Source organism: Nocardia barduliensis (assembly GCF_013315795.1).
GTDB classification, from domain to species: Bacteria; Actinomycetota; Actinomycetes; order Mycobacteriales; family Mycobacteriaceae; genus Nocardia; species Nocardia barduliensis.
This window is the reverse complement of sequence record NZ_JABLTE010000071.1, coordinates 1-41,514: the sequence shown is the minus strand read 5'-3', so window position 1 is coordinate 41,514 and position 41,514 is coordinate 1. Positions and strand designations below refer to the sequence as shown.

Genomic DNA, 41,514 nt, shown 5'->3' with positions numbered 1-41,514 from the left:
GTGGTGGCGCGGCCGGTGGGGGTGTCGTCGAGGGCGGTGGTACCCATGTCCAGGCCGTAGCGGATCCCGAAGACCGGCAGCGCGGCCACGATGAGCACCGCGATCGCGGCCGTGCCGAACAGGACGGGCCGGCGCATGACGAGATAGGCCCAGCGCGCCCATCGTCCCGGCCGGGTGTCGGCGGCGACGGGGTTGGTGTCGGCGGGCCGCCAGCGTTTCGGGAGCGCGCCGCGGTTGATGGCGGGGCCGAGGGCGGCGAGCAGAGCGGGTAGCAGGGTGATGCCGACGAGGAGCATGCTGGTGACGGCGGTGGCCACACCGATGGCGATGCCGCGGAAGATGGGTGCTTGCATGACGATCAGCGCGCACAGCGAGATCATCACCACCAGCCCCGAGACGGGATCGTCTTACCCGCGGTAGCCAGGGACCGGCCGACGGCGGCGGCGATGGCGTCGTGGTCGCCACGGCTGGCGACGCCGTGATGGGTGAGTTCTTCGCGGAAGCGGCTGACGATGAACATCGCGTAGTCGATGCCGACCCCCAGGCCGATCATGGTCGCCGTGGCCACGGTCAGCGAATCGAACGCGGTGATCGCGGTGAGCGCGAACAACGCCCCGACCGCGGCCAGCAGGCCCGCGATGGCGACACCGATCGGCACCGCCGCGGCAGCCAGGGCGCCGAGCGCGGCCACGAGCAGGACCAGGGCGACGGGGATACCGATCATCTCGGCGCGGGACAAGTCGGCGTTCTGTAATTCGGTGGCCGCGTTCTGCACCGCCGAGTACCCGGTCACCCCGACCCGCACGGCGTCGTCGCTGCCAGCGCGGATGGCGTCCTGCAGATCACGAGCGACGGTCGCGCACTGCGCTCGTCTCAGCCGGCCGACCGCCCCGCCCTCTTCGGCGCACAGTTCTCGCTCTCGCATCTGGCCTGGTTGCTCACCCACCCGATCACCGGATGGCTCACCACCGTCGCCGCTTTCACCTGCCACTTGACAGAACACGCCTACATATCAGCTGTGGTTGCCGCAGCGGGAATCACTGTGGCGCTGCGCTTGTGGCCGCGCCACGATCCCGAGGTGCTGACTCACCTGCACGAGGTCGGCACCATCGACCCAGCCCGGATGACCGACGCCGTACGCGTGGACGACCGCTTCTACCGACACACCCACGCTTACGTCATCGACGCCGACCACCGCCGGTGGCCGACACGGTCGAAGCGGCAGTTGCACACCGCGGTCACAGCCTAGGGATCCACGCTTCCCGACCCGAACGACAGGCGGGACGACAAGCCGACTGGTCGGCGATGTCGGACATCATCACCAAGTGGATCCGCGCTTGTTCGCCAGCGCCCACGTTGCATCGAGGATTCCTCGCCTACCCCGTGGCGGTGGGCAGTCACAGTCTCACGCCACAGCTTCGGCACATCAGCAGTTAACAACGACAATACGAGCTGCCTTGCACAGGACACTATGTATAGAAAAGAGAATCGGTGCAGACGCATTATTGTCCGGCTCGGAGGGAGGTACGAACAAAATACCCACGTCATCGACCACGGCAAGCGGCCGTGGTGATATACCACGATAGGTGATCATCAGTGCGATCGCCGTTGCGGTCCTGGCGATCGCCAGCGTCGTGATGATGCTCGCCGGTGGTGGCCGGCACGGCCCGGAAAGGCATATGCCCGGCGGGAGGAATCCAGACAGCAGTCATGTTCCACCCTCAGGTGGACATCAACCGGGCCATAGGGCGCCGCAGGCGCCCGCAGTGGGGCTTGCATCCGCGATAAGTGTTGCGTCCACGCCACTTGGTCATTCGACGCCCGATGCGCACCGGCGAACACCGTCAGCTCGGCTCCCACTCCCGTGCGAGGTGATGAAGTGCGCAGCACAGCCCGTGGCGCCCATCAGGAGGATCGTCCTCACCCGACGACACCGCGTTCCGGTTATCGCGAGCTAACCAGCGCCCCTGGATGGCAGACCCGTCAGCGTGACCATGACCAGACGGCGCACTGCGGCCTTCGACCGAAGTGAGCCGGCAGCCGACAACGCCGAGAGGCAGTACTGTGCGAGCTCTTCGGCAGGCACGTCGCGCCGGACGACACCCGCGGTCGCAGCCTCCACCAGCAAATCTCGCACCAACTCGTGCAGATGGCGCTGCGCTCGGACCGCGTGCCCACCCTGATGCAACGCGGGCGCCAAATCCCCGTGATGATGGGTGTAATCGATCATGGCGTAGGCGCTCAGTACTTTCTCGAGCCGCTGGCCGGCGTCGCCGCCCCGCGCGGCGATCTCCGCCAGCTGCTGCAGATGTCCAGCGATACGGCGTTCATGCCAGGCCGTCAGCATCGACTCGACATCCGGGAAGTACTTGTACAACGTCGCCCGGCCGATGCCGGTAGCCTCCGCGACCTGGGTCATAGTCACCGCCGCGAGCCCGTGCTCGCGGACAAGCTCCGCTGTGGTATCCAGCAACGCGTCTCGCACAGCCTGGCGATGCGCGATTATCGTGTCGTTCCACAGCTTGGGCACGATCGGAGTATATCCAGGCCATACCCGCGTTTCTCCATGCGACAGAACGTCGCTTGCGCGGCGGACTGTCGCCTATCGACAAGCGGTGGGATAGTCTGCTCCGTGCTACCCGCCGGGGGTAGCGACCTTCGGAGGCGCCGGAAGGGCATCTTGTCTCTACCGGCCGCGCTCAGCGATGCGGACCGTAAGGAGTACGGATCGCTCGCCACCGCCGACACGACAGCGGCATGGGGATGTCGCGACGACAGCGGTGAGTTCGCATCGATCGAGGACTGCACGATGATGTTCTGGTATGGCGGCGACGGGATGAGCGGGTGGGATACGGGCTCATGACGGTCGCGATGGTGTTGTTCTGGCGCTGGTGATCGTCGGGGTGATTCTCACGGTCCGTTACCTGGCCCAGCCGCCCGCTCCGGTCGGCGGCGCGCCGATCGTGCGGCCCAGTGGGGAGCAGGTGCTGGCCGAGCGATTCGCCCGCGGCGAGATCGATGCCGACGAATACCACCAGCGACTGGCTACACTGCGCGGCGATATCGGCTCCGGCCCAGGTACGAAGAGCGGCGGCGACGCGTAGTAAGGGCCGAATAGTACTGGGAGGGCGCCATGACAATCCACCCGGCGCAGACCGCTCCGCTCCAACCCTCTGGCAGCGCGCAGAGTTTCGCGCCGGCGATGGCGGCTACGCCACCGCTGACTGCTCGTAGACGGAGGCGCTCACGCATTCGACGAGGTCCCGGCCCTGCGCGGAGTGGCTTCCGGCGACCGAGCGCTGCGCGCGATTCGATCCCCCTGACCTCGGCATCGGAAACGGCACCTGCAGCCCACCCATTTGATCGTGGTCGACTGCTCGGTGTTCCACATCGGGAAGGACGCATCGATGCGCGAAGATCATCGCACCGCCACGGCAGGCTTGCCGATCTCGGCCGGTCGGGCCGTCGCGCGACCGTCGCGGATGCTGATCGTGGTGGTGACGTGGGGATCGTGCTTCACGTTGATCATGTAGGGTGTCGGCGATACGCCCGTGTTGTGGTTCGCGGCGCTGCGGGCCCTGGTCGCCTCCGTGGTGGCCGGGCGTGTGGTGCTGTTGGTTCCGCGAGACGCTACCGTGTGGTCGCTGATCGGGGTGCTGGCGTTGCTGAATGTGACGGTGGCGTTCGGTGCGATGTTCACCAGCATCACCGGCGTCACGACCGGGGTGGCGGCGGTGCTGAGCAACTCGGCACCGCTGTTGGTGGTGCTGCCCGCGTGGTGGTTATTCGGTGAGCGGCCGCGGTTGGTCGAGATCACCGGTGTCGCTGTCGGTTTCGGTGGCCTGGTGATCGTCGCGGCGCCGTCGGGTGGTGGTCGTGGTGCTGGTCTGGCGCTGTTGGCAGCGTTTGGCATCGCGGTGGGTGCCCTGCTGGCGCGGCGGTTGTCCAGCATCGATTTGCTGGCGTTGGGTGCCTGGCAGTTCTTGCTCGGTGGCACCGTGCTGGCGGGAATCGCGTGCGTGGCCCAGGGACCGCCCACTACGATCGCGTGGAGCAGTCGATTCACGCTCACCCTGGCAGTACTCGCGCTGGCGGCAACCGCCCTGCCGTACCTGCTGTGGTTCGGTGAGCTGCGCCGGGCCTCGCTCACCACGGTCACGACGTGGACGCTGCTGGTTCCCGTCGTCGGGGTGATCCTCGCGGTGGTGGTGCTCGATGAGCCGATCACCCGCGCCGGCGTGATCGGCGACGTCATCGTGGTGGCCGGTCTGGCGGTCGTGGCCCGCGCCGCCCGCCCATCCCGCGCCGAAACTCTGTTCGCAACCGATACTGTCGACTACCGGACTCTGGAGGAGTGACCCCCGTGACAACCCATTCTGATAGCCATCTACACCCGCCGAAGGAACGCGCCACCGCCGTGCTCGATGTGCGTGGCCTGCTGTTCGCCTCCGAGCAGAACGTCGTGGCCGCCCGGTTGGCTCGTCGCTCTGGCGTGCATCACGTAGAAGTCAACCCCGTGGCCCAGACCGCGACCGTGGTCTATGACCAGACGCTCACTTCGGTTGCCGCGCTGCGGGATTGGGTCATCGAATGCGGTTACCACTGCGCCGGACGGTCGGTGCCCGTCCACATCTGCGACCCCCTGACCGAACCGGACCCACCCACCGACGACGCGCACCACATCCACGCCGGACATGCCGGTCGGCTGGCGACCACGGAGCCCATCGACGATGTCGGCCACACCATCACGACCCCTGCTCACACCGAGCACCCGGCCGGTGCCGGCGCCCTGCGTTCCCCGCATGAGGCGATGGGCCACGGTGGGCATGCCGGTATGTCGATGGCAGCCATGGTGGCCGACATGCGCAACCGGTTCCTGGTCGCGTTGGTGTTCTCGATCCCGATCGTGATCTGGTCGCCCATCGGCCGCGACGTGCTGGGCCTGGACGTGCCGGTTCCGTTCGGTCTGCGCGAGGACATCTGGGCGTTGTTGCTGAGCTTGCCGGTCATCTTCTACTCGTCGTGGATCTTCTTCGACGGCGCCGTGCGGGCCCTGCGAGCCCGCACGCTGGACATGATGGTGCTGGTCGCGGTCGCGATCGGCTCGGGTTGGCTGTACTCACTGGTGATCACGTTGACCGGCGGCGGTGAAGTGTTCTATGAGGCTGCCACCGTGCTGGCCGCGTTCGTGCTGCTGGGGCACTGGTTCGAGATGCGCGCCCGCGGCGGCGCCAACGACGCCATCCGCACCTTGCTCGACCTCGCCCCGCCGAAGGCGCTGGTGCTGCGCGACGGCGGACCTGTCGAGATCCCCACCGCCGAGGTCGCGGTCGGTGATCTGCTGCTGGTGCGCCCGGGCGCGAAGATCGCCGTCGATGGGGTCGTGGCCGACGGTGACAGCGAGGTCGACGAGTCGATGGTCACCGGCGAGAGCCTGCCGGTGACCAAGGCCCCCGGCTCGGCGGTCATCGGCGCCACCATCAACTCCAACGGCACCTTGCGGGTGCGCGCGACCAAGGTCGGCGCGGACACCGCGCTGGCGCAGATCGTGCAACTGGTGCAGGAAGCCCAGAATTCGAAGGCCCCGGGCCAGCGTCTGGCCGACAAGGCGGCGTTCTGGCTGGTGTTCGTCGCGCTGATCGGTGGTGGCGGCACGCTGGCGGCCTGGCTGCTGTTGTCCGATCGCCCGTTCTCGGCGGCGATCCTGTTCGCGATCACAGTGGTGGTCATCACCTGCCCGGACGCCCTCGGGCTGGCCACCCCCACCGCGATCATGGTCGGCACCGGGCTCGGCGCGAAACGCGGTGTGTTGTTCAAAAACGCGATGGCACTGGAAACTTCGGCCCGAATCCAGACGGTGGTGATGGACAAGACCGGAACCCTCACCAAGGGCGAACCCGAGGTCACCGACGTCATCACCGACGGCATCGGCGAAGCCGAAGTGCTGCGCCTGGTCGCCGCGGTGGAACGCGAATCCGAACACCCCCTCGCCCAGGCCGTCGTCCGCTACGCGGAAAACGCAGGGATCGATCAGGTTCGGGCCGAAAAGTTCGAGAATGTCCCCGGCCACGGTGCGATCGCCGAGGCCGAGGGCCACCGTGTCGTCGTCGGCAACCGGCGGCTGGCCGAACGAGAGGGCATCGACCTCGGCGCGCTGGCCGCACGCCGCGACGAACTGGCCGCCACCGGACGCACCGCGGTGATCGCCGCCGTGGACGGCAAGGCCGCAGCGATCATCGGCATCGCCGACGCGCCCCGCGAAACCTCACCGGCGGCCGTCGCCGCGCTGCACGATCTCGGCGTCGAGGTGGTCATGCTCACCGGCGACAACGAAGCCACCGCGAAACGCATCGCCGAGCGGCTCGGCATCGACACCGTCATCGCCGAAGTACTGCCCGGCGACAAAGCCGCCAAGATCGCCGAACTACAAAGCAGCGGCCGCCAGGTCGCCATGGTCGGCGACGGCGTCAACGACGCCCCCGCCCTCGCCCAAGCCGACCTCGGCATCGCCATCGGCGCCGGCACCGACGTCGCCATCGAAACCGCCGACGTCGTGCTCATGCGCTCCGACCCGCTCGACGTGCCCACCGCCCTGCACATCGGCCGCGGCACGCTGAGCAAAATGCGCCAGAACCTGGCCTGGGCCATCGGCTACAACACCATCGCCCTGCCCATCGCCGCCGGCGTCTTCGAACCCGCCTTCGGCCTGATGCTGCGCCCGGAGATCGCCGCCCTGTCCATGTCCGGATCAAGCCTCATCGTCGCCGTCAACGCCCTCGCCCTCAAACGACTCCGGCTCCCCACACCGAAACCCGCGCACACCGGAACCTCCGAGGCGACACCGCTGATCGCGTAGGACACGCCAGCCGGGCTCGGGACTCAACCAAGAACAGGCTGTGGCCCGGCCATCACCTAGGAGAGACGTCGGGTGTCGGAGTTGGTCCAACCCCAGGTCTCGGGTATCACACGAGCGGACGGTCACACCACAGCGGCATCGGTGCCGGGATGCCCTGCTGGTGCAACTAGATCATGATCGTGTGCAGAACCCCATTCGAAATCCATCGCTGCTCTCTCCTTCAACCCGTCCCCGCGCCCCGGGAATTGCCACGAGGCGGCGCTCGACGTCGCGCCGACCGGTGCCGGGGCGGTGTGCTTCAAGCAAGTCGAGGGCGCAGGCGCGCGTCAACGCCACCCTGTCCGACAAAGGATTCGGGCCGAGCCTACTGTGCACCATCATCGGATCACCAAGCGCCCGACAGGTTTGCTTGCGCTACCCGCACGGGCTCGAACAGGGGCAGGCGCCCTTCGCCGATCGACCCAGGATTCGCAGCCGTCAGCGCGCGATCTCCGGTGTCGCTGCGCCACCGTGCGGCTGCGGCACCCAGACGAGGTTGCGCGGGGCACCACGGGCGAATGCCTCGATGTTCTGCAGTGTGGTTTCGATGATCCGGTGCAGCGCCTCCTCGGTGTTATAGGCGTTGTGCGGCGTGACGAGCACGTTGGGGAAGCGCAGCAGAACATGGTCGGCTATCAGCGCGGTCAGGTCATGTTCTCCGGTTTTCGGGCCGCGGAAGATCACGGCTTCTTCGCGCATGACCGGCTCCTCGGGAAGCACGTCCAAGCCGGCGGCTTTCAGCTTGCCATCGGCGAGTGCCCTGATCAGCGCGGGTACGTCGATGATTCTTCCCCGCGCGGTATTGATGAGCACCGCACCGGGCTTCCTCAACCCGAACTCGCGGTCGGAGATCAGATGCGTTGTCTCGGCAGTGGCGGGAACGTGCACGGTGACGACGTCGGCCGCGGCGAGCGTCTCGTCCAAGTCGGCGTAGCGGAATCCGAGTTGCCGCCGCTTGGGCACGGTAGCGGTCGCAGGCGATGACACTCATCCCGAAGCCGTGAGCGATGCCGATAACGCGCCGACCGATCCGCCCGGTGCCGATCACGCCGAGGGTCTTTCCGTTCAGCTCGAATCCGCGCAGACCGGACTGGGAAGAGACACCGCGTTCGCTCGGTTGCCTCGACGATATGTCGGGCCAGGCCGAGCAGCAGCGCGAAAACTGAGCGGGCACCGCAGCCGCCGCGTGCTCCTGATCGTGGGCCACCCGCATGACAAGGCCAGCTCGACCGGGCACACCTCGACATGGCGTTCCACTATTGGCCGGCCACGACGGCGGGAACAGCAGGGCGCAAGTTGATCTGTGAACCCTGGGCGGGAAGCCGATTCCATCTGGTGCCAGTGCTTCCTCGGCGGAATCAGCCTGGAGCGGTCCGAGGGTCCGCGCGCCCCGCTGCGACGGCGCGGTCGTGGCGGCTGAGGCCACAGTAGGGCACGGCAGCCTGCATTCCCCGCTAGCGAGGCCCTGTGTAGGTCCGCGGGAGCTGATGGGTGTCACCGGCCCTGACATCGGCGCCTTGCCCGTGTCCGACGCTTCTTTCGTGACCGTGGCTGCGACCGCCGCCGCTCGGCCCGTGTCCATCACCATTGTTGTGGCTTCCGCTGTGCGATGTGGCCAGCAGCGGGCTCGCAAGTGATGGCGCCGCGGTGGCGGGTGCTGCCATCAGTGCCGCGGCGCCGAGCGTGGCGGAAGCGGCAATGCCTGCCGCGGCGAATCGGCGGAGTCCACGCGTGTGCTTCATGAGACTGGAGTCCCTTCCATTGATGTTTGCTGAATGTGAGCTGTCGGGGTGGGTGCGGGAAAGCGGGCGCAATCGCTCCCACAACAGGTAACGGCCGGGTTACGAGTGTGCTCCCGTTCCCGGAATCTGGCCGTCTCCGCCGGGTAGGGAGATTCGGTCACGTAGTTGACAACTAAATACGTACAGAGATAGTAGATTGTTTGTATGGGATGTCAACGGCCTGTCGTCGCGATCATCGTTCGATGGTGAAAGTTGTTGGCTTTCAGCACTGTCTGCGAAGGGAGGCCGCGTCTGTGTACAGGGTTGATGATCGCGGCGGCAGGCTGGCCACGGGTACTGTCCACAGCGGGCGGACTGCGGCGGTGGACGGGGAGTCGGAGGTGCCGCTGGTGCAACGATCCTGCCGATACATTCGGGCGACCTGCGCATACTGTATTCGTTACGAAATTGTTGCTATAGTCGGTCCACTGTGAGGCTCTTCGGTCAGTTGCGGCGTGGTGGCTCCGTGCTGGTCCTGCTGATTGCAGTGCTGCTCGGAGCGCCGATGATCGACTGCGCGTTGCTCGGAGACGATGCACACCGACATCCGCCCGTCGCCACAACCGTGGAGCAGTTCCTCCATTCGGTGTCCGATGTTCACGCTCACGGGGCCGTCGATGTCATCGATGATGACTGCGGCCCGCATATTGCCCACTGCATCGTGAAGTCGGTGCCCCCGGGGGGTGCGCAGAACATGCTTCCGCTGCAGCTGCTGGCCGTGGCCTTGCTTGTGGCAGCGATCGTGGTCGCGTTCATCCTTCCGCCCGCGGGCCGTGGGGTGCGGGGCCCGCCTGCTTCGGCCCCGCCCTGTATCGATGGGCGGGGCATTCTGATGCGGTTCTGTATCGCCCGACGCTGATCGGTCAGCACCAGGCCGACGTTGTTCGTGTCGTCGGCCGGTGTCCGCTACCCACTCATCGTCGTAACCGTCCATCGCGGCGGTTCGGATACAGGAAGCGACAATGATGAACAAGGTCGTGCTCAACAAGCCCGCAGAGACGCCTGCGAGTCTGGCTGCCGTGCCTGAAGCCGCCCGCCAGCCGCGGGTTTTGGTCGGCAATACCCCCGTGCTGTGGGTCGGTGCCCCACTGGCGCCCGTCGGACGCGGGTTCTGGGCGAAGCTCGAGGGATTCAATCCCGGGGGTATGAAGGATCGCCCTGCGCTGCACATGGTGCGCCGTGCCGAGGAGCGCGGTGATCTGGGACCGGGGGCGCGGATCATCGAATCCAGCAGCGGCACCCTCGGGTTGGGTTTGGCGCTGGCCGGGATGGTCTACCGGCATCCGGTCACGGTGGTGACTGATCCGGGTCTGGAGCCGATCGTCTCGCAGATGCTCGCGGCATACGGGGCGCGGGTTGATCTCGTTGACGAACCGCATCCCAGTGGTGGCTGGCAGCAGGCGCGCCGTGATCGAGTCGCCGAGCTGCTCGATGGTGAGCCCGATGCGTGGTGCCCGGATCAATACAGCAATCCGGACAATGCCGACGGTTACGAGTCGTTGGCGCTCGAGCTGATCGAACAGCTCGGCGCAGTGAACGTGCTGGTGTGCGCGGTGGGCACCGGTGGGCACTCGGCGGGTGTGGCGCGGGTGCTGCGCCGGTTCAACCCGGATTTGAAGTTGATCGGCGTGGACACGGTGGCCTCGACGATTTTCGGCCAACCGGCGGGGCCCCGGCTGATGCGCGGCCTGGGATCGAGCATCTACCCGTCGAATGTCGACTACGGCGCGTTCGACGAGGTGCATTGGGTCGCGCCGGCGGAGGCGGTGTGGGCGTGCCGCACGCTGGCCGCGACGCATCACGCTTCCGGCGGCTGGAGTGTCGGTGCGGTCGCGCTGGTCGCGGGCTGGGCGGCCCGTGCCTACGACGCCGACACCCGGATCGCGGCGGTGTTCCCCGATGGGCCGCATCGCTACTTCGACACCATCTACAGCGACAAGTACTGCGCCGAGCACGGCCTGCTGGATCTGGAACCGCCGGTCGAGCCGGATACTGTCGCGCATCCGGCTGAGCGGGTGGTGCGTTCCTGGACTCGCTGCACCACAGTCGTCGATCCGCGCGGTTGGACGGGGGTCGGGGAGCCGGCCTCGTGACGGTGTTCAGGAAGTTCCGTAGCTTCGATCTCGCTGCCAGGTTGTTGATGGTCAACCAATTCGGCATCAACCTCGGTTTCTACATGCTGATGCCCTATTTGGCCGGGTACCTGGCGGGCCCGCTCGGGTTGGCAGCGTGGGCGGTGGGTCTGGTGCTGGGCGTGCGGAACTTCTCTCAGCAGGGCATGTTCCTCATCGGTGGCACACTCGCCGACCGGCTCGGCTACAAGCCGCTGATCGTCGCGGGCTGCCTGCTGCGCACCGGCGGCTTCGCGCTGCTGGTGTTCGCCACCTCCCTGCCCGGTTTGCTGATCGCCTCGGCGGCAACAGGTTTCGCCGGTGCACTGTTCAACCCGGCCGTGCGCGCCTACCTCGCGGCCGATACCGGGGAACGCCGGGTAGAAGCGTTCGCGGTGTTCAACATCTTCTATCAAGCCGGCATCCTGACCGGACCTCTGGTCGGCCTGGCGCTGATGGCCCTCGACTTCCGGGTGACCGCGGGCGCCGCGGCAGTGGTATTTGCGGCACTGACGGTGGCGCAACTGTTCGCGCTCCCCGCGCGGCGGGGCGAGGAGCCGACCGGAAAGACCTCGGTGCTCGAAGACTGGCGAGCAGTGGCAGGCAACCGGCGGTTCCTGGCGTTCTCGGTCGCGATGATCGGCTCGTATGTGCTGTCGTTCCAGGTGTATCTCGCGCTGCCATTGCAGGCCGAATTCGTCGTCGCGGCAGCACGCTCGCAGGCATTGGTGTCGGCGCTGTTCGTGGTGTCCGGTGTCGTGGCGGTCGCCGGGCAGTTGCGCATCACGGGATGGTTCAAGGCGCGATGGGGCACTGGTCGCAGCTTGGTCATCGGCATGGGAATCCTTGCCGCGTCGTTCCTGCCGCTGGTGGTGATCCCGGACCCGAACCGATTCGGTACCGGTGCCGCGATCGCGGCGCTGCTGGTAACGGCTGCGTTGCTGGCCGTGGGCACGGCGGCGGTGTTCCCGTTCGAGATGGACACTGTCGTCTCGTTGGCCGACGGCAAGCTGGTGGCCACCCACTACGGGTTCTACAACACCGTAGTCGGTGTCGGCATTCTCGGGGGCAACCTCGCCACCGGTGCTGTCGTCGGCGCAGCTCGCGCCGCCGGCGCGGATTGGGCGGTGTGGGTCGGGCTCACAGTGATCGGCGCCGTCGCGGCCTTCGCCCTGCACCGCCTCGACCGGTCCGAGCCTGCTCGCCAGGTGGCGACCAGTTCTGTTCGTCCGACACGCCGCAACGGCACCGGACGTCACCGATTGCCTGAGCACATGGCGAAGGCGGGACGGATGCCGATCAGCCGAAATCCTGACCAGCCAGGGCGCCACCGAATGCCCGACAACGCGGCACCTTCAGTGCGGGTCTCGGAGTACACCGGACGTCATCGAAAGCCGACGCCGCCCGCTCCGGCGGCCCGGCGGTGACAGATCATGAACGGCTTGATCCGACGGACCGCTGTCACGGCTGCCGCCACCGCCAACGCCGTGGTCGTGGCGACCGGTATCGCCTTCGCACACCTCACTGTCCAAGCAGCGGGTGCGAAATAGGGCGCCTCCACTGTGCTCACCCTCGAGGGTGTCCACCGAATCCGACAACGCCAGCTCCACCAAGCTCACCGTCCAACTGCCCGGCTCGAAGTCGGCCCGCGCCGAACCGCTACCCGGGTGGACCTCGGTCGTGGAAAGGACGCATCGAAGATGGCGACGTCGGTGACGTGGACCGCCAATCCAGCGGTTCGTGCCCTCGGCCGGCCTGCTGCCGAAACAAGGCACGGTTTCCTTCGGAAGCCGAGCAAACCCACAGCGACGGAAAGGTTGTCCACTGGCATCAGCCCATGCCTGCCGACGGCCAAGAGCCGGAGTATTCGTTGCCGGTTCTCACTCTTGCGGGCCGGTGAACCTCGCACGGTGCTGAGCCATCTGCCGCCGCGGTGGTGGATGACAAGCCGGACGCTGTCGCTCGTTGGCTCGGCGGAATCGGTCTTCTACTGCGCGTCCTCGGCGCCGCCGCGGGGCTGGCAGCGCTTGTCGGGAAACGGCGGCCGTGATCGCTGCGGGTGATGGGCGGATCGCCCGTCACCCGGGTTGCGCCGAAGCTTTGCGCGGCTCAGCTTCCGGTGAACAGGCCGCGCAGGACCAGATCCAGTACTGATTCGCGGGCCCGGTCCGGATCCCAGTGATGGCTGGCGCGCAGGTGGATGTATCCCCACCCCACGGTATTGAACAGTACGGTGGCGGTGACCGTCGGCGGTACCTCACGCAGGCTGCCGTCGGCAGCACCATCCCGGAGCAGTCGCTCGAACGGTTCGGCGAACACGTCGACCGCGAGCGCTTCCGGGCCGGGCTGGTGAAACACCTCGCCATGCGCGAGGAACATGCCCGAAAGCAGCGGCAGGTGCTTGTCCGCGGTGGCGCAGACGGCCTCCAGCGCAATCCGGAGCCGTTCGGCGGCGGTCCCGGCCGCGGTGAGGGCGGGCCATATCTCATCGCGGAAGGTGTCGGCCGCTCTTTTGGTGAGTGCCGCGACGAGATGCTCGCGGGTTACACCCCGCCGATAGATGGTCGCCCGCGACATTCCGGCCTCGGCGGCGACTCGATCGAGGGTGAGCTCGGTGAGACCCCACCGGGCTACCGCGGCTTCGGTGGCGTCGACCAGTTCGGGACCAATAGTTACCTCTTGACCGTGTGACACAGTCACATCATACTTGAGACATGAATGTCTCATTCTTGAGAGATAATCGTCTCAAGCTGGGGCGGGTGTCGGGTGCCGTGATTGCCGTTGCGGGCATGGTGTCGCTGCTGGCGACCTACTGGGACGATGCGTGGCATACCGATCTCGGTCGTGATGACGCGACGATCCCCCCGCACCTGTTGCTCTACGGTTCGGTGGCCGTGGCAGGCGTGGTGGTCGTCGGCTGGGGTGTGCGACTCCTCATCCAGACGCGCTCGCTGCCTGCGGTGCTGGGGCAGTCGCCGCTGGTCGTAGCAGCGGCTGGCGGCGCGGCGACGTTGGCGGCCGCGCCGCTCGACGCGATATGGCACGCCTCCTTCGGGCGTGACGCGGTGCTGTGGAGCCCGCCGCACATGCTGGTCGTGTTGGCTTCGGCGGCAATGGTTCTCGGTGCCGTCGCCGGGGTTCGGCAGACTCGATCGGGTGTGGTGGAAGCGCTGCTCGCCGGTTTGCTGCTGGGCGGCTTGGCCATGACAGTCCTGGAGTACGAAACCGATGTCCCGCAGTTCTCCGAGGCCTTCTACCTTCCGGTTCTGCTCAGCGCCGGATTGCCGGCGGCCGCCGTGGCACGCCGCGTCGTGCCGTTGCGTATGCCGGTCACGGCGATGGTCGTCGTTTATGTCGCGTTGCGGCTGGTGACCACAGCGGTGCTGGCGCTGCTGGGGCGCAGCACGCCGGAGCTACCGCTGGCCGTGCTCGGATTGTGTGTGCTGGATCTGCCGTGGCGCAATCGACTGCTGCGGTACTCGGCCGGCGCTGCGGCAGTCGCGGCCCTCGCTTGGCTGGCCGCCGCCATAGGGCTGGTCGACCGCTCGGCGTCCGCGGTAGCGGCGGTCGCCGTCCCCGCGATCGCGGTGTTCGTTCTGGCCGGCCTCGTGAGCGCGCGGCGGGGTGCCCTGCTCGTCCCCGCTGTGTTTGCCGTCGTGCTGAGTGGTGTCTTGCTGGTCGGTTCCGCGCCAACCGCGTCCGCGCACGATCCGGGGCAGGGTGAGCCCGTAATCGGAGCGCGGCTCACCGGCGCGTCCGACGGCAAGGGCGAGCTGTCGCTCGCCGTCGAAACCACGAGTTCGTGCGAGCGCACCAGCCCGGTCCGCTTGGTTGCTCGCCGCGCAGGCAGCACCCTGACCGCGCCACTACGTGCGGCCGGCGACTGCCGGTACACGGGTACCGTCCAAGTCAGCGGATCCGGCCGGTGGTTCGTATACGCGGAATTGCGTGACGGCGAGCACAACGTCGAGGCGTGGCTTCCGTTGCCCGCCGATCAAGCCATAGTCAGCACCGAAACCCGGGACCTGTACCGACCGGCGGCAGCCACCGCTGCGACCAGGCCTGTCCAGATCGCCGCTGGAACAGCGATCTACGCCTTCGCGCTCATCCTGCTGGGCTGGGCCACCGTGATGGTCGTTCGTCGGCGGCGACCGGGCGGCGTGAGCACGACCACCTCGGGGGTGTAAGCATGCGGAGTCCTTCCCCCGGGTGACACAACGGGGTCAAGCGGTTATCGGCGCGCAGATCGCGATACCGATGGCGGCCAGCAGCACTGTGATGAGGGGACCGAGGGTCACCAATGTGGTCGCGGCAATCAGCAGCCGACGGGCTCGGGTTCGCAGTGCAGTCTCGCAGGGCGCGGTCAACCGTTCGACCCGGGTGGCGAGCCCGACCGCGGTAGCGCTGAGCGACCCGGTGGGGCTGTCGGCGACACCCGAGAGAGCGAGCAACGCCTGGAGTACGGTGCGGTGTCCGTGTTCGCGTGCCGCGACATCGTCGGCGCGCATTTCCACCAGTCGCGCGACCTCGGCAGCGCCGAGGGTGAACAATTCGATTCGGGAAAAGGTTGCGGCGAGACCACGAGTCAACGCCAGCAGCAGATGGTGGCGTCCCGCCAAGTGGGCTCGCTCATGTGCCAGCACCGCGGCCAGGTGCCGATCATCGAGGGCGGAGAGCGCCCCGCGGGTGATGACAACAGTATGCGGCTTGCCCGCGACACAGTATGCGGCGGGCTCGGATAGATCGAGCACGACGGCGTCCAAGCCGGAATCGTGGCGGCCCGCTACGCGCGCCATCCGCGCGTGCTCATGGGTGGAGCTTCGAGCCCGCACCAAGGACCGGATCACTCGCAACAGAAGAACAGCGGCCGCAAGCGTGACGAACGCAGCCAGAGCGATCAGTCCGCCCTGCACCACACCGCCATAGCTGCCGGTCGCGGCGTCGTGCAGTTGCGAATAGCAACTGCTCCACACGGGTCTGCTCGGCTCAGCCCAATCCCGGACGACATCGACGGCCAGGATGATGACCGCCGCCGCCCAGGATCCTGCTACCGAGCAAATGGCGCTCACCCACGCGACCAGACCGAACCCCGGAGCGATGCCGCCGCGCGTGAGCTGCGCGAGGAGCCGCGGCGCCAAGGTCGTGACCGCGAAGCCGTACAGGAACAGACAGACCGCAAGGCTCATCGGACTGCCTGCTGTTCCGCTGCGGGTCCGCCGGAGCTGCCCCGGGTCGAGATGGCGAGTGCGCGAATACGCGGCACGCGGTGCTCCTGTCCATGGGCGTCGCGGTGATGCGCGAACCATGATCGTTTACGGAGGCGCAACATACTACCTATCTGCGTATGACGCGATGTGTAATGGTGCTCGATAAGCGGACAACGCCGCGCGCGGCTTTGCTGAAGCCGAGCCTACGCCTGGCCGAGGTCTGTTCCTACGTTTGGTGCCGGGACGTGGACCATGCTAGATCCGGTCGAATTGTGTGCCGCGAAAGGGGGGTAGCACCACAGGCTGCGGGGCCGGGCCCCGCGATTTCACCTGCCCCGCGGTGCACGCCCCTGTGGTAGGCCGCGACCAGTTACGAAACGGGGCGCGCGCCGGGAAATATGCCGTCCACGCGACCGCGCCTTAGCAGGCGGCGGACCCGCCGCACCGATATCGGTCAGCACCGTCTTGATGTGGAGCCACCTGCGGTGTTTCCCGAACCGCGGCCAGCGGGATCGCCCTTCCCATAGAACAGATGCTCGGTCGGTTCCGCATCCAGGGCCCGGTTGAGCACTCACCGGGTCAACTGCGTCAGCAGCCGTCCAGGCCCGCAGCTGCGCGGAATCGGCATCGGCTCGATCCAGCAGTTGCTCGGCCAGAGCGTCCACATTCGGTGTGCGGGTCGTTGGTTTCCTGCGTCAACGTTGTGATCCTTGCGGGCAGCATGGCATTTCGCCCTGCCACCCTGCCAGACAACGAGATCAACTCACAGAAAATCTCGTAAACGCCCCGCCATGACAACAGGAGCCGATGTTGAGACGCTGCTCTTGCTGGAGTTGTCGCTGGTGGGTCAGGTGTGGCGCGCGGACACGGTGGAATGCTGTTTCGAGTTGTGTGGCCCAGGGCCAGGTTTCGGGGATGCGGGTCCAGTCGAGTACGGCGACCGTACAGCGAGCTAGGCGGTGTTGATGGCTTGCGACTGTGGGGTCATTTCGCGAAGCCAGTGTGACACTCCGATGGCATGAGTCGGGGGTGCGCGGATGTCGCCGGTCGTGGTCCAGGATGTTCAACTGCTGTGCCAGTCGTGCACTGGACATATTGGAGTCATACTCTCGTTGCGCGAGGCGCGAGCGAATACAACCAGCCGAGCACAACCGGCGCACCGAATCGCACCGCTGTCAGAAGCTACGGGCGTTGACGCGCCCAAGACGACGAGGCGCGGAGCGATTCGCGCTCGGAACCGACTGGGGCTGCGCCGGGTCAGTTGTGTTCACCATCGCCGGTCAGACCCGAGTCGTCTTCTCTTTACGTACATAGATAGTATTTGAATGCGCGGACTCCCCGGCGTCACCAACAGCGAACGACCAGGACGCGACCGTAGACAGAGTTGGACGAGGAGACATTCGATGGGGCATCGCTTCGGGGATCTGGAAGCGGTTGTAATGGACAGCGTGTGGTCGGCCGACGACACCACCACGGTGCGGGAGGTATACGAGGACCTGCTGCGCGAACGGGAAATCGCCTATACGACCGTGATGACCACCATGGACAATCTGCACCGCAAAGGCTGGCTGGAGCGGGAACGGCACGGCAGGGCCTATACCTATTGGCCTACCCTCACCCGCGAGCAGTACAGCGCCAAGCTCATGCGTGAGGCGCTCGGCGGGGGTGGCCGCTCGGATTTGGTGCTGGCCCATTTCGTCGAACAGATCACCGAGGACGAGTCGACCGCGTTGCGAACGGTATTGCGCAGCCTGCGCACGAGAAAGAAGAAGGCCTGACCCTGCGGGTGTCGATGGCTCACCATCGGATGAAACCCATCTCCCTGGGTGTGGGCCCCTGCCGAAGGCAGGGAGCCTATCCGTTCCAGGAACTGGTGAGCAGGTCGGCATTCGCCTGCTGGTTGATTTCCAAGCCCACCAACATAATGGTCGCGGCAGTGAGCATCACACGGCGCGGCGCACGCACCGCGAGCCAGCGGCCCGTGAGCCAACCGGCCACGGCTCGCAGAGCCACGACAGCAGCGCCCAGCACAACCAGCCATCCCGCCGGGTTGAAGCGCAACGATCTGCCGAACTGACCGTGCAGGAATAGATACACCGAGCGTGTTCCACCACAGGCCGGATCCATGATGCCGATCCGATGCAGGGGACCGTGTAGATCAACCGTGGGGACCCCGGCCACCGCGAGGGCGACCGCGGCCGCCAACAGCACCAGCGCACTCCAAGTCAACCATCCGGCGTGGTCTGCTCGGTCGAGTCGGATGAATATGGTGGGAGCCGGATCCAGCTGCCGAGCTTGCGTCACTCCCCCAACACCGGCCTCCCTGCGTCACGCGCGCCCAGTCGAGCACGTCCCAATATTACGTATCTGAATAGTAGCCAGACCGGCGCTTCGTGGCGACCCGAAACGGCCGTTGCGCCCCGGACTCCCGTGCAACCGTCCCAGCGCCGGCGAGCAGTGCCCCAAGCTGCCGGTTGTCTCGGCTGGCGAGGATGCCGGCGAACCCGGATGCGAATTTCATGCTCGGCTTCAGCGACCGCGGACCCAGCGGCTGGGGTCCACCTCGTCTGTCACGCGACGACATCACCGACGCCTCCGCCCAGCGCTGGCGTATCGACTCGCTCGAACCGGCCGTCATGGAGATCCTCCCCGACCCGCACAGCGCGGCAGGGCGTATAGAAGGTGCGCGGCCCGCATCAACGACTTACTATTCTCCTACATAGAACGTAGGCGCCGGTCCGACCTCCAACCGGGCCTGCGAGGAGGAAGTATGCACACCACAGCCCTGACAGTCGTCGGCCTCGCGGGTGTGATCGAGGCGGGGAGGGCGTGATGTCGACCTGGCTTGCCGCCGTCATCCTGGTTGCTGCGATCGGATTCGCCTACCTCGACCGCCTGATCCCCCATTCGCAAAAACCACGGGGCCGCGCCGAACGCGACGGCGGTTCCAATTACCGCTCCACCGAGCCAGACGCATCGCTGCCGTTCCTGAGCGCCGACCACGCGGTCATCGCGACCCCCGAAGTGGTGCCACGCTTCCCGATGCCGTTCGAAACCTGATGTAGGTCGACATCGTGCGTCGGAAACATCGCTCCTGGTGTCCGATCCAAACGAGGACGGACAGTTCGTGTGGCCGAGGGACAAGACATCCAGCGAAGCCCACAGGCCCCCGGAACAAGCCCCACCGTGCCGGTTGCGGCAAAGTCTGTGACATCGCTGTCGTCTGTGACATCGCTGTCGGAATCATCGGCTAACAGTGAACAACGGCTGGCGCTGCGACTAATGAGAGGACCCAGAGGGCCTGGGCCCTCTCGAAGTCCGCGTATCATCGACCGGCTCCAGTCACATGTCGGGACTTGATCGGGCACCGGAGCGGGGAGTCCGCGGCGGTGGGGCCGTTCAGCCGAGAGCCTGAATCAGGTCGTTGCACGCCTGTTCGCAGCGGCGGAGGGCATCGGCGCATACGCGGCAGTGCTCGTAGGTGTCCGCGTGGGCGGCGCATTCGTCGCCGCAGGCCGTGCAGGCGGTCGCGCATGCCTGGAGGATCGCACGGGTGATCTTGGCGTCGTAGCCGGTGTGACGGGACAACACGGACGCGGTGGCGTTGCAGATGTCCGCGCAGTCCATGTTGGTGCGAATGCACTTGGCGAGTTCGCGGACCATGCCCTCGGACAGGCAGGCGTCCGCGCACGCCGTACACGCCTGTGCGCAGGCGATGCATTCCTCGATGCACTTGGTGAGCTTGTTGGGGTCGACGCCGCCGAGGTCGGCCGGATACGTGGCGAGCATGTCCTTGACCGTGGTCATCACGGATCGCCTCCTTTCTCTGGCGGAGGCCGGGCTGGCCGGGATGGCCGCGCCATTTCGACCTCCTGCCCTCGCGGGTAACCACCCGGACGCGGCGCAAACACCCCAGCGGCATCCCCACCGATAGTGGACTCGCCCAGAGGCGAAGCCCCGTACTACACCCGGATGCGCGAAACAACCATCGAACCCGGCCTATTCGGTTCGCTGCAAACCGGCCGCCGAGTCCTGGTCACATCGGTCAGCAGAAGCCCCCATCATTCGGCACACCATGACGTAGAAGATCTCGGAGAACAGCCACGGGAATCACTGTTGGTGGTGGATTGCCGGTGTTGTTGCCTTCGGGGAATCGACCGGTCAGCGACCTGGGTGCGGCGGCGCCGGTCGGCACGATCTGGCTGACGGCTTCATACTTCCCCGATCGGTGACCGCGAGCATCGCGATGTGGTTGCGGTATGCAGCCACAGCTCCGCTGCCCGTGCACCGCGGAGCAATAACGGTCGTCATTGTCGGTGTTGTCGCCGGGCCAGGTAAGGTCACGCCGATCGACTGCCGTTGGTGTCAGCTGATGCGGATGCTGATGCCTTCGACCCGAGTTTCACGTCCGCCCAAGGGTTCTCGGGCGGGTCTACGTTCTGGGGCCCCATCGGTGATGCGAAAGCGGCTGCCGTGGCAGGGGCAGGCGATCAGGCCATCGCGGATGTCGGTGACGCTGCAGCCCTGGTGGGTGCAGATCGCTGAGAAATCATGGAACTCACCGGGATTCGGCTGGGTGTGGGCCGGTGTCCCCGATCTGTGTACGGCGGGCACGCAGATACCGGTCGACTGCGGTGAGCACGAGGTAGGCTGCGACGGCACCGAAGACGACCAGCTGGGACCCGCCGAACGCATGATCGCCAGCCTTGTTCGACTTCCCAGCGCTGAGACCAGGTCCGGGCCTTTGTACATAGTTAGTACTTCGGCCTCCAGGTCGGAGGCGCCGGTCAACTCACGTGAGCTGCCCGCTCGCCCGGCCGACAGTGTGTCGTGCCGGTGCCACGACGGCACGGCATCGCGTACCGTCCCAGTCGGGTTGGCCGGAGGGCGGTAGCGGACGTCCTACTTGGCGGCCAGCGGACTTCGCATCTGACCCGGTTGCTCGCCGGACCTGGGGCGCAGCGCGGTTTGTATCGCGCCGAGGGCGCAGGCGGCGACACAGCGGGCGACGGATCGAGTTGCCGGATGCCGGGCCATCCGCAGCGCGGATTCCGTGATCGTCGACATGGTTGTCCTCCACAATGCGTCGGGCGGGACGGCGCAGTTCGGCCGTCCCGCCCGATTTTCCCGTTGCTTCGGTCGAGTTTTCGGTTCTTATCCGTTGCTGGATCGGAAGCGGCGCAGCCGCAGGCTGTTGCTGACGACGAAGACCGACGAGAACGCCATCGCCGCGCCGGCCAGCAGTGGGTTCAGCAATCCCGCCATGGCCAGCGGCAGGGCGGCCACGTTGTAGGCGAAGGCCCAGAACAGGTTGCCCTTGATGGTGCCGAGCGTCTTGCGGGACAAGCGGATCGCGTCCGGCGCCGCCCGCAGGTCACCACGGACCAGGGTCAGGTCGCTGGCCTCGATCGCGACATCGGTGCCGGTACCCATGGCCAGGCCGAGATCGGCTTGGGCCAAAGCCGCGGCATCGTTGACGCCGTCGCCGACCATCGCCACGACTTTGCCCTGATCCTGCAGCTTCTTGACGACATCGACCTTGTCTTGTGGCAGGACTTCGGAGATCACCTCCTCGATGCCGACCTGCGCGGCGATCGCGGCGGCGGCCGCGGAGTTGTCGCCGGTCAGCATGATCGGTGTCAGCCCGAGCGCCCGCAACTGTGCAATCGCTTCTGCGGAAGTGGGTTTCACCGCGTCGGCGACGACCAGCACGCCGCGCGCTGTGCCGTCCCAGCCGACCGCGACCGCGGTCTTGCCCTCCGTCTCGGCGGTATGCATCACTTGTTCCAGGTCGGCGTCGAGGTGTTGGGCCCACTCCGCCAGCAGTCGGCGGCGGCCGACGATCACGGCGTGGCCATCCACGACACCTTGCACCCCGAGACCTTCGACATTGGCGAACCCTTCGACCGGCTTCAGCTCGCCCACCCGCTCGCGGGCACCCTTGGCGATGGCCTGCGCGATCGGGTGCTCCGAAGAATCCTCCAGCGCCCCGGCCAGTTCCAGAATCCGTGTCTCGTCCTCACCCTCGCCGGCATGCACCTGCAGGAGGGTCATCTTGCCGGTCGTGACGGTGCCGGTCTTGTCCAACACCACGGTGTCCACCCGCCGGGTCGATTCCAGCACCTCCGGGCCCTTGATCAGAATGCCGAGCTGTGCGCCGCGTCCGGTGCCGACCATCAGCGCGGTCGGCGTCGCCAGTCCGAGCGCGCACGGGCAGGCGATGATCAGCACGGCCACCGCGGCGGTGAAGGCGGCCGCTACGGGTCCGCCGGTGCCGAGCCAGAATCCGAGCGTGGCGACCGACAGCGCGATGACGATCGGCACGAAGATCCCGGAAATCCGGTCGGCCAACCGCTGCGCGGCCGCCTTCCCGTTCTGCGCCTCCTCTACCAGTTCCGCCATCTGCGCCAACTGGGTGTCGGACCCGATCCGGCTGGCGCGCACCACGATTCGGCCACCGACGTTCACGGTCGCACCGACCACCGTGTCATCGAGCGCAACCTCCACCGGCACCGATTCCCCGGTCAGCATGGAGGCGTCGATCGCAGAGGAGCCCTCGACCACGACACCATCGGTAGCGACCTTCTCACCAGGCCGCACCACGAACAGATCACCGACGGCGAGCTGCTCGACCGGGATCCGCTGCTCGCGGCCCTCGCGCAACACCGACACCTCTTTGGCCCCCAGTTCCAGCAGCGCGCGCAGCGCCGCACCAGCCCGGCGCTTGGAACGTGCCTCGAAGAACCGGCCGGCAAGGATAGCGGTGGTGACCCCGGCCGCCACCTCCAAATAGATATTTCCTGTGCCGCCGTCACGGACAATCGTCAGCTCGAACGGGTGCTTCATCCCCGGCATTCCGGCAGTGCCCCAGAACAGCGCATACAGCGACCAGCCGAACGCGGCGAGGGTGCCCATCGAGATCAGGGTGTCCATGGTCGCGGTGGCGTGGCGCAGGTTGGTCCACGCCGCGCGGTGGAACGGCAGCGCTCCCCACACCACCACCGGTCCCGCCAAGGCCAGCGACAGCCACTGCCAATTGGTGAACTGCAGGGCGGGAATCATCGCCATCGCGATCACCGGCACCGTCAACACCAGCGCGACCAGCAACCGCTGCCGCAGCGAGGCCGTCGGATCCTCGCCGACCGCAGAAGTTTCCGCCGTCTGCGCCGCCGTGGGCTTCGGAGCGGGCAGCGCGGCGGTGTATCCGGCCTGCTCCACCGTAGCGACGAGGTCTTCCGGTGTGATCTGCCCGGCATATTCCACGCGAGCCTTTTCGGTCGCATAGTTGACCGTCGCGGTGACGCCATCGAGCTTGTTCAATTTCTTCTCGATACGATTGGCGCACGATGCGCAGGTCATGCCGCCGATCGCCAACTCGATCCGCTGCTGGGTGGGCGGTTGCGTCGTGGTGCCCATCGATACTCCAATCTGTGCGGCGATGAATCCGCGGAAAAGGCGCTGATCAAGCGGGTCAGCGGTCCCGGCCGTGCTGAGACGTCGACGCCTCGGCCGGGTGAACCGCATTTGTCACGGGCGTCGCGGTAGCCGGGTCGGGGCCGATCACCGCCCCGGCGGCGAACGCGACCGTGAACATCATGGCGAGACCCAGGCCGAAGGCTGCGAACTTGGTAGGCGCGTTCATGGCGAATACCCCGTATGCGTAGTTGTGGTAGTACGGAATCGTCAGTCGACGAGCTTGTAACCGGCCTCATCGACGGCGGCGGCGATCGCGCCGCGCTCCACGGGGCCCTCGCTATCGATGGTCACCCGGCCACTGGCCAGATCGACGTCCACGCTGGTCACGCCAGTTATCGCGCCGATCTCCTCGCTGACCGAAGAGACGCAATGGCTGCAGGTCATCCCGGACACCGTGACGGTCGTGATGCTCATGGATTCCTCTTCCTTTCTGCGGCGACCACCTCTTGCCACCGCCAAAACCGATAGTACCCCCTAGGGGTATGATGTCAAGGGTTTCGCGCTGCGTCGTCTGGCCGGCTGCCGGGTGTGGACCTGTTTGCCGCCATGCCGATCAGTCGAAATTTCTACGTACCTGGTAAGTAGGCTGTATCGTTCGGATGACCCCTCCATGAGACGCGATCGGTCGGTAACGACGAAGTCGGAATTCGCCCCAAGCAGAAATCCTCCTGAGAGGAACGCAACAGAATGGGAACCGAAGGTCGCGATACGACTCGGTCCCATTGTTGTCGTTGTCATCGCCGATATATCGGCATTCCTCGCCGCACCGGCCCCGGTCAATTCGGATGGAGCCGCGATCGGCTCGCCACAGTGCCCGCGCCACTATTCGAAGGAACCGCCGCCAGGTGAGCATCGCGATATGCCTACTGTTGTACGGATTTACAGTGGCTGTGCTGGCACCACAACTACTTCGGCGATCGATCCGCGTCGGTGCCGCGCCACGGCTCGGAGTAGCCGCGTGGATGAGCGCGATCGTTTCGGTGGGAGCGTCGTGGGCATTCGGCCTCGCAATTCTGCTCGTCGACGTGACCCAAGACCTGCTCCAGCCTGGAGGCTCGAGGGTCGTGGGCAACTGTCTGCTGGAACTGCACGAGGCTGCGGCGGGCCGATACGGCGTCGTCGTGCAGACCGGAATCCTTACCCTCAGCGCGTTGGCCTCCGTCGCGGGGGTCGTGTTGGCGGCCCGGTTGATCAGCGCACTGTTGCGGGCACGCAGAACCACCCATGAACACGCCCGCATGGTCCGAGTCGCGGGCCGCCACAACGCCGAATTGGACGCTGTCGTGCTCGATCTCGACGAGCCGGTGGCGTACTGCGTAGCCGGAAGACCACACGCCGTCGTGGTCACTCGAGGTGTCATTTCCTCGCTCGACGGCCGCCACCTCGAGGCCGTACTGGCCCACGAACGGGCACACCTCGCGGGCCGCCACCACGTGCTGCTCGCGCTGACCCGCGGACTCGCAGCGGTTTTCCCTCGAAGTGAACTATTTCGGGTAGGGGCGATCGAGGTGGCACACCTCATCGAGATGTGCGCCGACGACGCGGCCGCCCGAATCCACGGCCACCACACTGTGCGGCAGGCACTGCTCATGCTCTCCGGTGCCCCCGACCCCGCCGACGCGCTCGGTGCAGCCGGCGTCGGTCTGGCTGCCCGCGTCGAACGCCTCACCATGCCCGCGCGGCCTGAGCAGCGGACCCGCGCCCGGCTGCAGTTGAGTGTGGCGACCGCGATCGTGATCATCGCCCCGCTTGTGGCGGCATTGCTGTCCGTACTCGGCATTGCCATCTGCGGTCCCAGCGACCGCTTCGCCGACGGGTACGAAACAGGTGTTCCGGATGCGGCGTTTTCACACGCACTGCGACGGCTCGGATGCGGCGCCCATTCTTCAGTCGCCGCCCCGGGAACGGACCACCTCGCGATACCGGCGAGAACGTCAACCCACTGACCATGAGCTTGCGGCCGACGCCGTCCGGGCGGGCCGCGGTCGATGCGGGATACCAGCTGAGACCCCGAGCCGCCCGGTGACCAACCTCAGTATCGACCGTGGCCGGGCGAGGATTCCCACCAGGTTGAACGCTGCGCGAAGGCCAGTTCCAATGGACCGATTCGGACCGGCGTGTGCTCATCGGCCCACCACATCCCTGCGGCACCAACGCCGGCCGTGCCGTCGGTGGCAGTGCCAGGCGGCGGGTACAGCGCCGCATGCAGCGAGAATGCAGCGGGCGGTCGAGCGTCGGTGCCCTCTGGCCGAGGCTGATCTCGCCCACTACGATCCCCTGGCGACGACAATTCCGCGGCCAGTTCGGCCCCCGGGCGGTTCCATCACCCGACAATCAGCGTCGCACGCATGTTGGGGTGGTATCGGCAGTAGAGAGGGAATGAGCCCGGCGTCGACGGTGCGGTGAAACTGCCGGTGCCGTTGGGCTCCGCCTCCGCGTCGAAAAGTCCTACCGCATCCGATGTCACGGAATGCTCCACCCGGTCGATGTTGCGGACGGTGATCGTCGCGCCGGGCGACACCGTCGGTGGCATGTCGAATCGGTAGTCGTCGATCGTGATGGTCACAGCACCCGAAGCGCCGGTGGGTGCCGGCTTGCCGTCACCGTTCGACGCCGTGCAGGCGGTGGCAGCGAAGAGCGTGGCCATGGCCAGGCACACGGTCGCGGCGAAGCGGCGGGGTGGGTGCAGCAGTGCGGTGAACATGACACTCTCCTGGTGGTGAGATCCTTTTATACGTTCGACGTTGATCGGCCACCGTCGGTTCACCGTAGTCCGGCCTCACCGTCCAGTACCGGCGGATTCCGGCAGCTGCGGTCGCGGTGGTCCGCTTCTTGGTCGGCCGACTCCGGGGTGCGCTCGCGGTCCGGCACCGCCGTTGGGTCGCGCTGACCGGGTCCAGGGAACATGACGGCCGTTACCAGTGCCAGCCGTACGCGGCCAGATGCAGCCAAAGACGTCTCCAGAAGGTTGCAGTGGGGCAGACCCGCGCAAAGCACTATGATGGCCGAGTGGTCGACCAGCACGCGCCGCCCCGAGTATCCGGGCCCGTCCGGATACTCGGTCTGCTGGTGCTGGTTCTCGGCATTGCCGCCATGCATACGGGTCTGCTCAGCATTCATCCCGGCGTAAACCATGTCGATCGCGAACACACCAACGCGATGGCCGAGACACTGGGCGACCATCAGGAGTCCGCGATGGTCATCACCAACGATGACCATGCCATCGGGCACCGGGCCATGCACGCATGCGTGTTCACCCTCTCGGTGATGGCGCTCGTGATCGGCCTCGTGTTGCTCTACCGCTCCGGCGTCGGCTTCGACGAGGTTCACCTGCCGAAGTCCCGTCACTGGCGTATACATCGTGAACGTCCACCGCCCTGGACGGCGCCCTCCCTGGCCGAATTGTCGATTCTGCGGATCTGACAGGCATCCCGCTTCCGCGGTCCCCGCGACCCGGAGGCACGCCGGTGCCTGCCCGAATCCACTTCTTTCGCAATTCACCAGGAGTTCGATCATGTTCAGCACACGTAACCGAATCAGATCGGCCGTCGCCGTCGGCGCTGCCGTCTTGACGCTGCTTGTCGCCGGCTGCGGCAGCTCGATGGCAGGAATGGATCACGGGGTCACGTCCTCCCGCAACGGGCCGTCCAGCGCATCAGCGGCGCGCACCGATTTCAACGACACCGACGTCACCTTCCTGCAGATGATGTATCCGCATCACGCTCAGGCAGTCGACATGGCCCGGCTCGTCGCGTCCCGGTCGCAGAGCCAGCAGTTGCTCACGCTGGCTTCCACCGTCATCACGGCGCAGGGCCCTGAGATGCAGCGAATCAGCACGCTACTCCAGGATTTCGGAAAACCCGCCCCCACCACCGGCGGACATCAGATGACCGACATGCCCGGCATGATGCCATCCGCCGACATGACCGCACTGGAAGGCCTGTCCGGACCGGACTTCGACCGCACGTGGCTGCGGATGATGATCGACCACCATACCGGCGCGATCACCATGGCCAACACCGAGATCACCGGCGGCGCCAATCCCGACGCCAAAGCACTGGCACACGACATCGTCAGCGCCCAGCAAGCGGAAATCGACCAGATGCGCGCAATACTCGGCGGCCGCTGAACGACCCGACGTCTGTTCGTCAACGCAGGTGCGCCCGGTCCCGCCCAGGTCCGCGTCCCACCCGCACACCAGCAGCGGCCACGGCACGATATCCCCCGTTGCATTCGGCCGACCTGGTGCACCACCCAACTCGATATCACCCAGGCGACACCGTACCCGGGCCGGGATCACCGCTCACCCACAATCCGATCTGCCAGCGCGCGGTACCCGAACCATTACGAAATAGGGAGCATCCATGTCCTCCACGCAATTTCCGCACTCCGCACCGATGACGCGGCGCGGGTTTCTCGCTCTCGGTGCCAGTGCCGCCACGGCCGCTGTCCTCGCCGCATGCTCCAAGGACACGCCGGGCGCACGCACACTCGTCCAACCCGATTCCGACGCGGTCCGCACCGCGGAGAACAATCGCCGAGCGGCTGGAGCCAACGTCCGGGACGTGTCGCTGCGCGCCGAGCCGACCACCGTTGATCTCGGTGGCGTCCAGGTGCAGACCTGGACATTCGGCGGCAAGCTACCCGGGCAGGAGATCCGGCTTTCGCGCGGCGAGGTGTTGCGGGCCGACTTCACCAACGCACTTCCCGCACCGACGACCATTCATTGGCACGGCATCGCCCTGCGCAACGACATGGACGGCATGCCCGATCTCACTCAGCCCGCCGTCCAGCCCGGCGGCACCTTCCGCTATGAGTTCACCGCGCCCGACGCCGGCACGTACTTCTTCCATCCCCACGTCGGAGTTCAGCTCGACCGCGGCCTGTACGCGCCACTGATCATCGAGGATCCCGCAGACGGCAAGGACTACGACGTGGAAGCCGTTGTCGTCCTGGATGACTGGCTCGACGGCGTCAACGGCCGCGACCCCGACAAGGAGCTGCAGCAGCTGCGCGACAAAGGCATGGCGGGGATGGACATGGGCGGCTCCAGCGGTATGAACCACGGTGGCATGGACATGGGCGGCTCCTCGACGATGACGATGCCCGCCGACCCGAACGCACCCCTTGGCTCCGACACCGGTGACGTGACCTACCCGCACTACCTGATCAACGGCCGACTCGGTACCGACCCCGTGACCTTCACCGGACGCCCCGGTCAGCGCATGCGGCTGCGCATCATCAACGCCGCCTCCGATACCGCCTTCCGCGTCGCCGTCGGCGGACACCAACTCCGGATAACCCACAGCGACGGCTATCCGGTGCAGCCGGTCACCGGTGCCAGCCTGCTGATCAGCATGGGCGAACGCTACGACGCGATCATCGACCTGACCGACGGCGTCTTCCCACTGGTCGCCGCCCCGGAAGGCAAGAGCGGGCACGCTTTCGCGCTGATTCGCACCGGTGGCGGTACCCCGCCCCCGGCCACTGTGCGCCCCGCCGAACTCACCGGGCGCCCGATCACCGCGGATCGGCTCGTCGCCGTCGAATCCGTGCGGCTGCCCAACCAGAAACCGGACAAGACGCTCGATGTCACCCTCGGATCGGACACGCACAAGTACATCTGGACGATCAACGGCAAGGAGTTCCCCGACCACTCCCCATTGGATGTGACCGAAGGGCAGCGGGTTCGGTTGCGGTTCGTCAACACGACGATGATGTTCCACCCCATGCACCTGCACGGCCACACCTTCCAGGTCGTCACCGGATCCGGTACCGGCCCCCGAAAGGACACCTCGATCGTGTTGCCCATGCAAACCCTCGAGGTCGACTTCGACACCGACAATCCCGGACAGTGGATGGTGCACTGCCACAACATCTATCACGGCGAGGCAGGGATGATGAGCGTCGTATCGTACGTGCACTGACCAGCAGCAACGCCGCCGCCATGAACTGCTGCACCTCCATCACGCCAATTCACCGGGGAAATGCGGGCGGCGACGTCGATCGAGTGTGGAGTCGAGCCGATTCCGGCCCGCGGGGCCAATGCGTTCCGGCTGAGACAGCATGCACTGGCCCACCGCAGCCGTCGCGACGACTCAGCCGCGCGGTGCCGAGGCTGATACCACGAGAGTCGAGGCACAGAGCGGGGTCGACCTTGTCGACCCCGCTCTGCCTCGCCTGGAAATGGACGTGAGTTCCTGTGGCAACGCCACGGTTGCCCATGGCGATCTGGCCACGGCATATGGGATTGGCAGCGACGAGAAAAGTCGCGCTTAGCGGTGTTTGACCGACGTGCAGAAGAGGTCGCCGCAACCGAACCCGAACGGTCGGTCAGCAGTCCGGTGCCTGCCTATGGGAAGGCCTCGGGCGGCCTGGGAGGAACTGGGCATCCAGACTGAATCCCGATCGTTCAGGGATAAGTAGTAGTTTCCACCTGCCCGAGCTCGGCGAGGGCCATCGGCCGCTGCGGGATCCCGACGCCGCCGACGATGACGACTGAAACCGTCTGGAGAGGGCGAGCTGATCGACACCGGGACTGGCCCGGGTCGATCCGCCCGCCGGCTCACGGCATCTGTCCTGCTGTCACATGCCCGGGCAGCAGGGGCCCATCATGCTGCACATCCAGTCGCAGATCATCTTGAGCGGGTTCACGTGTATCACCTCCCTGGGTCGAGTGTTCGGACTCTTCGGCGGCGTGATATCGACGCCGTGGTCTTGGTTCCCCGGAGCTGCCGAGGCAACCTCGGCTGACCGGTGAACCGCAGTGATGCTAGACCTTCCATTCGGATGGAAGGTCAAACCGCGTCGACTGCCAGCGATCGCTGGATCGGGGCGAGGGGATGCCGAGGAGTCAACGATTGTCTGGGTCTGCATCGGTGTTGCGCCGGCTCGGACCCGGGCTGTGGTTTTCCCTGGCGGCGGGTTTGTCGTTGTCATCGCCTGCTCGGAGGGCGTTCAGTTCGCGGGTCAGTTCCGTGATCTGTTCCTCGACGCCGGTCGCGGCGCGCTGCCGGTGGCGCATCGGCCGGACACAGGTGAAGTAGGTGGTCGTCGCCGCCGCGGCGGCCAGGATCGCGGCATACCAGGTGGGTGTCACGAGGAATTCCCAGGCCGGTGTTCGGCTTGCCGATCGGCTTTCAGGTGTTCGATTTCGGCGCGCAGCGTGTCGAGTTCGATCTGTCGGGTGTCGTCGCCGCTGTCGTGGCGGTTTCCGCGCATCATCATGAACATCATCGCGCCCATGCCTATGGGGCAGGCGAGGACGGCGAGGGTGAGCAGTACGGAGTCCATTTGTCGTTCCGTTTCCGACTCGAGGTGAACCCGGATGTCCGGGTTCAGCGAACGTGGTGGGGTCGCCCCGGTGGGTCGGCCGTGCACGGCAGCAGTTGCTGGGCTGCGCCTGCGGCGGCCGACCCCAGGGGGCTGGGCGGTCGTCAGGAGTCGACCGTGGCGGTGTAGCCGAGTTCGGCGATGGCCGCGATGACATCGCCGGGGGTGGTGGCGGTGTCGAGGTCGACGGTGGTGCGGTTGTTCTTGCGGGAGGTTTGCGTGCTGCGCACGCCGGGGAGGTCTTGCAGGGTGTCGTCGATGAGCAGCGCGCAGCTGCCGCAGTGCATGCCCTCGACCCGGAAAACATGTGTGGCCATAGGTTCAGCTCCTTTGTCAGGCGATGGTGAGCAGGCCGGAGTACATGCCCATGCCGCAGGTGTAGTCCAGGCGGCCGGGTTGCAGGATCCCGAGGTCGATGCGGGTCTCACCGGTGCTGGGCAGGACCTTCTGGATGCCGAGGCTGGGGATGACCAGCGACCGGATGCAGCCCTGGGTGCCGTTGGTCTTGACCACCAGGGTGGTCGGGACACCGGACTTCGCTTCGACATTGCCGGGGGTGTAGGCGCCGGTGCGGGCGGTGATCGTCACGATCTGTGCGCCGTCGGTGACGGTCGCGGCGGAGGCGTCAGCCGTGGGTTGGCTGGCGCCGAATGCCTCGGCGATGCGTCCGGCGGCCAGCGGGGAGCCGGCGAGTTCGAGTCCGCCGTTGAGGGTGTAGAAGCCCATCCCGAGCACCACCAGCCCGGTCGCCACCGCCAGCCGACCACGCCACACGGTGGCCGCGACCCGGGCCGCGTACCCCAGCACGGCGAACAACGGTCCGGTGCCGAGCACGAATACCGCCATGGCCGCCGCACCCCACAGCGGTGACCCGGACGCGAGGGCGAGGGCTTCCACCGACAGGGTGATCCCGCACGGGAGCAGGATCGTCAGCACACCGAGCACCGCGGGCGCGAACGCGGTATGCAGGCGAGCTCCGCTGCGCACAACCCGCATCCAGGAGGCGGGTGGTTCCACGACGATGCCGCGGAAGCCGGGCACACCGAGCTGCGCGAGGCCGAACACGATGATCAGCAGCCCGGCACCGATCTGCAACCAGGTCCGTGTACCGATCGACAGCTGCACGGCACCGCCGAGGGCGCCGAGCGCGGCACCGAGCAGGGTGTGGGAGAGCAGCTTTCCGGCGAGGAAACCACCGACCGGTGCCAGGTCGTCACCAAGGCGGGTCCAGATCCGCGGTGGGGATTCGACAGCGACCGGCTTCTCGGCTGTGGCCGCTGCGGAGGTGGCGCGTTGACGGGTGATGACACCGGTCAACAGACCACCCTGGACGGCGGCACACGAGATGCCGCCGGCAAACAGACCGGTGGCGAGGACGGGGACGAGATTCACGAAACGAACTCCTGCGTGAGGGTAGGTACGAACAGACACAGACGCTCCCGCGGCGTTGATCGAACGCACGACGGGAATGGGTCGGTCGCAGAGCGACGGACCCGCGGCATCTGCGGTTTATGTCCGCAGCACGCAGAGTTCAGCGAGGCTGGGCGGGCGCGGCAGCACCGCGCGTGGCTCCGGCCCCGCCAGCGGAAGGGGAAGACGAATCGCGCAGGCGCGCCAATGGGAGCGCAGTAACGCCACACCGGCCAGCAACGCCAGGAACACCGCCAGACAGGCCATCACAATCCCGGCCGGGACTGCCGGCGGTGATTGGTCCGATCCGGTCGTCACCGGTGCGGCATCGGTCTGGAACATCACCGCACCGTGATCGTGATCGGCGTGGTTCATGCCCTGGTCGGCGCCGGCTTGTGCCGGACCGCAGTGACCGGCCGCCGCGGCAGCGGCCGTCATGGACATGTCCATCGGCGCACTGGCCTGGCAGTGCCCGCTCTGGATCAGTGCGATCCCGACCAGCGCCGCCAGCACGACGACGAGCCGGAGAATTCCGGCTCGCCGCACTGCGGGCGTAGGTCTGGTCACGACCGCGATCCTACTAGTCACATCATGGACCGTGCGGGTGTGGGCGTGTCCGTATCGGCGACGCCTCGCGGGGGCCCGCCGGTGAGGGTGAGGGTTTGAAACGACGCAGGTTATCGGCCTTGCGGTGCCGGGATTGGTCAGGTGTGTGACGGTCCGGGGGTGACCCGCAGCACGGCGCGCAGCGCCGCGGCCGAGTGCACGCCGTCGAGTCTCCCGGTACCGGTCGGGTACAAGCGGCACGACAGGCTCGGGGTCTGTCCCGGGGTCGCGAACAGGTCGCGGCCATCGATGAGCAGGGTGGGTGATCCGCTCATCCCGGCCGCAGCAGCTTCGTCGGCGTCGCCGATCATCCGATGGACGATCTCCAGTGCCATGGGCACATCCGCGGCCACCTGCCGAAGGCGCTGTTCGAGTACCGCCGCGCCGGGGCAGGCGGGGACCTCGAGGATCTCCAATTTCACCCCGTGGTCCTCCGGACAGCAACAAAGCCAGTACCTGCTGCCCGGCCGCCGCGACCGAGGAGTGCTGCTGACGGCCGATTGGGCAGGATCAGCGTCGCGACACCGGCGCCGAACACCAGCGTCGCCGGCACGACCCCGCCGCGGTGCCGGAATCCGGTGGCCAGGTATGCGGGCAGCATCACCGACACTTCGCTCATGACCGTCCGCCTCCTTCGCGCATGGTCACATCATCCGGTCCACGGGGTGGTGAGCAATTCGGCGTGCGCCTGCTGGTTGATCTCCAACACCAGCAACCCGATCGCCGCGGCTGGCACCGCGACACGGCGCGGCACCGCGAAGGTGACCCAGCGGCCGGTGGGCCGTCCGGCCACGGCCCGCACGGTGAGCAGCGCGGCCCCCAGCAGCGCCACCGCGGTCAATGTCAGCGAGGCGAGGCTTTCGGTGTGCCAGAAACCGGTGTGGTTCATTGGCGTTGGGCCTTGCGTACCCAGTGCGCGACGCTGCGTTCGAGCACGTCGCGTTCCTCTACCAGCGCCGCGTTCTCCACCCGCAGGCGTTCGAGTTCGGCGCGTTCGGCATCATCGAGTCCACTCCCGCCGGGTACGCCCGACAACCGTGCGCCGGCTGCAACCGTGGCGGGCTCGGTAGCCGGTTCCTCGACGGGCGTCGAGGAGAATCCGCGTAGCCGGAGACTGTTGGAGACGACGAACACACTGGAGAATGCCATCGCGGTTCCCGCGATGAGCGGGTTCAGCAGCCCGAGTGCGGCCAGGGGCAGGGCGGCGATGTTGTAGGCGAATGCCCAGAACAGGTTGCCCTTGATCGTGCGCAATGTCTGGCGTGCCAATCGGATCGCGTCGACCGCGGCCATCAGGTCCCCGCGGACCAGGGTCAGGTCGGAGGCTTCGATAGCGACGTCGGTGCCGGTGCCCATCGCCAATCCGAGGTCGGCCTGGGCTAGTGCGGCGGCGTCGTTGACGCCGTCGCCGACCATCGCCACCACCTGGCCATCGCCCTGCAACCGGGTGATGACCTCGACCTTGTCCTTCGGTAGCACCTCGGCGATGACCTCGTCGATGCCGACCTCCGCAGCGATGGCATGGGCGGCGGTGTCGTTGTCCCCGGTCAGCAGCACCGGCCGCAGGCCGAGTTCCCGCAGGCGCCGGATCGCTTGCGCCGAGGTGGGTTTCACGGTGTCGGCGACCACCAGCACCGCTCGCGCCACCCCGTCCCAGGCGATCACGACAGCGGTGCGGCCGAGAGCCTCGGCCCGCTGTTTGTGCCCCTGTAGTGCGGTAGGTAGGTCGATGCCGTGTTCGGTGAGCAGCGAGGTACGGCCCACCAGCACGGTGTGTCCGTCGACTACGCCACGAACCCCGAGACCTTCCAGATTCGCGAAGTCCGACACCGCGGGCAGGTCACCGACCCGTTCGATCGCACCTACCGTGATCGCGCGGGCGATGGGATGTTCGGAGGCGTCCTCGAGCGCACCGGCCAGCCGCAACACCATGTGTTCGTCGGCCTCGCTGCCGGTGTGCACACCGAGCAGGGTCATCTTGCCGGTGGTCACCGTGCCGGTTTTGTCCAGGACAACGGTGTCGATGCGGCGGGTCGATTCGAGGACTTCGGGTCCCTTGATGAGGATGCCCAGCTGGGCGCCGCGGCCGGTGCCGACCAGAAGCGCTGTCGGGGTGGCCAATCCGAGCCCGCACGGGCAGGCGATGATCAGCACCGCGACGGCGGTGCTGAACGCGAACGCCGCTCCCGCGCTCGCGCCCAGCCAGAACGCGAGGGTGCCGACCGCGACCGCGATCACCACCGGCACGAACACCGCCGACACCCGGTCGGCGAGCCGCTGGATCTCGGCCTTGCCGGTCTGCGCGTCCTCGACCAGGCGCGCCATCTGCGCCAACTGGGTGTCCGCGCCGACCCGGCTAGCACGCACCACCAGGCGGCCACCGGCGTTGACCGTGGCACCGACCACCGGATCGCCGGGACTTACCTCGACCGGGACCGACTCGCCGGTCAGCATGCTCGCATCGACCGCCGAACTACCCTCGGCGACAACGCCGTCGGTGGCGATCTTCTCACCCGGCCGCACCACGAACAGATCACCGACCATCAATTCGCCGATCGGAATCCGTTCCTCGCGGCCGTCGCGTAGCACCGCGACGTCCTTGGCTCCGAGTTCGAGCAGCGCCCGAAGGGCTGCGCCCGCACGGCGTTTGGCGCGAGCCTCGAAGAACCGTCCCGTCAGGATTGCCGCGGTCAGCACCGCCGCGACCTCGAGATAGATGTTGCTCCCGGCCATACCGCGTTCGACCGTCAGCGAGAAACCGTGGTGCAGACCGGGTTTGCCCGCGTCACCGAGGAACAGCGCATACAGCGACCACCCGAACGCCGCGCCCACACCCACCGAGATCAGGGTGTCCATGGTGGCGGCGGCGTGGCGCAGGTTCGCCCACGCCGCCACGTGGAAGGGCCAGGCACCCCACACCACCACCGGCGCCGCCAGACTCAGCGACAGCCACTGCCAGTTCGTGAACTGCAACGGCGGCACCATCGCCAGCAACACCACCGGAACCGCCAACGCCACCGACACCCGCATGCGCTGACGCAGCGAGCGTGTGGGCTCGTCGTATTCCTCAGTCTCGGAGGGGCTTTCGGTATCAGGTGCCCGCTGCGACTGCGGTATCCGCGCGGTGTATCCGGTGTCCTCGATCACCCGGATCACGTCGGAATCCGCAGTATCGGACACGATCTCGACGCGCGCCTTCTCCGTGGCGAAATTGACCGTCGCGACGACACCATCGAGCTTGTTGAGTTTGCGTTCGATCCGGGCCGCACACGACGCGCACGTCATCCCACCGATCGCGAACTCCAGCTGCCGCGGCGCGATCGGCTGCTCGCCCTCGACGGTGCCACTCATCGGCCACCCTTTCCGCCGTGCTTGTCACCAGCACCGTGTGTGTCCGCAGCGTGATCTCCGGCAGCGGTCGACGGACCGTGCTGGGGCTTCGACGCCGCGTTGCCCCCTCCGCCAGGCAAACCAGCCTGACCGGCCCGACCTCCCGGTACGCCCGGACGACCGGGTCCGGGCTGATCGTCGTCGGTGCCCGCACTGGCGGTAGCGACCACGTCGCCCACCGGATGTGCAGTGCCGTCGCCGTCACCACCCGAGCCTGCGGCGGCCGCGGCATCAGGAGCGGACCGATGGCCCATCGCATCACCGCTCGGCATGTCCGCCGCGGTGACCAATTGCGCGGGCATCGCACCCGGTGTCGTCGGCATCCCGGTCCCGCTCAGCCGACGTGGGTCGGCTGAGCGGGTGTCCGGTGTCGTGTCGGCCCGTGCGCTCTCGACCGGCAGCGGTCCTGCCACCGCAGCCATCACCGGCACCGCGGATATCGGTACCGGCACAGCCTCAGCGAGCGCGGTGGCGCTCTGGCCCATCGTCGCGGGCGCAGGCTCGGCCCACGACGGCGCACTGTCCGTCGCCGGTGCCGGTGCGCCCACCGTGGTGTGTTCGGACGACTGGTGGCCTCCGGCCTCCTGTGATGGTGAATTCGCATCCACCGGTCCGATGGTTCGACCGCCGACCCAACCCGCCGCCGCCACCACGGCCAGCACGAGCGTGTAGCCGGACAACCGTGCCGCCACCCTCATCCCACCAGCTCGTATCCCGCCTCGGTGACCACCGTCGCGACCTCCTCGAACGTCAGTACTCGCGCGCTGCCGACCACCACACGACCGGACGCGACATCCACCGCGACACCGTGGACACCCTCGATGCCCCGCACACCACGGGTGACCGCATCGGCGCAATGCCCGCACGTCATCCCGCGCACCGTATACACGAACTCGCTCACCCCGACCTCCGTCGATCCCACGCGCTTCCCGCGTGACAACCCCAGCATGAACCTTCCAGTACGATGGAATGTCAAGAGGAGACAGTTGAGGAGAACGGGATGAAGATCGGCGAACTGGCCGCAGCGGGCGGGGTCACGGCGAAAACGATCCGGTTCTACGAGGACGAGGGCCTGATGCCCGAACCGGACCGCACCCCCACCGGCTACCGCGACTACAGCCCCGAGCACCTGGCCCGGTTGCAGTTCATCCGCCGCGCCCAAGCCGCCGGGTTGAGCCTGCGCGAAGCCGGTCAGATCCTGTCGGTCCACGACCGCGGCGAACAACCCTGCGGCCACGTCCAAGCCATGCTCCGCCAGCGCCTGGACCAGGTCCGCGCCCAGATCGCCGAACTCATCACCCTCGAAACCCACCTGCAAACACTGCTGGACACCGCCCTGGCCCACCGACCCACCAGCCACGACGACTCCACCGTCTGCTGGATCATCGAATCTGACATCCCCAACCACGCCACCGGCCGTCCAGCGCTGAACAGCCAGGCCACGACATGGAAACCGATCGTAGGCGTCGATTCCCTTATCCATGAGAACCGAGATGGCGATGGACCCCGACCCTGACGTACGCGCATCCGATGCCGACCGCGAGAGGACAATCAAGACCTTGCGTGCCGAGGTCGGCAGCGGCCGGCTCACCTCGACGAGTTCTCCGACCGCGCCGGCAGCGCCTACCGCGCCCGAACCGTCGGCGACCTGCAAGCTCTCACCCGCGACCTGCCGACACCCGCACCGCAGCCCGCGGGCCGCGCGCGCTCCTCGATCACCACCCTGCTCGTCGTGGTGATCGCCGGGATTGGACTACTGGTCGTCCTCGGGGGCGCGGTGCTGCTGTGGATGACCGTGATGATGCAGCACATGGGCGCCACTGCCATCCATGGGTTATCGCCTTCGTCGGGCGGGCGGATCGGTCTGGGCCTGCCACCGGATCAGGGCGTCCGCGGAAGGACGAGAATATTTCCCGAGGGACCGGACCGAGGTGTGCCCGCTCATCCGCATCAGCATCGGCGTGGACGCGCCGTCCTCGGCGGCGTGCGTGAGCTTCGAGTGACGGAGTTGATGCAAGGTGAACGGTCCGCGATCGAAATCGCGAGTATGGTGCTCGAACAGCTCGGCCGCCCGCCGGTACGACAACCGGGCCCGCAGCGTCGACGGGTCGATATCCTCCACCGCCACACCGGGTTTGGCCTTTGCGGTCGGTCAGGGACACCGGCCCCTTCTCCTACCGGCCAGCAACCGCGGCAACAGCCGCGCGGTCCCGGTCTGCCACGCGACCGCATCCCTCGCCCCGCCCTTGCGGGTCACCCTGGCGCACCGGTTCGCCATATCCAGGTCCGGGATGTCGAGCATCGGCAGCTCGTCGGCACGGGCGGCGGTCTCGTAGAGCATCGCCCACAGAAGAACCCGTTCCCCAGAGGTACATCCGCAGCGAGCAGCTGGTCCACCTCGTCACGGGTCATCGCCCGGGAATGATCCGGCGGCACCTTCCGCGGCACCAACCGGACCAGCGGGTCCCCGACCAGCCAATCCTGTTTGCGCCCGTACTCGCACGCACCGCGCAGGGCGGCGAGGCGCACGTTGAACGTTTGCGCCGAGCGCCAGCCCCACTTGAAGGTGAACCAGCCGCCCACCCGCTCGGCCTCCAGCAGACCCACATCCGAGTCGGCATCGAAATCGCGCACCAATGATCAAGGGCGACGGCGTAGCCCCGGCGGGTGTTGGCCACCGGGATCGCCGCCAAGTACGTGCCGACAGCATCGGCTAGCCGCACACCCCGCACCGGCAGTGCCCGCACCCGTTTGGTCACCCCACCCGACCGCGGGCCGGAACAGCACTACTGAATATAGTTCGGGGGCTGAACACTTTGGCGCGGATCGAGCGCTGGCATGTCCTGCGGCCGCAGCGCCTTCCCGGCCGGCCCATCGCGGAGCTCCCGCGGGAAATGGCACGCGGCAGCGGGCACGCTGCCACCGCGCACGGCAACCGCAGCGCTCGCAGCCATAGGCATGATCCCAACCAAGGGGATGACACGAACGGCGACAGTCATCGCGTCCGGTCGACGCCGAGGCGCTATGACGGATGACGGCCCCCACGGCGGCGCCGCAGCGCCGCACGCAGGCCCTCGGACTGCTCCGGGGTGATCTCGTCGACGAAATACGCCAGCACCAAATCCGGTCGGCCGCAGGCGATCAGCGCTTCACGCATCAATCGGGCGCCGTACTGCTCACGCGACAGCGTCGGCCAGTAATGAAAGGCCTTGCCGACCAGCTCGCGATCGAGCCACCCTTTGCGATAGAGGTTGTCCATCGTCGACATGACCGTCGTGTAGGCGATATCCCGCTCGGCGGAAAGTTCTTCGAACACTTCACGAACCGTCGTCTGATCCATATAGTTCCAGATGCGATCCATGATTACTGCTTCTAGATCACCGAATCCTCGCGCGGTCATCTCTGGCGCCTCCCTCATCTTCGGCGCATCCCGTGCCCAGTCGTTGCGCTCTCCGGCATGACACAACGACCGAACGACCACACCCCGCAGGGCGCGGCTCGGTCGACGGAAGCAGGTCGGAGCATGGCCGCGCCCGCCCCTATACGAGATACGTAGGTAAATAGTAAGGCTGGGCGTCTTGCTGCGCCGAGCAACAAGTGAGTTGCATTGCCGTTCGGATGCGCCTATCGGTATCGCCGCCCTCCGCAGCCCGGAAGAGGGCGCCGCGGCCGCGCTGCGGGCGTTGTTCGGCTCGGCTGAGAAACCCCGCGTGGTGCTCCCTGCCCGAACGTATCCGACGCCCCATCGCGCGCCTGTTGCCGCAACCGTCTGCTGCCCCATGAACGGGACCGGGGACGGATAGACCCGGTCGCCCTGCATCGGCGCTCGACACCTGGGACCGCAGACCGCACCAGCTTCCCGGTAAACTACTAAGAGAGATAGTAATCGTGATGACGTGTCGCAGCGCCGCACACGGCCGATATGAGGGAGGGCACACCATGTCAGTTTGCTGCGGGAAGGCGTCTGGCGCAGCGGGCTTCCTCGCGGTCATCGCCCTGCTGGTGGCGGCTTGTTCGCCGTCAGCTCCATCCCAGTCGTCGGCTGGGATATCCGCTGCTCCGGTCAGCGAGGCGATCACGATGACACCGGCGGCGGGCTCGCGCGATGTCGACCCGCGCGGCACAGTGCAGGTGAGCGCGCGAGAGGGCATCCTCACCTCGGTCACCATGAAGAACGAGGAGGGCAGGTCGATCGAGGGCATCCTGACGCCGGACAAATCGGCCTGGAAACCGGCCGAACCGCTCGGCTACGGACGCACCTACACCGTGACCGCCGCGGGCGTCACAGTTACCGGCCGCATCGGCCCGACCACCGCCAGCTTCTCCACCGTCACTCCGCGTAATCAGACAAAGGCATACCTGACCACCACTGGCGGCCAGCCACTCGCCGAGGGCGGCACTTACGGAGTGGGCACCGTGATCGTCGCACACTTCGACGAGGACATCCCCGACAAAGCCGCCGCTGAGAAACGCCTGTCGGTGACCACCGATCCGCCGGTCGTCGGCTCCTGGTATTGGCTCGACGACCGAAACGTGCACTGGCGGCCGCAGCAGTACTACGCCCCCGGCACCAGGATCACCGTCGTGGCCGGCATCTACGGCGCGCAACTCGGCCCCGGCCTCTACGGCCAAGAAGACAGCACGACTTCCTTCACCATCGGCCCCGCACACATTTCCATCGCCGACGACAACACCAAACAAGTGCAGGTCTTCGAAAATGGAAAACTGATACGAACCATGCCCACCTCGATGGGTATGGGCGGCAGCGAAACCATCGCGGGCAAAACGATCACCTTCTGGACCCAGCGCGGAATCTACACCGTGATGGACAAGGCCAACCCCGTCATCATGGACTCCTCCACCTACGGCCTGCCGGTCAACTCCCGCCTCGGCTACAAAGAAGCCATCAACTGGGCCACCCGCATCAGCACCGACGGAATCTATCTGCATCAACTCGACTCCACCAGCTGGGCTCAAGGCAACACCAACGTCTCGCACGGCTGCCTCAATCTCAGCGGCGACAACGCCCGCTGGTTCTACGACTTCTCCAATCCGGGCGATGTGGTGGAAATCCGCAACACCGGCGGTGAACCCCTCGAAGTCTGGCAGAACGGTGACTGGAGCCTGTCCTGGGACCAGTGGCGGCAAGGAAGCGCGCTCGATTAGGTCACGCCCGGCTGACGAGCAGACGCAGAATCGACGGACCACCCATCCCCGCAGCGTCCCGATCCGCTGGCCCTCGGGGCGATTGCCGAAGCCATGCCCACACATCTACTATTTTGCTACGTAGCTAGACCCTTCCCGCC

The 41,514-nt window shown here is 66.8% G+C and carries 43 protein-coding genes and 4 pseudogenes; 19 read left to right on the top strand and 28 right to left on the bottom strand.

The genetic code is table 11. The annotated features are described in order from the left end of the window. Nucleotides 1-380: MMPL family transporter (locus HOV91_RS40575; RefSeq protein ID WP_281370955.1), on the bottom strand; the 380-nt coding region annotated here is incomplete at its 3' end. Beyond that, nucleotides 380-946, bottom strand: a complete 567-nt coding sequence (locus HOV91_RS40570; RefSeq protein WP_312884774.1) for an MMPL family transporter — start codon at nt 944-946, stop codon at nt 380-382. The genes HOV91_RS40570 and HOV91_RS40575, both read right to left, overlap by 1 nt. Before the next feature lie 72 nt (nt 947-1,018). On the opposite strand from HOV91_RS40570, the gene HOV91_RS26250 reads away from it, so the two are divergent. Next, nucleotides 1,019-1,249 carry a hypothetical protein gene (locus tag HOV91_RS26250; protein WP_174188036.1) on the top strand — a complete coding sequence of 77 codons (231 nt, stop codon included), beginning with the start codon at nt 1,019-1,021 and terminating at the stop codon, nt 1,247-1,249. 705 nt (nt 1,250-1,954) lie between these two features. On the opposite strand, the gene HOV91_RS26245 is transcribed toward HOV91_RS26250, so the two are convergent. Beyond that, complete coding sequence (locus HOV91_RS26245; RefSeq protein WP_043735224.1) at nt 1,955-2,530, bottom strand: TetR/AcrR family transcriptional regulator; 576 nt, start codon at nt 2,528-2,530, stop codon at nt 1,955-1,957. Nucleotides 2,531-2,891: 361 nt separating this feature from the next. Between HOV91_RS26245 and HOV91_RS40865 the strand changes: the two genes are divergently transcribed. From HOV91_RS40865 to HOV91_RS26230, 4 genes are all read left to right on the top strand, one after another. Beyond that, the gene (locus HOV91_RS40865) at nt 2,892-3,104 is read left to right on the top strand and encodes an SHOCT domain-containing protein (RefSeq protein WP_245560335.1); all 213 of its coding nucleotides are present in this window, start codon (nt 2,892-2,894) and stop codon (nt 3,102-3,104) included. Between the two features lie 303 nt (nt 3,105-3,407). After that, nucleotides 3,408-3,533 carry a hypothetical protein gene (locus HOV91_RS40565; RefSeq protein ID WP_280410936.1) on the top strand — a complete coding sequence of 42 codons (126 nt, stop codon included), beginning with the start codon at nt 3,408-3,410 and terminating at the stop codon, nt 3,531-3,533. 18 nt (nt 3,534-3,551) lie between these two features. After that, nucleotides 3,552-4,358 carry a DMT family transporter gene (locus HOV91_RS26235; RefSeq protein ID WP_051047114.1) on the top strand — a complete coding sequence of 269 codons (807 nt, stop codon included), beginning with the start codon at nt 3,552-3,554 and terminating at the stop codon, nt 4,356-4,358. A gap of 5 nt (nt 4,359-4,363) precedes the next feature. Continuing rightward, nucleotides 4,364-6,856: a heavy metal translocating P-type ATPase gene (locus HOV91_RS26230; protein ID WP_174188035.1), complete on the top strand. Its 2,493-nt coding sequence runs from the start codon at nt 4,364-4,366 to the stop codon at nt 6,854-6,856. A 477-nt stretch (nt 6,857-7,333) separates the two neighbouring features. On the opposite strand, the pseudogene HOV91_RS40090 reads toward HOV91_RS26230, so the two are convergent. After that, nucleotides 7,334-8,108: pseudogene (locus HOV91_RS40090) on the bottom strand (NAD(P)-dependent oxidoreductase). Between the two features lie 1,034 nt (nt 8,109-9,142). Between HOV91_RS40090 and lpqS the strand changes: the two are divergent. From lpqS to HOV91_RS26210, 3 genes are all read left to right on the top strand, one after another. Next, nucleotides 9,143-9,535, top strand: coding sequence for a putative copper homeostasis (lipo)protein LpqS (gene lpqS / locus HOV91_RS26220; RefSeq protein WP_157227577.1), 393 nt, complete (start codon nt 9,143-9,145; stop codon nt 9,533-9,535). Nucleotides 9,536-9,641: 106 nt separating this feature from the next. Beyond that, entirely contained in the window at nt 9,642-10,769 is a 1,128-nt protein-coding gene (locus tag HOV91_RS26215; RefSeq protein ID WP_043736561.1) for a PLP-dependent cysteine synthase family protein, read from the top strand. 47 nt (nt 10,770-10,816) lie between these two features. Continuing rightward, nucleotides 10,817-12,214, top strand: a complete 1,398-nt coding sequence (locus tag HOV91_RS26210) for an MFS transporter (protein WP_083887987.1) — start codon at nt 10,817-10,819, stop codon at nt 12,212-12,214. A 682-nt stretch (nt 12,215-12,896) separates the two neighbouring features. On the opposite strand, the gene HOV91_RS26205 is transcribed toward HOV91_RS26210, so the two are convergent. Next, nucleotides 12,897-13,481 (bottom strand): TetR/AcrR family transcriptional regulator, encoded by a 585-nt coding sequence (locus HOV91_RS26205; protein ID WP_043736528.1) that lies wholly within the window; start codon nt 13,479-13,481, stop codon nt 12,897-12,899. 35 nt (nt 13,482-13,516) lie between these two features. Here HOV91_RS26205 and HOV91_RS26200 point away from each other — a divergent pair, with 35 nt between their 5' ends. Next, on the top strand, nt 13,517-14,974 hold the full coding sequence (locus tag HOV91_RS26200; protein WP_246350852.1) for a hypothetical protein: 1,458 nt from the start codon (nt 13,517-13,519) through the stop codon (nt 14,972-14,974). Between the two features lie 36 nt (nt 14,975-15,010). Here the strand turns inward: HOV91_RS26200 and HOV91_RS26195 are convergent, their stop codons facing one another. Together HOV91_RS26195 and HOV91_RS41255 are read right to left on the bottom strand one after the other, a co-directional pair. Beyond that, nucleotides 15,011-15,973 (bottom strand): M56 family metallopeptidase, encoded by a 963-nt coding sequence (locus HOV91_RS26195; RefSeq protein WP_043736531.1) that lies wholly within the window; start codon nt 15,971-15,973, stop codon nt 15,011-15,013. Between the two features lie 461 nt (nt 15,974-16,434). After that, nucleotides 16,435-16,659 (bottom strand): annotated as a pseudogene (locus tag HOV91_RS41255) (transposase); the annotation flags it as partial. Between the two features lie 738 nt (nt 16,660-17,397). Between HOV91_RS41255 and HOV91_RS26190 the strand changes: the two are divergent. Continuing rightward, on the top strand, nt 17,398-17,772 hold the full coding sequence (locus tag HOV91_RS26190; RefSeq protein ID WP_043736534.1) for a BlaI/MecI/CopY family transcriptional regulator: 375 nt from the start codon (nt 17,398-17,400) through the stop codon (nt 17,770-17,772). 76 nt (nt 17,773-17,848) lie between these two features. Here the strand turns inward: HOV91_RS26190 and HOV91_RS26185 are convergent, their stop codons facing one another. Further along, entirely contained in the window at nt 17,849-18,205 is a 357-nt protein-coding gene (locus HOV91_RS26185) for a DUF2752 domain-containing protein (RefSeq protein WP_217441166.1), read from the bottom strand. Between the two features lie 621 nt (nt 18,206-18,826). Here HOV91_RS26185 and HOV91_RS26180 point away from each other — a divergent pair. After that, the gene (locus HOV91_RS26180; RefSeq protein ID WP_043736538.1) at nt 18,827-19,054 is read left to right on the top strand and encodes a hypothetical protein; all 228 of its coding nucleotides are present in this window, start codon (nt 18,827-18,829) and stop codon (nt 19,052-19,054) included. 339 nt (nt 19,055-19,393) lie between these two features. Here HOV91_RS26180 and HOV91_RS26175 read toward each other — a convergent pair whose 3' ends face one another. The 6 genes from HOV91_RS26175 to HOV91_RS26150 all read right to left on the bottom strand — a co-directional run bounded on the left by HOV91_RS26175 (nt 19,394) and on the right by HOV91_RS26150 (nt 23,884). Next, nucleotides 19,394-19,801 carry a four-helix bundle copper-binding protein gene (locus HOV91_RS26175; protein ID WP_043736540.1) on the bottom strand — a complete coding sequence of 136 codons (408 nt, stop codon included), beginning with the start codon at nt 19,799-19,801 and terminating at the stop codon, nt 19,394-19,396. Between the two features lie 558 nt (nt 19,802-20,359). Next, nucleotides 20,360-20,689: a Rieske (2Fe-2S) protein gene (locus HOV91_RS40075; protein WP_157227581.1), complete on the bottom strand. Its 330-nt coding sequence runs from the start codon at nt 20,687-20,689 to the stop codon at nt 20,360-20,362. A 207-nt stretch (nt 20,690-20,896) separates the two neighbouring features. After that, complete coding sequence (locus HOV91_RS26165) at nt 20,897-21,061, bottom strand: hypothetical protein (RefSeq protein ID WP_157227583.1); 165 nt, start codon at nt 21,059-21,061, stop codon at nt 20,897-20,899. Nucleotides 21,062-21,148: 87 nt separating this feature from the next. Beyond that, on the bottom strand, nt 21,149-23,410 hold the full coding sequence (locus HOV91_RS26160) for a heavy metal translocating P-type ATPase (RefSeq protein ID WP_043736543.1): 2,262 nt from the start codon (nt 23,408-23,410) through the stop codon (nt 21,149-21,151). A gap of 55 nt (nt 23,411-23,465) precedes the next feature. Continuing rightward, complete coding sequence (locus HOV91_RS26155) at nt 23,466-23,636, bottom strand: hypothetical protein (protein WP_157227585.1); 171 nt, start codon at nt 23,634-23,636, stop codon at nt 23,466-23,468. Nucleotides 23,637-23,677: 41 nt separating this feature from the next. Next, nucleotides 23,678-23,884, bottom strand: coding sequence for a heavy-metal-associated domain-containing protein (locus tag HOV91_RS26150; protein WP_043736546.1), 207 nt, complete (start codon nt 23,882-23,884; stop codon nt 23,678-23,680). A 548-nt stretch (nt 23,885-24,432) separates the two neighbouring features. On the opposite strand from HOV91_RS26150, the gene HOV91_RS26145 reads away from it, so the two are divergent. Beyond that, the gene (locus tag HOV91_RS26145; RefSeq protein ID WP_051047257.1) at nt 24,433-25,416 is read left to right on the top strand and encodes a M56 family metallopeptidase; all 984 of its coding nucleotides are present in this window, start codon (nt 24,433-24,435) and stop codon (nt 25,414-25,416) included. A gap of 377 nt (nt 25,417-25,793) precedes the next feature. On the opposite strand, the gene HOV91_RS26140 is transcribed toward HOV91_RS26145, so the two are convergent. Next, complete coding sequence (locus tag HOV91_RS26140) at nt 25,794-26,117, bottom strand: cupredoxin domain-containing protein (protein WP_246350849.1); 324 nt, start codon at nt 26,115-26,117, stop codon at nt 25,794-25,796. A gap of 362 nt (nt 26,118-26,479) precedes the next feature. On the opposite strand from HOV91_RS26140, the gene HOV91_RS26135 reads away from it, so the two are divergent. The 3 genes from HOV91_RS26135 to HOV91_RS26125 all read left to right on the top strand — a co-directional run bounded on the left by HOV91_RS26135 (nt 26,480) and on the right by HOV91_RS26125 (nt 29,397). Then, the gene (locus HOV91_RS26135) at nt 26,480-26,893 is read left to right on the top strand and encodes a DUF6153 family protein (protein ID WP_086007593.1); all 414 of its coding nucleotides are present in this window, start codon (nt 26,480-26,482) and stop codon (nt 26,891-26,893) included. 91 nt (nt 26,894-26,984) lie between these two features. Then, nucleotides 26,985-27,599: a DUF305 domain-containing protein gene (locus tag HOV91_RS26130; protein ID WP_043736558.1), complete on the top strand. Its 615-nt coding sequence runs from the start codon at nt 26,985-26,987 to the stop codon at nt 27,597-27,599. 235 nt (nt 27,600-27,834) lie between these two features. Continuing rightward, the gene (locus tag HOV91_RS26125) at nt 27,835-29,397 is read left to right on the top strand and encodes a multicopper oxidase family protein (protein WP_174188034.1); all 1,563 of its coding nucleotides are present in this window, start codon (nt 27,835-27,837) and stop codon (nt 29,395-29,397) included. A 926-nt stretch (nt 29,398-30,323) separates the two neighbouring features. Here HOV91_RS26125 and HOV91_RS26120 read toward each other — a convergent pair. The 9 genes from HOV91_RS26120 to HOV91_RS26080 all read right to left on the bottom strand — a co-directional run bounded on the left by HOV91_RS26120 (nt 30,324) and on the right by HOV91_RS26080 (nt 36,169). Beyond that, on the bottom strand, nt 30,324-30,569 hold the full coding sequence (locus HOV91_RS26120; protein ID WP_043735033.1) for a hypothetical protein: 246 nt from the start codon (nt 30,567-30,569) through the stop codon (nt 30,324-30,326). Beyond that, nucleotides 30,566-30,763 (bottom strand): hypothetical protein, encoded by a 198-nt coding sequence (locus tag HOV91_RS26115; protein ID WP_043735035.1) that lies wholly within the window; start codon nt 30,761-30,763, stop codon nt 30,566-30,568. Before HOV91_RS26115 ends, HOV91_RS26120 begins: the two co-directional genes overlap by 4 nt. Before the next feature lie 143 nt (nt 30,764-30,906). Further along, nucleotides 30,907-31,119 carry a heavy-metal-associated domain-containing protein gene (locus tag HOV91_RS26110; protein WP_043735038.1) on the bottom strand — a complete coding sequence of 71 codons (213 nt, stop codon included), beginning with the start codon at nt 31,117-31,119 and terminating at the stop codon, nt 30,907-30,909. 16 nt (nt 31,120-31,135) lie between these two features. Further along, nucleotides 31,136-32,194: an urease accessory protein UreH domain-containing protein gene (locus HOV91_RS26105; protein ID WP_043735041.1), complete on the bottom strand. Its 1,059-nt coding sequence runs from the start codon at nt 32,192-32,194 to the stop codon at nt 31,136-31,138. Between the two features lie 117 nt (nt 32,195-32,311). Beyond that, complete coding sequence (locus HOV91_RS26100; protein WP_157227403.1) at nt 32,312-32,779, bottom strand: hypothetical protein; 468 nt, start codon at nt 32,777-32,779, stop codon at nt 32,312-32,314. Between the two features lie 137 nt (nt 32,780-32,916). Then, nucleotides 32,917-33,240 (bottom strand): hypothetical protein, encoded by a 324-nt coding sequence (locus tag HOV91_RS26095; RefSeq protein ID WP_043735046.1) that lies wholly within the window; start codon nt 33,238-33,240, stop codon nt 32,917-32,919. Continuing rightward, nucleotides 33,237-33,437: a hypothetical protein gene (locus tag HOV91_RS39530; protein WP_083887877.1), complete on the bottom strand. Its 201-nt coding sequence runs from the start codon at nt 33,435-33,437 to the stop codon at nt 33,237-33,239. Before HOV91_RS39530 ends, HOV91_RS26095 begins: the two co-directional genes overlap by 4 nt. A 30-nt stretch (nt 33,438-33,467) precedes the next feature. Next, nucleotides 33,468-33,707: a hypothetical protein gene (locus HOV91_RS26085; protein ID WP_051047106.1), complete on the bottom strand. Its 240-nt coding sequence runs from the start codon at nt 33,705-33,707 to the stop codon at nt 33,468-33,470. Then, entirely contained in the window at nt 33,704-36,169 is a 2,466-nt protein-coding gene (locus HOV91_RS26080) for a heavy metal translocating P-type ATPase (protein ID WP_174188033.1), read from the bottom strand. Before HOV91_RS26080 ends, HOV91_RS26085 begins: the two co-directional genes overlap by 4 nt. A gap of 309 nt (nt 36,170-36,478) precedes the next feature. Here HOV91_RS26080 and HOV91_RS26075 point away from each other — a divergent pair, with 309 nt between their 5' ends. Continuing rightward, nucleotides 36,479-36,880: a hypothetical protein gene (locus HOV91_RS26075; protein WP_043736222.1), complete on the top strand. Its 402-nt coding sequence runs from the start codon at nt 36,479-36,481 to the stop codon at nt 36,878-36,880. Nucleotides 36,881-36,902: 22 nt separating this feature from the next. On the opposite strand, the gene HOV91_RS26070 is transcribed toward HOV91_RS26075, so the two are convergent. After that, complete coding sequence (locus HOV91_RS26070) at nt 36,903-37,109, bottom strand: heavy-metal-associated domain-containing protein (protein WP_043736220.1); 207 nt, start codon at nt 37,107-37,109, stop codon at nt 36,903-36,905. 99 nt (nt 37,110-37,208) lie between these two features. Between HOV91_RS26070 and HOV91_RS26065 the strand changes: the two are divergent. Continuing rightward, a pseudogene (locus HOV91_RS26065) lies at nt 37,209-37,607 on the top strand (heavy metal-responsive transcriptional regulator); the annotation flags it as partial. A gap of 82 nt (nt 37,608-37,689) precedes the next feature. Further along, a pseudogene (locus HOV91_RS41125) lies at nt 37,690-37,871 on the top strand (DUF1707 SHOCT-like domain-containing protein); the annotation flags it as partial. A gap of 171 nt (nt 37,872-38,042) precedes the next feature. Here the strand turns inward: HOV91_RS41125 and HOV91_RS40070 are convergent. The 3 genes from HOV91_RS40070 to HOV91_RS26050 form a co-directional block, all read right to left on the bottom strand. After that, entirely contained in the window at nt 38,043-38,336 is a 294-nt protein-coding gene (locus tag HOV91_RS40070) for a tyrosine-type recombinase/integrase (protein WP_312884773.1), read from the bottom strand. Between the two features lie 24 nt (nt 38,337-38,360). Then, nucleotides 38,361-38,549 carry a hypothetical protein gene (locus HOV91_RS40065; RefSeq protein ID WP_245560423.1) on the bottom strand — a complete coding sequence of 63 codons (189 nt, stop codon included), beginning with the start codon at nt 38,547-38,549 and terminating at the stop codon, nt 38,361-38,363. 681 nt (nt 38,550-39,230) lie between these two features. After that, a complete protein-coding gene (locus HOV91_RS26050) occupies nt 39,231-39,608 on the bottom strand; it encodes a BlaI/MecI/CopY family transcriptional regulator (RefSeq protein ID WP_043736215.1) in 378 nt (125 codons plus the stop codon). Between the two features lie 539 nt (nt 39,609-40,147). Here HOV91_RS26050 and HOV91_RS26045 point away from each other — a divergent pair. Then, nucleotides 40,148-41,374 (top strand): L,D-transpeptidase, encoded by a 1,227-nt coding sequence (locus HOV91_RS26045; protein ID WP_043736213.1) that lies wholly within the window; start codon nt 40,148-40,150, stop codon nt 41,372-41,374. Nucleotides 41,375-41,514 lie beyond the last annotated feature (140 nt).

What these genes read in the sequence shown, in the direction of transcription:
- HOV91_RS26050 (WP_043736215.1), bottom strand. Translation starts at nt 39,608, where the DNA reads ATGACCGCGCGAGGATTCGGTGATCTAGAAGCAGTAATCATGGATCGC.
- HOV91_RS26175 (WP_043736540.1), bottom strand. Translation starts at nt 19,801, where the DNA reads ATGACCACGGTCAAGGACATGCTCGCCACGTATCCGGCCGACCTCGGC.
- HOV91_RS26125 (WP_174188034.1), top strand. Translation starts at nt 27,835, where the DNA reads ATGTCCTCCACGCAATTTCCGCACTCCGCACCGATGACGCGGCGCGGG.
- HOV91_RS26080 (WP_174188033.1), bottom strand. Translation starts at nt 36,169, where the DNA reads ATGAGTGGCACCGTCGAGGGCGAGCAGCCGATCGCGCCGCGGCAGCTG.
- HOV91_RS26115 (WP_043735035.1), bottom strand. Translation starts at nt 30,763, where the DNA reads ATGGACTCCGTACTGCTCACCCTCGCCGTCCTCGCCTGCCCCATAGGC.
- HOV91_RS40565 (WP_280410936.1), top strand. Translation starts at nt 3,408, where the DNA reads ATGCGCGAAGATCATCGCACCGCCACGGCAGGCTTGCCGATCTCGGCC.
- HOV91_RS26190 (WP_043736534.1), top strand. Translation starts at nt 17,398, where the DNA reads ATGGGGCATCGCTTCGGGGATCTGGAAGCGGTTGTAATGGACAGCGTG.
- HOV91_RS26165 (WP_157227583.1), bottom strand. Translation starts at nt 21,061, where the DNA reads ATGTCGACGATCACGGAATCCGCGCTGCGGATGGCCCGGCATCCGGCA.
- HOV91_RS40075 (WP_157227581.1), bottom strand. Translation starts at nt 20,689, where the DNA reads ATGCGTTCGGCGGGTCCCAGCTGGTCGTCTTCGGTGCCGTCGCAGCCT.
- HOV91_RS26145 (WP_051047257.1), top strand. Translation starts at nt 24,433, where the DNA reads ATGAGCGCGATCGTTTCGGTGGGAGCGTCGTGGGCATTCGGCCTCGCA.
- HOV91_RS26075 (WP_043736222.1), top strand. Translation starts at nt 36,479, where the DNA reads ATGTCCGCCGCGGTGACCAATTGCGCGGGCATCGCACCCGGTGTCGTC.
- HOV91_RS26085 (WP_051047106.1), bottom strand. Translation starts at nt 33,707, where the DNA reads ATGAACCACACCGGTTTCTGGCACACCGAAAGCCTCGCCTCGCTGACA.
- HOV91_RS26195 (WP_043736531.1), bottom strand. Translation starts at nt 15,973, where the DNA reads ATGAGCCTTGCGGTCTGTCTGTTCCTGTACGGCTTCGCGGTCACGACC.
- HOV91_RS26150 (WP_043736546.1), bottom strand. Translation starts at nt 23,884, where the DNA reads ATGAGCATCACGACCGTCACGGTGTCCGGGATGACCTGCAGCCATTGC.
- HOV91_RS26155 (WP_157227585.1), bottom strand. Translation starts at nt 23,636, where the DNA reads ATGAACGCGCCTACCAAGTTCGCAGCCTTCGGCCTGGGTCTCGCCATG.
- HOV91_RS26180 (WP_043736538.1), top strand. Translation starts at nt 18,827, where the DNA reads ATGTCGACCTGGCTTGCCGCCGTCATCCTGGTTGCTGCGATCGGATTC.
- HOV91_RS26130 (WP_043736558.1), top strand. Translation starts at nt 26,985, where the DNA reads ATGTTCAGCACACGTAACCGAATCAGATCGGCCGTCGCCGTCGGCGCT.
- HOV91_RS26160 (WP_043736543.1), bottom strand. Translation starts at nt 23,410, where the DNA reads ATGGGCACCACGACGCAACCGCCCACCCAGCAGCGGATCGAGTTGGCG.
- HOV91_RS26215 (WP_043736561.1), top strand. Translation starts at nt 9,642, where the DNA reads ATGAACAAGGTCGTGCTCAACAAGCCCGCAGAGACGCCTGCGAGTCTG.
- HOV91_RS26210 (WP_083887987.1), top strand. Translation starts at nt 10,817, where the DNA reads ATGGTCAACCAATTCGGCATCAACCTCGGTTTCTACATGCTGATGCCC.
- HOV91_RS26110 (WP_043735038.1), bottom strand. Translation starts at nt 31,119, where the DNA reads ATGGCCACACATGTTTTCCGGGTCGAGGGCATGCACTGCGGCAGCTGC.
- HOV91_RS26140 (WP_246350849.1), bottom strand. Translation starts at nt 26,117, where the DNA reads ATGGCCACGCTCTTCGCTGCCACCGCCTGCACGGCGTCGAACGGTGAC.
- HOV91_RS40065 (WP_245560423.1), bottom strand. Translation starts at nt 38,549, where the DNA reads ATGCTCTACGAGACCGCCGCCCGTGCCGACGAGCTGCCGATGCTCGAC.
- HOV91_RS26045 (WP_043736213.1), top strand. Translation starts at nt 40,148, where the DNA reads ATGTCAGTTTGCTGCGGGAAGGCGTCTGGCGCAGCGGGCTTCCTCGCG.
- HOV91_RS39530 (WP_083887877.1), bottom strand. Translation starts at nt 33,437, where the DNA reads ATGAGCGAAGTGTCGGTGATGCTGCCCGCATACCTGGCCACCGGATTC.